Source organism: Mycobacterium sp. P2_H7 (assembly GCF_056403275.1).
On the sequence record NZ_JBFUFU010000009.1, the window covers coordinates 574,773 to 631,811 of the forward strand.

Below are 57,039 nucleotides of genomic sequence, written 5' to 3' on the forward strand. Positions count from 1 at the left end.
ACGACGCCGGCGGTGACGGCCGACGAGCGCCCGACGAACCGCCGGGCGAGCGCGACGACGCCGGCGGCGGCGAGCCCGACCGCCAGACAGCTGGAGAACCGGGACCAGAATTCGGTGGTCGGGAACACCGCGAACCACCCGTGCATCAACAGGTAGTACGCCCCGTGTACCGCGTCGATATTGCCCAGCAGACCCCACAGTTGCGGCAGCGTGCGGGTACCCGCCGAGATGGTGGCCGCCTCGTCGAACCACAGGGACGGGCGGGCGGCACCGGCCGCACTGACCGCGACGGCGAACACCGCCACCAGGACACCATCGAGGCGGCAGTTGCACCCGGCCGACCCCCGTTTTCTGCTCTTGGGCAGAACCGTAATACCCGGCCCGCGGCGCCGCTACTGCACCTGGTCACCCTCCGGTCACCGGTACACGTTCTCGGACAGTGATTTTGCCGCAGAGGTGCCGCACCCACCGTTGTCGAATTACGATCCCCGCCACGGCTGAGGTGCCCAAACATCGGCGCAGTGAACGAAATTGGGCGCCGTTGTGATCTTCGGCAAAGAGGCGGCGCAGGTTTGACGCCGGTCACGTGCTGGCCATGTCCTGCGTCACCATAACGCCTGATCCGGGTGCCCGGCGGCTAGCATCGGTACCCGAACGACGCCGCCGGGACGGACGTCGACGCGCCGGGTGTCGCCAATCGCGCCCACGGCCGTCGAGCAAAGGGTTACTGTCTCGGGTGGCGTAGCTATGAATAAGGTTCTGACACTTGGAGGGCATGAATGAGCGCCTATCGGACCGTGGTCGTCGGCACGGACGGATCTGATTCGTCCCTGCGTGCCGTGGAACGCGCCGGAGAGATCGCTGCTGGATCGGGTGCGAAGCTCATCGTCGCAACCGCATATTTCCCGCAGAGCGAGGACCACCACGCCGCTGACGTCCTGAAGGACGAAGGCTACAAGACCACCGGCAACGCCCCGATCTACGCGATCCTCAAGGAGGCGAGCGATCGGGCGAAGGCTGCCGGAGTCAAAGAGGTCGAGGAGAAGGCCATCGTCGGCGCACCCGTCGACGCGCTGGTCGACCTGGCCAACGACTCGGGAGCGGACCTCCTGGTGGTCGGCAACGTCGGCCTGAGCACCATCGCGGGCCGGCTGCTGGGCTCGGTGCCCGCGAACGTGGCACGCCGATCCAAGGTCGACGTGCTCATCGTGCACACGTCCTGACATCGAGTTCGAAGAGCCCGGCGCACCACGGTGTGCCGGGCTCCTTCGTCTCTCCATGCAGCCTTTACATCGATGTTCTTTACAAAAAGTGAAACAACTGTCACGGTGTCTGGGTGGATTTCTCCCGGGTACCGCTGTCCGACGAGGACCTGGCGTTCCAGGATGAGCTGAGAGCGTTCCTGGCCGACGTCGTCACCGACGAGGTGATCCGCCGGGATCGTGAGACCGGTGAAAACTTCGACGAGACAGTACATCTGGCACTCGGCGCGGCCGGCTACCTGGCACGCGACTACCGCAGTGCGGCGGACGGCGGGTTCAGTGCGGTACGCCGCCGGATCTGGGAGCTGGAGATCGGCCGGGCACACACCCCGTGGTTCCACTGGGGCACCACCGCCATGGTCGCGCACACGGTGGAGCGCTTCGCGTCGGCCGAACTGGTCGCCGAGGTGCTGCCCGGGGTGCTCTCCGGCGAGTTGCGGCTGTGCCTGGGCTACACCGAGCCCGACGGCGGTTCCGATGTCGCCACCTGCAAGACGCGCGCCGTGCGCGACGGTGCGGGCTGGATTGTGAACGGCTCCAAGATGTTCACCTCCAACGCGCACAACGCCGGCTACGTCTTCCTGCTCACCTGTACCGACCCCGCCGGGCCGAAACACCGCAACCTGACCATGTTCCTGGTGCCGCTGGACTCACCGGGTGTGCAGATCCAAGGCATCCGCACCGTGGACGGCGACCGCACCAACATCACCTTCTACAGCGATGTGCGCATCGACGACCGCTACCGCATCGGTGAGGTCGACGGAGGCTGGGCGGTGCTGCGCGGGGCACTGGACGCCGAGCACGGCACCGGCGAACGTGAGGCGGGCGGCCTGCAGACCATCGCGGTGATGACCGACCACGTCCTGTTGATGGCGCAGGCGGTGGACCGGATCGCCGCCGACGCGCCACCGTCCTACCGGCTCGGCCGCGCGGTGGCGCGGATGGAAGCGGCCATGAGCGCGCCCGGCATGTACGGCCGGGTGGCCATCGCGCAGACGATGCGCGACGTGTCGCCGGATCTGATGGACCTCTTGGGGACCGCGGGCGCGCTGCCCGTGGGCACCCCGGGCGCCGCCGATGACGGGGGAGCCGAGTACATCTTCCGGCTGGCCGCGCCGACCGGGATCTACGCCGGAACGCTGGAAGTCTTCCGCAACATGATCGCCCAACACGCCCTCGGTCTCGGCAGGCCGAGCTACACATCCCCGAACGGAGCCCGATGAAATTCGCTTTCACCCACCCGATGCACAGCCACCCGTACAACCCGGAGCTGGTGGGGGGCGCGGGCGTGGCGGCGGTCGCCGCAGCGGCGGAGGCGGCGGGGTTCGGCGGATTCGGCTTCACCGACCATCCCGCACCCACCGAGAAGTGGTTGCGGGCCGGAGGGCACGACGCGCTCGATCCATTCGTGGCGATGGGGTTCGCCGCGGCGCACACCTCGACGCTGCGACTCATCCCCAATGTGGTTGTGCTGCCGTACCGTAACCCGTTCGTGGTCGCCAAAGCCGGCGCGACGCTGGACCTGCTGTCGGGCGGTCGATTCACCCTGGCCGTCGGCGTCGGCTACCTCAAGCGTGAATTCGCGGCGCTGGGTGTCGATTTCGACGAGCGTCCCGAGCTGGTGGAAGAGGCGCTACGGGTGATCCGGGGCATCTGGACCACCGACGATTACAGCTTCGAGGGCAAGCACTTCACCGCCGTCGGTATCACCGCGCATCCACGCCCGGCCGTCGCGCCACCGATCTGGATCGGCGGCAACACCGGTGCCGCCCGGCGCCGGGTGGCGCAGTACGGCGACGGGTGGTGCCCGTTCCCCGCTCCGGCGATCCTCGCCCGGACCGCCCGGACGGCGTCGCTGGAATCACTCGATGAACTCAAGGCGGGCATCGACGATCTGCGCCGCCGCCTCGATGAGGCCGGTCGCGACCCGGCGACTGTCGACATCACCTTCAGCAACAACCAGGGCGGGGTGCCCGGCGCGGACGGCTTCGACGCCGCCGCCTACCTGGACGGTGTCGCGAGGCTGGCCGACCTCGGCGTCACCTGGATCCAGGCACAGGTACCCGGGGACAGCCTGGCCCACGCCATCGAAGCCGTCCAGCAGTTCGGGGAACAGGTCATCGCCAAGGTCTGACGAATCGGCGACAGACCCGCCGCTGCGGTGTCACACTCGGCTTGAGGGAGGTCGAGCCATGACCGCAACGTTGAGCCACACCGGTATCCCGCCCCGCCGCAACGGTGCGCCGCCGCCCGACGTGCAACTCGGCGACATCGATCTCGGCGCACTGGCGTTCTGGGAATGGGACGACGACCTCCGCGACGGTGCTTTCGCCACCCTGCGCCGCGAGTCGCCCATCACCTTCTTCGAGGTGCCGGAGTTCGCCGGGTTCCCCTCGGGTGCCGGGCATTGGGCGCTGACCACCTATGACGACGTCCGCCATGCCAGCAGGCACCCGGAGATCTTCAGCTCGAGCCCCACCAGCACGTCGCTGTCCGACGTGCCCGCCGAGATCTCGGAATTCTTCGGCTCGATGATCAACCTCGACGATCCGCGTCACCTGCGGCTGCGGGGGATCGTCAACCGGGCCTTCACCCCCAAGGTGGTGGCCCGCATCGAGGACAGCGTGCGCGAACGGGCCCGCCGGCTGGTCGCGCAGATGCTCGAGCGCCACCCCGACGGCGAGGCGGATTTCGTCGCCGAGGTCGCCGGGCAGCTGCCCCTGCAGATCATCTGCGACCTGATGGGCATACCCGAAGAGGACGAGGCCGATATCTTCGGATGGACCACGGTGCTGCTGGGCGCCGGGGACGACGAAGTGTGCGGCGACTACGACGAAATCCTCAAGGTGTCAACCAATCTCGCCAACTATGGGATGGATCTGGCCGAACGGCGGCGGGCCAAGCCCGCCGAGGATCTGACCACCAACCTGGTGCAGGCCGAGGTGGACGGCGAGCGGCTGAGCTCCGCGGAGATCGCGTCCTTCTTCATCCTGCTCTCGGCGGCGGGCAACGAGACGACCCGCAACGCCATCAGCCACGGGATGGTGGCACTGACGCGCTATCCCGAGCAGCGCGACATCTGGTGGAACGACTTCGACGCCATCGCGCCGATGGCGGTCGAGGAGATCGTGCGGTGGGGCTCGCCGCTGATCTTCATGCGGCGCAACCTCACCGAGGACATCGAGATGCGCGGCATCCCGATGAAGGCCGGCGACAAGATCTCCATGTGGTACACCTCGGCCAATCGTGACGAGCAGCGGTTCGCCGATCCCTATCGGTTCGACGTGACCCGCGACCCCAACCCGCAGATCGGCTACGGCGCGGGCGGCGCGCATTTCTGTCTGGGCGCCAACCTGGCCCGCCGCGAGGTCCGGGTGCTGTTCGACGAGTTGTACCGCCAGGTCCCCGACATCGTGGCGATCGACGAGCCGGCGATCCTGCGGTCGGCGTTCATCCACGGGATCAAGCGGCTGTCCGTCGCATGGAAGTGAGTCTGGACCCCCGATCTACCAGCCCATCGAGCCGGGGATGCCTTTGAAGGGACCGGTCACCCAACTGGTGATCCACCCGCCGTAGAAGCCGCCAGGCTGGGGCCGGACCTCCTCGTCGTTGACGGTGCAGTGGTCGACGGCCGCCGCCATCACCGCGACCGCTCCGGTCAACGGTTCGAAGCCGCGCGTCGGTGTCAGGTACGTCCACGCCGCGCGCTCCGCCACCACCGATCCCGTCACCACGTCGTAGTAGTTCGCCGCGCCCTTCCATTCACACCACGACGAGCCCGGCGCATCGCGGAGCGCACCGTCCGCAAACGCCGCGCGCGGCAGGTAATACGTCGGGGGATGGCTGGTCTCCAGCACCCGCCAGCCGCGGTCGGTCGTGGCAATGCGTTCGCCACCGAGCTCGACGGTGATCGATCCGCGGAATTCTTCGAGCCGGGGCGGGCGTGGGTAATCCCACACCGACTCCTGACCGGGTCCGGGCTTGTCGGGCACGGGCCAGGTGCTCATCGGGCTACCACCCGCGTTTCTGCCACTCGGCGAGATGCGGTCGCTCGGCTCCGAGCGTCGTGTCATCGCCGTGGCCGGGGTAGACGACCGTCGAATCGGGATAGCGGTCGAACACCTTCGTGCTGACGTCGCCGAGCAGCCGGTCGAAGTCGCCGTCCTGCCACGTCTTGCCCACGCCGCCGGGGAACAGGCAGTCCCCGGTGAACAGATGCGTGACGTCCCCGTCTGCGCCGCGCAGCGCCAGCGCGACCGATCCCTCGGTGTGGCCCTGCAGATGGATGACGTCGAAGGTGAGGTCGCCGATGGCGATGGTGTCGCCGTCGGACAGGATCCGGTAGGGCGTGACGGGCAGCGGCTCGGCGTCCAGAGCGTGGGCGGCGGTCGGTGCGCCTGTGGCGTCCGCCACCGCTTGCAACGCCTGCCAGTGGTCGAAATGCTGATGACTGGTCACAATGAGAGAGATGTCGGGGGCGTGCGTCCTGATCAGCTCGATGAGCCGGTCGGCGTCATTGGCCGCGTCGATGAGCAGGGTCTTCCCGGTCGCGGTACACGTGATCAGGTAGGCGTTGTTGTCCATCGGACCGACCGACGCCTTCACGATGGTGGCCGCGGGCAGGCTGCGCCGGGCTGCGGTTCCGCCGTCGACGTGGCCGGTGTAGTCGTCGGTGAGGGCTGTCATGACTGCCACGCTATCCGGCTTGTCGGTACCGGCACCTAGCATGGCGGAGGATTGTTCTGCCTTCGGTTCCCGCGGGCAGGAGCGAAGCGTCGCGGGAAACAGCAGGACTAGGAAAGGGACAGTGTGTCTGACCGTCTGATCGTCAAGGGTGCGCGCGAGCACAATCTCCGCGGCGTGGACCTTGACCTGCCCCGCGACGCGATGATCGTGTTCACCGGTCTATCCGGGTCCGGTAAGTCGTCGCTGGCGTTCGACACGATCTTCGCCGAGGGGCAACGCCGCTACGTCGAGTCGCTGTCGGCCTATGCGCGGCAGTTCCTCGGGCAGATGGACAAACCCGACGTCGACTTCATCGAGGGTTTGTCGCCGGCGGTGTCGATCGACCAGAAGTCCACCAACCGCAACCCGCGCTCGACCGTCGGCACCATCACCGAGGTCTACGACTACCTGCGCCTGCTCTACGCGCGGGCCGGCACGCCGCACTGCCCGGTGTGTGGTGAGCGCATCGCGCGGCAGACCCCGCAGCAGATCGTGGACCAGGTCTTGGCCATGGAGGAGGGCACCAAATTCCAGGTGTTGGCGCCGGTGGTGCGCACCCGCAAGGGCGAATTCGTGGACCTGTTCGACAAGCTGAACTCCCAGGGCTACAGCCGGGTGCGCGTCGACGGCGTGGTCTACCCGCTGACCGAGCCGCCCAAGCTCAAGAAACAGGAGAAGCACGATATCGAGGTGGTCGTCGACCGCCTCACCGTCAAGGCTTCGTCCAAGCAGCGGCTCACGGATTCGGTCGAGACCGCGCTGGGCCTGGCCGACGGCATCGTCGTCCTCGACTTCGTCGACCGGGAGGACGACCACCCGCATCGCGAACAACGGTTCTCCGAGAAGCTGGCCTGCCCCAATGGCCACCCCCTGGCCGTCGATGACCTGGAGCCGCGGTCCTTCTCCTTCAACTCGCCGTACGGCGCCTGCCCGGAATGCACCGGCCTGGGCATCAAGAAGGAGGTCGACCCGGAACTCGTCGTCCCCGACCCGGAACTGACGCTCGCCGAGGGCGCGGTCGCGCCCTGGTCCATGGGCCACACCGCCGAGTACTTCACCCGGATGATGGCCGGCCTGGGTGATGCGCTGGGCTTCGACGTCGACACCCCGTGGAAGAAGCTTCCGGCCAAGGCGCGCAAGGCGATTCTGGAAGGTTCCGACCACCAGGTCCATGTGCGGTACAAGAACCGGTACGGACGCACCCGGTCCTACTACGCCGACTTCGAGGGCGTGCTGGCCTTCCTGCAGCGGCGCATGGAGCAGACCGACTCCGAGCAGATGAAGGAGCGCTACGAGGGCTTCATGCGGGACATCCCGTGCCCGGAGTGCTCGGGAACCCGGCTCAAGCCGGAGATCCTCGCGGTGACGCTGGCTGCGGGCACCCACGGTGACAAGTCGATCGCCGAGGTCGCCGAACTGTCCATCGCCGACTGTGCCGAGTTTCTGAACGCCCTGACACTGGGCAGCCGGGAGCAGGCGATCGCCGGGCAGGTGCTCAAGGAGATCCAGTCCCGGCTGGGGTTCCTGCTCGACGTCGGCCTGGAGTATCTCTCGCTGTCCCGGGCGGCGGCGACGCTGTCCGGCGGCGAGGCGCAGCGCATCCGGCTGGCCACCCAGATCGGCTCCGGCCTGGTCGGGGTGCTCTATGTGCTCGACGAACCGTCCATCGGCCTGCATCAGCGCGACAACCGCAAGCTCATCGAGACGTTGGTGCGGTTGCGCAACCTGGGCAACACGCTGATCGTCGTCGAACACGACCTGGACACCATCGCGCATGCCGACTGGGTGGTGGACATCGGCCCGTATGCGGGTGAACACGGCGGGCGCATCGTGCACAGCGGCACCTACCAGGATCTGCTGAAGAACCCGGAATCCCTCACCGGCGCATACCTTTCCGGTAAGGAGAGCATCGAGATCCCCGCCATCCGCCGGCCAGTGGACCGCAAGCGCCAGCTCACCGTGGTGGGTGCCCGCGAGCACAATCTCAAAGAGGTCGACGTCGCGTTCCCCCTCGGTGTACTGACCGCGGTGACGGGGGTGTCCGGGTCGGGCAAGTCGACCCTGGTCAACGACATCCTGGCCACGGTGCTGGCCAACAAACTCAACGGCGCGCGGCAGGTGCCGGGCAGGCATCTGCGGATCAACGGGATCGACCAGCTGGACAAGCTGGTGCGCGTCGACCAGTCGCCCATCGGTCGCACCCCGCGATCCAACGCGGCCACCTACACCGGTGTGTTCGACAAGATCCGCACCCTGTTCGCCGCGACCACCGAGGCCAAGGTGCGCGGTTACCAGCCGGGCCGGTTCTCGTTCAACGTCAAAGGCGGCCGCTGCGAAGCGTGTTCGGGTGACGGCACGCTGAAGATCGAGATGAACTTCCTGCCGGATGTGTACGTGCCGTGCGAGGTCTGCCACGGTGCCCGGTACAACCGGGAGACCCTCGAGGTGCACTACAAGGGCAAGACGATCGCCGAGGTGCTGGACATGCCGATCGAGGAGGCCACCGAGTTCTTCGAACCGATCTCCTCGATCCACCGGTATCTCAAGACGCTGGTCGATGTGGGGCTCGGCTACGTCCGGTTGGGCCAGCCTGCGCCGACGCTGTCCGGTGGTGAGGCGCAGCGCGTGAAGCTGGCGGCCGAACTGCAGAAGCGGTCCACGGGTCGCACCGTCTACATCCTCGACGAGCCCACCACGGGTCTGCACTTCGAGGACATCCGCAAATTGCTCAAGGTCATCAACGGCCTTGTCGACAAGGGCAATTCGGTCATCGTCATCGAGCACAACCTGGACGTCATCAAGACCTCGGACTGGATCGTCGACATGGGTCCCGAAGGGGGCGCCGGCGGCGGGACTGTTGTCGCGCAGGGCACCCCGGAGGACGTGGCGGCGACGCCGGAGAGCTACACCGGGCAATTCCTTGCCGAGATGCTGGAGGCGCCCGCCCCGGCGCCGACCCGCAAGCGGCGCAGCAAGGTCAGCGCGTAGCCGGCCGCATCAGCCCTTGGTCAGCGGGGACGGAAACCGCGGCTTGATCTGCACGCCGTCCAGCCACGCCGTCAGTTCGTCGGCTTTGCGCTGCAGCGCTTTCCGGGTCTTGGCGCTCACGTCGGCGGTCAGCCGTACCTGGACCCGGCCGTCGGCGTCGTGAACCCAGCCGCCCACCACCCGGCCGTCGACCCATGCTGTGGGCCCGCCATTGCCATTGCGGTCGAACACGTGCTCGCGGTGACCGTCCAGATACCAGTCGCGGTCGAACCAGCCCATCGTGGTCACATCCAGGCCGGGTAGCAGCGCGCACCAGGGTTCGGCGGCGGGTTCTGATTCCAGGTCGTCGGGCAGGACCACCCCGGGTGAGCCGTGCAGATCCACCGTGACCGCACCGACCTCGGCCAATGCGCGCCGCGTCCAGGTCAAGGTGTGGCCGAACCACCACGCGATGTCCGCGACGGTGGCCGGGCCGAATGCCCGCAACCAGGTGCGGACCAGACCCGCGGCCGCGGCGTCGGGGTCGGGGTCGGCTACGGCACCCTCACCCAGCCAGGAGGCCCGCGACGCCCAGCGCGGCCGTGAGGACGTCCACACGCCGGTGTTCGGCCCGCGGACGATGTCGCCACGCACCCCCAGCACCGTCAGCACCCGAGGAGCCACCGGAGTGGCTCCGCCCCAACTCTTTCCGGGTGCGGGGTCATAGCTGCCCGCCAGTTCGGGCAGCGCGGTGCGCAGCTGCGCCGCGCCGGTCGAGCCGTGCTCGTCCAGGTGCGCCAGCACCGCGGCGCAGGCGGTGTCCAGCCACGCCGCACCGTCGGCGGCGATGCCGCCCTTCTCGATGTCGGCGATCAGCTTGCGCCGCTCGTTGGCGGCCACTCGATCGCTCGATGCCGCCTGCACCGCGGGCAGTCCGTCGGCGCCGAACACCCAGAGCGTGCGGCGCATCGCCAGATGTTTGGCCACGGAACGTCGTTCGTACAACGCGCCATCGAGATCGGCAACGGTGAACCCCGGCACCCGCGCCCACAAGGACAGATACGGGGTGGCCGGATCGGTGGCGTGCAGGCCGACCAACGCCGACGTCACGTCTTCGACGGTCCCGCCCTGCGGTGCCAGGAAGTGTCGTCGGGCCAGCCGGGAACGTCGCTCCTCGACGGTGAACGACCTCTCAGCCGTCACCGTGATCCATCGACTCCCTGATCTGGCGCAGGCGCTCGGCGGCCGCCTCCTGACGCTTCTCGTACTGCTCGGCCACTGTGCGGCCCTCGGGAGTCTCCTCGGCCAGCTCTTGTGCACCGATCGCGGTGCCGAACCGGTTCTCGATCTTCTCCCGGACAGACTCGAAGGTCGGCACGCCGTTGGCGTCGTACCCGGGATCCGGCGGAACGGAAGGCTGCTGGTCATCGGCCATATCGCCACCGTACCGCGGAGAAGTTTGGGATCGGTAGCAATGGCGTCCCGATGTACTTCTCCCACGCCGCGCCACCGGGGCGCAGGGCGAAACGAAGGGATTCACACGACATGACGAAGAACCGTGTTCTGGTTGCCGGCATCGGGATGATCGCGACAGCCGCGGTCTTGGTCGGCTGCTCCGATGACAAGGGCAGCACCACGACGTCAAGCACCGCAGCGGGCAGCGGCAGCAGCCAGGTCAGCACCGGCGGCAACACCGAGGTCAAGGTGGAGGGCCAGGACCTGTCCGGCCTGGACGTGAAGACCGTGACCTGTGTGAAGCAGGGCGGCAAGATCAACATCGCCAGCGGTGCGATCGGCGGGCAGCAGGGCCTGGGCGTCGTCATGACGGACGAGGCCACCCCGAAGGTGGAGTCGCTGGGTCTCGTGGTCGACGGCAACGCGCTCGCCGTGGCCGCCATGGGCGGCGCGAACACGGGCTCGGCCGATGTCAAGGTGGACGGCAGCACCTACACCATCACCGGTGAGGCCGCCGGCGCCGACCTGAAGAACCCCATGGCCGGGATGATCAGCAAGAAGTTCGAGATCAAGGTTTCTTGCAGCTGATCGTCCCACCCCGTCGGGGCGAGCGAAGCGACGGGAGAATCCCTCCTGGCGGGGGGGGGGGGGGGGGGGGGGGGCGGGGCCGGGGTGCGTACCGCCAATGACGGTGTTGCCGAATGCATCACCCGCATCCGGGCCTGCCTGGCTGCGCACCTCGACCAATCCGGGCGCGATGCCGGCACCGACCAGATGATCGCCCGCTATACACGCCGCGCCGACTTCCTGGCTGCCGGGCTGGCCGCCGCCAGGGGAGATCACGACGACGCCGCCGACTCGTTGCGGGCGCTCGGCGAACCGGTGGACGACGAACACCGCTATCTGGTCGCGTACGCGCAGATCCTCTGTGCCACCGCATTGTCCGACGACGATCTGCATCACCGCGCGGTCGAGTTGTGGGAGTGGGTCCTCGCCGATATCGACGACACCGGCATCTACCACGACCGGCTGCTGGTGCTCACCGGCATCGCCTTCGGCGGCTTCTGCGTGCAGACCGGCCGGCTGGCTGAGGCTGACCCCTGGCTGCGCCGCGCCGGTGCTCGTGCCGAGTCGCTCGGCTGGGAACTGGACACGGCCCGAACACAACTGGAGCGCGCGGTGGCCGCGTGGTCGGCCGGTGACCATGTCCGCACCGATGCGCTGATCGCGCAGGCCTATCCGGTGATCGCGCGGTACGCCCGCGCCCACGACGTGTCGCGCTGCTGGCTGTATATGGGGTTCACCCGGCTGGCCGCCGGTGCACTCGAACAGGCAGACGAATGCTGGGCCAACGCCGAGCGGCATTGGCGCGAACTCGGCAAACCGCTCCACCTGCACCGGATCCTGCTGCAGCGCAGCTGGATTCCGATCTTCTTCGGCAGATTCGCCCACGCCGTCGAGCTCATCGGGCAGGCCCGTGCACTGCTCGACGAATGGCCGCGCAGCAGCTGGCTGCAGTACGCCCGGCTCGATGACCAGCTGGGCACGGTGTGGCGCGCCGACGCGCTGGCCGATCTGGGCTTCGACGGTGCCGGTGACCCGGACGACGACTGGGACGAGGTCGAGGCCAAACACCAGGCATCGGTGGGTGCTACCTTCGCCGCGACCGGCACCCCGGAATTCCGGCGCGCGATGGGCAAACTGGAGCAGGCCGCCGAACTCAAGGTGCCCGCCGCGCTGGCGGTGGATTCGGTGCGCTACTCGATCACCGACGCCGACGCCCGGTCGCGGTGGGCCGCCCGGGTCTCGGCGCCGATGCTGGCGGGCGCGTTCGCGGTGGCCTGGGAGTGGGAGAACACCGCACTGACCGCGGAACTCATCGAATACCACAGCGCCCGAGGCAGTTTCAGTACCGAACCAGCAGGAGAGCCGGGCGCACCGATCTGGGCCGGCCCACCGGTGGTCGCCGTCGACACCGAGCCCGAGCTGGCCGACGTCGCGTCCGGTCCGCCCGGTCCGGGCGGACCGTCGTTGACCCGGTTGGGGCCGCTGCCGCCGCTGCAGATGGATCCCGGACGGGACACCATTCTCGGTCACTACCGCGCCCTGGCGCGGCAACGATACGGTCGCGATGTCACCACCGATGAAGCGGCGTGGCCGACGTGGCCGTGACCGAACCACTGACCCTGGTGCTGCGGTACGCCGACCTCGGCATCGCCACCTACGCGAGTCTGCGCGTCGTCGGGCAGCCCGAACGCACCGTCACCTGGGTGGTCGAGGAAACCATTCTGCTTGCGGCACTGGACGAGATCGACGCCGCGCTGCCGGATCCGCGGGAGGGTGAGACCGCAACGGAGGCACTCGAGCGAGCCCTCACCCTGGGCGCGTTCACCGACCCCGAGCGGGAGGTGTTGCTGGCCTACCGGCTCGGCGTGCTGCTGATCGCGCCGCGCGGCTGGGAGCTGCTGACCGAATGTGTGCGCTCGCCCCGGGCGGTGCTGTTCGTGGCGCCCAGTGCCCGGCTGGGCCGCATCCCTTTCGGGGCGCTGGCCAAACCCGCCCTGTTCCCCGTCGTCGCCGACATGCTGACCGCCCGTACCGAGGCCGTCACCGCAGAGGGCCCCGTCCCGGCCCGGATTCCGTGGCCGGACGCCGAACCCACCCAGCTCACCGAGGGGTACCGGCTGCTGGAACTGGTCGACGTGCTGATGGCGGTCCCGGCCAACATCGTCGCCTCCCGGCGCCCAGCCGTGCCCGTCACCGGTACCGCGGCGCTGCTCATCCTCGACCCGAGAGTGCCGGGGCAGCGCCCGGATTCGGCGCTGGGCTCGGTCTTGGGCCGGCCTGCCGCCGACAGTGTGCCTGCCCGGCACTACGCGACGGTGCTCGACCGCGTGCTCCCGCCCGTCGCGTCGGTGGTCGAATTGTTCCGCCGCACCGACGCCGACCGCGGTTGGCTGGCCGGGATGCTCGCGCGGCGGCCGGGGCGGCTGATGTTCGTCGGGCATGCGAGCGCGTCCGACAGCAGCGCGGAACGCGCCGCCGTGCACCTGGCCGACCACCGCCCGCTCAGTGCCGCGGACCTGATGGCGTCGGACCTGGTGTTCCCGCCGAAGGTGGCGCTACTGGCCTGCGCGTCGGGCGGGGATTACCGCTTCGACGAGGCCACCGGTCTGGTCGCCGCGATGGTGCTCGCCGGCGCCGAACTGGTGACGGCCACCCTGTGGTCACTGCCCACCACGGCCGGGTACCGCAAGTTCGCCGACGCCGACGCCGGTGATCCGATGGGGGAGACGATCGTATCGGTGGATACCGCCCACCGGGACGGCACGGTCCTGGACACCGGCCGGGCGGTGAACCGCTGGCAGCGTGAACAGCTGCGGCGCTGGCGCGACGGGGACAGGTCGGCAAGCCCGGTGTACTGGGCCGCGTTGGCGACGTTCGCGATATCTCAGGCAGGCGGCACACACACGGCGACGGCCGACTCGTCGCCGCACCGGTAGTAGGCGTCGATGATGCTGCCCGGGCACACGCGGTCCAGTGCGGTCGCCGGGATCAGGGTGGTCTCGTGAGCCGGGAACTGGCCACCCTCGGGTTTGCGCACCATCAGGTCGAGCACCACCTCGCGGTGGCCCTCGCGGGTGGCCCCGGTGGGTTGCGACGCCGTCACCACACCGTGGCCTTTGGTGCCGTGCCGGATCAGGGTGAGCTGCGAATCGGTCACCAGCCCCTTATCCAGCAGCATCTCGTCGAAAGCGGCACGCACCGTGGCGATCTCGGGAGCCGCGGCGGTGCGGCGCACGAACACGACAACGAGCAGGGCGATCAGGAGGACGTCGAACATGGATCACAGCGTCACCCGACCGCGTGTCTACCGAACCCAACTTCGTGCGACGCACCCTATTCTGGGGCGATGACTGCCGAGGCCATGCCGCGCGCGGCCGGCGTGCGCGCCGCGCAGCCGCGCCGCGCCGTGCTCGACCGGGCCTGGCGGGCCGTCGGGCCCGGCGTCGAGGTACTCAGCAGCGAGGACGGTGGGCCGCTGAGCCGCACCGTCAAACGCATCCTGGATCCGCTGGTGCTGCGGTTGCGGTCCAACCCGCAATACTCGGCACCGGTGGTGACCGCCGAGGTGGCCACCGAGATGTACGAGCTGATCGTGGCGCACCGGGATCGGTTGCGTGCCACCGCCGCCTGGTTCGCGGTCCTCAAGGTGCACCGGCGGCGGCTGCGGCTGACCACCGGCAATGCCCAGGAACTGTACTTCCCCGCCTGTTTCGAGCTGGCCATCACCAAAGGTGCACCCGTCCAGGATGATTCGGCCACGGCCGAACAGGTGCTGCGCGGCATCCACGGCGACCGGGACCGCACCGCCATCGAGGTGCTCAACCGGTACGTGACCGATCTCCGCGCGATGGCGGCCTTGTCGGCACAATTGCAGCGCAGCTGGCGCGATGTGCTGCCGTCGGAGGCCATCACGGCACCGTTCCTGGCCGGTCTGTCCACGGTGCTCGGCGACGCCGACGGCCACACTGCGCAGGCGGCCCGGCAGCGGGTGTGGACGGCACTGGTGGCCGACGCGACGCCCTACAACCTGGGTGCCCGGGCGCACGGTCCGGCGCCGGAGCTGCCCTGGTCGCTCGTCGACATCGGCTTGAGTTCTGCTGTGCCGCAACCACCCCCGATCGTCGACGGCGGTTCGGACAATGATCGGCCGCTCAACCGCAGCGTCGTGGACCGGGTGCGAGCCACCCTGCGGCGCGCCCTGGACCGTGACGAACTGCCCGATGTCCCGCTGCTGTGCGCGGAGGAAGTGGACCGGGCCTGTGCGCCATGGGGCCTGCTCGGCGAGGACATGCAGGCGACGCTGGTGGCCGGGGTCGAGGTCGCCGTCGAGCTGGCACCGCTGAACGACACCGCCGCGCCACGCTATCCGCTGGCGGCGCTGATCCAGGCCCGGCTGAGGAAGGAGGCCTACGTGCTGCACGCGCGGCGCTACCTGGCCGCCGGGGAAGCGCTGCACCCACGCCAGCAGCAGGTCACCGACGACTTGGCATCGTTCGCCCGGCCCTATCTGAACCGGCTGTGGGCGCGACTGCACGGCCGCGACGTGTGGCAGGAATCGTGCGCCGACGTCGACGAGGTGCGGGCGCTGCTCGAAGGAGTGGCACGTTCGGTCAGCCTGGATAACCGGCAGCGGATCAAGGCGATGCTGGAGCTGGTGGCCGCGCGATGAGACTCATTGCCCAGCAAGGCTTGTGGACCACCGACCACCGCGTCGACGCACCGCCGGCGGTCGCCGTGCTCGAGGTTTCCGGCGCGGTCCTGGCCTGGACCGTCGACGACCCGACCGGCCCCGTGCAGGTCACCTTCACCGATGTGGCGGCCGCCGACTGGCTGTGGCGGGTACTCGGGGAGGACGGGCATGTCGGCCTCGTCGGCGCTCTGGCAGACCGGACCCCGACCGCGCTGGAGCTGTCCGGCGTCGACTGGGCGGCGGGCGCCCTGGCCCCCCTGCGACGGCTGGCGCTCGGGCACTGGCTGCGCCGCTGGTGGCCGGCCGGCACCACGGACGGGATCGCCGACCTGGATGCCGCCCTGCTGGACGCCGAGATCGCGGTACTCACCGCGGCCGCCGAGGCGTTCTTCGCCGGGGACACCTTCGATTCCGATGTGGCCGGACTGCTGCAACCACACCGGGGCGCGCTCGCGGGTTGGCTGCGCGACGGCGATCCGCGGGTGGCCGCACTCATCGAGTCGTGCGCCGAGTTCGCGGAATGGCCCGATCTGGCGGATGCGGCTGCGCCGCGGAGGCAGGACGACTACGCGCTGGCGGCCGGTGCCGCCGGGATGGGTGGCTCCGGCGCCATCGCCTCGGGTACCGCGTCCCTCGCGTGGAGCGCGGTGCAGCCGGGGGTGTTCGACGCGGCCGAGGACACCGTGTCGTGGTCCGTCGGTAGCGCCGCGGACGGCGTGGTGACCGCAGAGATCGGCATCGCGGTCATCGGGCCGGCGACCGGCGTAGCGGTCCGGTTCGACGGCATCGACGGCGTACTCGACGCGCGGGGCCGGGCCAGCCTGGTCCTGCCGATGGCCGAATCGGCGGCCTGGAACCGGGACTGGTCCGCACCCGAGATCGCCGTCGCGGGCCGCCCCGACCCTGGCGAAACCCGCGAGGTGCGGGACCGGATCCGGGCGTTCGCGCGAGCACGTCTGAGCGCACCGGGCGCCGACGCATTCCTGGCCGAGATCCTGGCCGCCGAAGCCGACTACTGACCCGTCGCGCAGCACATCCCGGACTTTTGTCGGGCGCCGATTGAACGGCTGAGGCCGCTCGACCGTGTATCGGGGAAGCAATTGTCGGCACCGGCGGAATTTTTGTCCGTTTCTGTCAGAATGAGAGCCCCCGTGCAGGGACAACGCTGGGAAACGCGGGACATGGGCAGCGCAACGCCGCCTCAGACGGGAAGGCGAAAGCCCGAGATGGCTGGAGATGGCGTGGGTGGCGGTCCGTCCTCGGCACAGGCACGCATTATTGCCGAGCTGACCGAGGCCGGGTTCGCCGACGCCGTCGAGGTCGGCCGCGGGGGTGCCGGCGTCGTGTACCGCTGCTCGCAGACATCGTTGCGCCGCAGCGTCGCCGTCAAGGTCCTGGCATCCGACCTCAACGAGGACAACCAGGAACGTTTCCTGCGTGAGGGTTACGCGATGGGCGGCCTGTCCGGGCATCCGAACATCATGAACATCCTGCAGGTCGGGGTGACCGACAGCAGCAGGCCCTACATCGTCATGCCGTACTACTCGGGCGGCTCCTTCGCCGAGCGGCTCCGACGGTCCGGGCGGATCGGGTGGCCCGACGCGCTGCGCATCGGCGTGAAGCTGGCGGGCGCCCTGGAGACCGCGCACCGGGCAGCCACGTTGCACCGCGACATCAAGCCGGGCAACGTGCTGGTCAACGAATACGGCGAACCGCAGTTGAGCGACTTCGGGATCGCGCGGATCGCCGGGGGTTACGAGACCTCGACGGGATTCTTCACCGGCACCATCGCCTTCACCGCGCCCGAGGTGCTCGCCGGAGCGCCACCCACCGTGCAGTCCGATGTCTATTCCCTCGGCGCCACGCTCTACGCGCTCATCGCGGGCACCGCCGCCCACGAACGCAAGCAGGGCGAAGAGGTCGTGGCCCACTTCCTGCGCATCAGTTCGACGCCCGTCCCGGACCTGCGGCTGCAGGGAATCCCGGCCGACGTGTGCGCGGCGATCGAGACGGCGATGGCCTCGGAGGCCGGTGACCGGCACGCGTCGGCGGCCGAGTTCGGTCAGGCCCTGCAGGCGGTGCAGCACCGCAACGGGTTGATCGCCGATTCGATGGCGCTCAGCGACGGCCACGACGAACCGGCGCCGCCCTCCGATGTCACCGCGGCGACGCCGGTGAGCCTGTTCGGATACACCGACTCCGTGCCGCCGGGGACCCCCTCCTGGAGCGAGCCACCCGCCCCGGTCACGCCACCCCCGCCGCCTCCGCCGAGCGTTCCTGCGCCGGTCCCCGGGGCCGAGGATCCGACCCGCAACATCGGGCAGCGACCCCGCCGCAAGGGACTGCTGCTGGCCATCGCCGCCATCCTCGGGGTGCTGGTGATCGTCGCGGGCGGTATCGCGTTGTTCGGCGGCAAGGGTGGCGACGTGGGCACCGCGACCGGCACGACCACCGCCGGCAAGCCCACCCCGCAGGCGCAAGGCGGCTGGGAAACCCTGACGAACGCCCGGGTCGCGCGCGCCGCCGCCGCCACCACCGAGGCCGACGGCACCATCTGGATCTTCGGCGGTGTCGGGGCGGACAACCGTGTCACGGGCCGCCACGAGGGCTACGACCCCATCATCGACGGCTGGAAGGGCAGCGACGATCTGCCGGTGCCCGTGCAGCACGCGATGGCGGTCACCTGGCAGGGCACGCCGGTGGTGTTGGGGGGCTGGCGGTCCGAAGGTGCCGACAATGCCATCGCGACCAACCGGGTGTGGCGGGTGGTCAACGGCCGGTGGGTCGAACTGCCGCCGCTGCTGCAACCGCGGGCCGCCGGGGCTGCCGCCGTCGTCGGCGATCGCATCGTGGTGACCGGCGGAGTCGACGCCGGCGGCCGATTGATCACCGGCACAGAGGTTTTCGACGGGACGTCGTGGACCCGAGCCGCGCCGATGCCGACACCACGGCAGTTGTTGAGCGCGGCGTCGGATGACACCGTGGTGTACGCCGTCGGTGGCACAGACGGCACGGCCGACCTGGCGACGGTCGAGGCCTACGACCCCGCCACCAACGCCTGGACCACGTTGCCCCCGCTTGCGCAGCCGCGCAGCGATCTCGGCGTCACCGTCGCCAACTCGCGACTGGTGGCGGTCGGGGGCATCTCCGGCGGCCAGGTGCTGGACAGTGTTGCGACCCTGGACCTCACCACGCTGACGTGGGCCGGTTTGCCTGCCCTGGACACCGCGCGGCACGGGATGGCCGTCGCCGCCATCGGAAACAAGGTGTTCGCGATCGGCGGTTCGACGGGCGCGGGGGACACCGAGGTGACCTCGTCCGCGGAGGCTTTGACACTCGCGGCCCGCCAGACGCAACCGAAGCTGTGGCGGAGCCTGCCCGACGCGCCGTCGTCGCGATTGATGATGGCCTCCACCGTGCTCGACGGGAAGATCTGGATACTCGGAGGCATCCGGCACGGCGGCACGTTGGACACCGTGGAGACCTACGACCCGCAGACCGGGCAGTGGCAGACGCAGCCGCCGTTGCCGATACCCCTGCACCACGCGACCGCGGCCACCTATCGCGGGCAGGTGGTGGTGATCGGCGGCGCCAGCGAGGAGATCGGGCACGCGTCCGACCGGGTGTTCGCGTTCTCCGGGGGACGTTGGTCCGAACTGCCGGCGCTGAAGCACGCGCGCGCCGGTGCGGCCGCCGCCGTGGTCGGGGACCGGCTCGTGGTGGTCGGGGGGCAGAGCGAGAAGCAGCTCGTCGCGGCCACCGAGATCTACGACGGGCAGTCCTGGAGCCAGGGCGCCGACCTGCCGACACCGCGCGAACACCTCGCCGCGGTGTCCGACGGCACTTATGTGTACACGGTCGGCGGGCGCTTCCTGTCCGCCGACAAGAACTCGGCCGCGTTCGAGCGCTTCGACCCGGCCACCGGGGACTGGGTGCACCTGGTCGACATGCCGACACCCCGCGGAAGTTACGGCGCCGCCTACCTCGACGGCCGGATCGTCGTCGTCGGTGGTGAGGAACCCACCCAGGTGCTGGGCACCGTCGAGATGTACGACACCGCCGACGGGAAATGGACCACGGTCAAACCCATGCCGACACCGCGGCACGCGCAGGCCGTCGTCGCGGTGGACGAAACCGTGTATTGCATCGGTGGCGCGAACCGGCCCGCGCACGAAGGTGCTGTCGCGACTATCGAGGCCCTCGACTTCGCCTGATCCAGGCTGCCTAGCCCTGGACCCGCAGCATGGCCAGGGTCACTGCCCCGCGGCGCAACGCCTCGTTGGCGAGCCGGACGCGCCGGTCACCGTCGGCGGGGACCGCGAACTTGTCGTAGAGGTTCTGCAGGTGCTGCTTGACTGCCGCCTCGGTCACCACGAGCTCCGCCGCCAGCCGGCGTACCGAGGCCGGTTCCGGGAACGGATCACCGGACACCAGCGGGCGGCACAACGTGATCAGGACGTCGAGTTCGCGCGGGGTGAGGCGGGGTGGCAGCAGCGCCGGCTCGGCGGACAGCGTCGCGTCTGCCGGCGCGGTGTCACCGGCACCCCTGCTGTCCCAGAACACCAACCGGGAGTTGCCGACTCGGACCTCGTCGCCGGAGCGCAGCACCCGCTCCTGGCCTATCTTCTCGCCGTTGACGAACGTCCCGTTGCGGCTGCCCACGTCGCGCAGCGACCACGCCGATCCCAGGTTCTCCAGCACCGCGTGCAGGCGCGAGACCGTCGAGTCGTGCGCAAACGCCACCAGATTCGACGACGATTTACCGATGGTCACCCGCTCGTCGCCCAACGGAATCAGCTCCCGTCCGGACGGGGACCAGACCTCCAGGTGCGACGACATGCCGGAATCCTATGCAGTGCGCATCCGTTGGCCGGGGAAACCGTCCCGTTCCGGGCGTGCGTGCGCCTCATAGGGAGATGGACCGCCACGGGTCCACCTCGCCGATAGGACACCTTCATGACGAACGACCACCGCCCCTTGGCCCTGCGCCGGCACAGCATTCGCACGCTCACGACAGCAGAACTGGGCCTGGCCTACGGCGGCAGGGGCAACGGCACCGGCGGCGACGCCCCGACCTGCGCCGGCGGCTGCAACACCAACACGACCCGCACGACGGCCAGGACGAAATGAACACCCCCGATCTGGCGTTGCGGCGCCGCAGCATCCGCGCCCTGACCACCACCGAACTGCGCCTGGCCCACGGCGGAAAGGGGAGCGGCACCGGGACGGGCACCGGAACCTCCGGCCCCTGCGGAACCAGTACGCAGAAAACGAAATAGCCCCATCGAGGACCACCCCGTGACCCCGGTTACGGGGTGTTCTGCGTTTGCGCCGGGAAAAGCGTCACCCCAGGCGGCGGCCGGTGCTCGTACACGCAGCCAAGGGAGAAGCGCGGAGGTGCGGTCATGGATGACGGTGGCGAGGGTTCGGTGTTCCGGGACCGTTGGCGGGAGCGCCAGTCCGCGGCAGGCAGGCCCGGTGAGCTGATCAAGCAACCCGGATGGATCGACAGCGGATTGTGGACGCTCGGTCTGTTGATCGCCGCCGGTGTGCTCGCGGCGTCGACCGGCACCGTCGCACGGACCGCGGCACTGCCCGCCGTCGCGCACGGCGTGACCGTGTCCGCCACCCGCACCGCCGATGTCGTGCCCGTCGTGGGCGACCCGGCGCAATTCCACGATGCGTCCGGCGCCACCCGCGCCGCGGACATCCTCGAGGTGACGGCCACCGAGGTGCGCGCGGCGCTGCGGTCACCCGGTCCGGCGGAGTCGCCGGGTGTCCTCGACGTGCCGTCGGGGCGGCAACGGTTGATCGACGTGCTGTTCTCGAGGTGGTGGTGATGCGGCCCGGGCACGCGATCCCGTTCGTCGCGCAAGCCGAGATGGCCGACTGCGGTGCCGCAGCACTGGCGATGGCGCTGGGGTACCACGGTCGGCACGTCTCGCTGGCCGAGATGCACGAGGCCACCGGCACCGGCCGCGACGGGATAGACGCGCTGCGCCTGGCCGAGGCGGCGTCGTCGTACGGATTGCGGGCCCGTGGTGTGACCACCGAGCTCGACGATCTGCGGGTGCTACCCAGGGGAACTGTGTTGCACTGGGGTACAGCACATTTCGTCGTCCTTGACTCGACGTCGCGGCGCGGCGTGACGATCGTCGACCCGGCCGCCGGCCGGTACCGGCTCAGCTGGGCGGCCGTCGACGACCTCTACAGCGGCGTCGCGGTCATCCTGGAACCGACCGATGCGTTCACCAGGGGTGGGCGGGTGGCCCCGGGTGCACTGCACCACGCGCGGAGGCTGCTGAACCGGTCCACCGGTATCGGCCGGGTGCTGGGCACCTCGGTGGTGGTGCGGCTGATGGCACTGGCGGTCCCGGTGCTGACCGGGGTGGTGGTCGACCAGGTGGTACCCGGCGACGACGGGCGCCTGCTCAACGTGCTCGCCGCGGTGATGGCCGCGCTGATCGGCTATTCGGTGCTCGCCACCTACCTGCGCGCGCACCTGCTGCTGCGGCTGCGCAGCCGGCTGGACGTCGACATGACGCTCGACTTCCTCGAACACCTCGTCGACCTGCCGTATTCGTTCTTCCTGAAACGGTCTTCGGGGGACCTGATGATGCGGCTGCGCAGCAACGCGACCGTCCGCGAGATCCTCACCACCGGCACCATCGCCGCGCTGCTCGACGGCACCCTGGCCACGCTCTACCTCGTGGTCATCGTCGCGCTGTCACCGACGCTCGGCCTGCTCGTCACGGTGCTCGGTGCCGCGCAGTGCGCCGTCCTGCTGACGGCCCGGCGCCGCAACCAGCACCTGATGGGTGAGGCCCTGGCCACCGAGGCCCGGTCGCAGTCCTACGCCTACGAGATGTTCTCCGCGGTCGAGACATTGAAGGCCGCGGGCGCCGAGCGCCGGGCGGTGTCGCACTGGACCAACCTCTTCGTCGACGAACTCAACGTCTCGCTGCGGCGCGGACGCCTGGAGGCCGCCGTGCAGACCGCGATCCACGGACTGGCCCTGCTGTCGCCGATCGCGGTGCTGCTGGTCGGCGCCCACCTGGTGGGCACCGGCGCGCTCTCGCTGGGCGCCATGCTCGCGCTCGCCGCGCTGGCCGCGGGTTTCCTTGAGCCACTGAGCATTCTGGTGGGTACCGCGCTGCAGGTGCAGCTGCTCGGCAGCTACCTGGCCCGCCTGGGCGACGTCTTCGACACCCCGACCGAAACCCAGGGCCGCGACCTGCGGTACGCACCTCGGCTCGAGGGTGCGGTGCGCGCCGAAGGTCTGAGTTTTCGCTATCACCCCCAGGGCCCGCTCATCGTCGACGACGTCGACCTGGCCGTCCGGCCCGGGCAGGTGCTGGCCATCGTGGGCCGCTCCGGGTCGGGCAAATCGACGCTGGGGCGGCTGTTGCTGGGGCTGTTCGAGCCCTCGGGCGGCCGGGTCATGCTCGATGGTCTGGACCTGGCCACCCTGCACCCGCGCAGCGTGCGCTCCCAGGTCGGGGTGGTCACCCAGGACCCCTACATCTTCGGGCTGACGATTCGGGAGAATCTGCTGCTCGGCGACCCGGGCCTGCCGCTGGACCGGCTCCAGGACGCCGCCGAACTGGCCGGCATCGCCGAGGACATTCACGCCATGCCGATGGGTTGGGACACCCCGCTCGTCGACGCGGGGGCATCGTTGTCGGGGGGACAGCGCCAGCGGCTCGCCCTGGCTCGGGCGCTGGCGCCGCGCCCCGGTCTGCTGCTGCTCGACGAAGCCACCAGCAGCCTGGACACCGTCACCGAGGCGACCGTGCACGCCAACATCGCCCGGATGGGCTGCACGGTCATCGTGATCGCGCACCGCCTCGCCACCGTCATCGACGCCGACCAGATCGTCGTGATCGACGCCGGTCGCGTCGTCGAGACCGGCACCCACGACCACCTGATGACCACCGACGGGCACTATGCCCGCCTCGTGTCGGGCCAACTGGTCCGCGAAACCTAGGAGCTGACATGGACACCACTGCCGGACTACGACCGAGCGGATTCTTCGTGATGCGCGCCCCGCTGCTGCCGCTGGAGGAACTGGACCGGTTGCGCACCGAACCGGGGCACTGGCGCACCCTGATCGCCCGCGCCGACGTACGCGAGGCACTGCACCTGGCCTCGCCCGGACTGCTGCGTCGGGTGGCCGCCGGCGATCTGGATGACCGGGTGATCGCCTCTGTCACCGCGTATCTGACCAGAATGTGCACCCGCTCCACCCCGTTCGGTCTGTTCGCCGGGTGCGCGCTCGGCACGGTCGGTGACACCACCTCGCTGCGGGTGGACGGACCCGAGGGCATTGCGCGGCACAGCCGTCCCGACACCGAGGTGCTCGCCACGCTGGTCGACCGGCTGGTGTCCGACCCGCAGACCCAACAGGCGATGACGGTGGAACCCAACTCCAGCCGCTACCACGCCGCGGGCGCGATGCGCCTGATCGAGAGTCGGCTGCGCGACGGTCGCCGCGCCCACCACCTGGTGGTCATCGACGAGGACGCGGCGCTGCGGTGCGCACTCAAGGCCGCCGACGGGGGCGCGCGGGTGTCCCACGTCGTCGAAGCCGTCACCGCGGCAACAGGAGTCGATGACGGCGACGCCCGCGACTACGTGGCGGCCCTGATCGAGGCCAAGGTGCTCACCCCCGTCGCCGAGCCCGCGGTGACGGGGCCCGAACCGCTGACGCATGTTCTCGCCGCGCTGAACGGACCCGAGTTCGCGACCACCGCGCAGGCGCTGCGGCAGGTCTCAGACGATCTCGCCGCGCTCGATGCCGCCGGGATCGGCAATCCGCCGGAGGTTTACGCTGGCGCCGCCTCGACTCTGCTGGAGCTCGCCGGCAGTGGGGACGAGGCCAGGGCGGTGCAGGTCGACCTGCACCGCGCCGGTGCGCATCTCACCCTGGGCCCCGACGTGTTGCGCTCGCTCACCGACGGCGTGCGGCTGTTGCACCGGGTGTCCGTGGACGGCGAGCACCCGGCGATGGCGCGGTTCAAAGCCGACTTCGCGGCGCGATATGAGGATCGTGCCGTGCAGCTGATGGAGGCACTCGACGAGGAGATGGGCATCGGGTTCGACCGGTCGACCCATCCGGCCGCCGACGAGTCGGCATTGCTCAACGGGATGGATCTCGGCGGCAACCCCGTCGACGGCGTGTTCACCACCCGCGATGCAGGCCTGCTGGACCTGCTCGTGCGCAGCCGCGAAAATGGTTCGGCCAGTGTCGAACTCGACGCGGACGCCGTCAAACGCCTGGAGTCGCCGAACCGGCGGCCCTTGCCGGATGCCTTCGCGGTCAATGCCCACGTCCTCGGTGACGGAGTGGAGATCGACGGCGTGTACGGCCCGTCGGGCGCCGAACTGCTCGGCCGGTTCTGCCACGGGGACGCGGGCCTGCGCGACGCGGTGCGTGCGCATCTGCGTGCCGAGGAAGCACTGTCGCCCGGGGTGGTGTTCGCCGAGCTCATCCACCTGCCGGAGGGACGGGTGGGCAACGTGCTGGCCCGGCCGGTGCTGCGCGACCACGAACTGATCCTGCTGGGCCGCTCGGGAGCACCCGCGGACCGCCAGATCGGCGTCGACGAGTTGACGGTGCGCCTCGACGGTGATCGCGTGGTGCTCTACTGCCCGCGACTGCGGGCCGAGGTGCGCCCCCGGTTGACCACGGCCCACAACCCGGCATGGCGCGGATTCGGGGTGTACCAGTTCCTGGCCGCGCTCGGCGGGGACGGGGTGGCCGCGCATCTGTCGTGGGATTGGGGCGCTTTGTCCGACTCGCCCGCGCTGCCGCGGGTCACCTCGGGACGCCTGGTGCTCTCCCGCGCCCGGTGGCGGCTGTCCGCGGCCGAGATCGCAGGCGTGACAGGGCCCGGCGCGGCGGCGCGCTGGGCGCAGCTGACCGTCGTGCGTGGTCTGCCGCGGGAGGTGCTCATCGTCGACGGCGACAACCGGCTGTATGTCGACACCACCTGTGACGCGCTCGTCGCCGCGGCAGCCAAGGTGCTGCGCGGTCGTGCCGCGGCGGTGCTCGAGGAAGTGCTGGGCATCGGCGTGGACTCGGCCGCGACCGGGCCGCAGGGCCGCTTCGCGCACGAACTGATCGTGCCCTTCCTGCAGGACCGAAAGTCTGAAACGCCTGCGGTGCAACCACGGTGGACCGCACCGACCGTGCAGCGCACGTTCCCGCCCGGCAGTCAGTGGCTCTATGTCAAGGCCTACACCGGAACCGCGTCCGCGGACCGGGTCCTGACCGGCACAGTGGGTCCCGTGCTCGATCAGTTGCGTGACACCGGCGTCATCGAAGACTGGTTCTTCCTGCGCTACGCCGACCCCGAACACCATCTGCGACTGCGCCTCAACGGCGATCCGGATGCGCTGCGCCGGCACGCCTTGCCGGCCCTGACCGATGCCCTGGCCGATTGCCTGGATGCCGGCACCGTCTGGAAGATCGCACTGGACACCTATCACCGCGAGATCGAACGCTACGGCGGCGACGACGGCATCGAACTCGCCGAGCGGATTCACGCCGCCGACAGCGACGCGGTGCTGCGGGTGCTCAGCTTGTTGGAAAATGTTGCGGGGGAGGATATTTCGAACATCAGCTGGAAGCTGTGCCTGTATGCGACCGACCGGTTGCTCGGCGATGCGGGCTTGGATCTGCGGGCACGCCGCGACTGGGCCCGCCAGGGCGTGGCCGGATACCGGCCTGAGTATCCGAACGCACCCGAGCTCGATCCCGCCATCGGTGTGCGCTGGCGGGCCGAGCGTGCCGATCTCACCCGCCTGCTCGACGACGCCACGGACCATCCGTATGAGGCTGCGCGCGAGGTGTTCCGGCAGCGGTCCACGCGGTTGGTGCCGTTGCTCGCCGAGTTGCGCGAACGAGCCGAGGCAGGTGCGCTCACCACTTCGTTTTCCGGCATCGTGCACAGCGTCAGTCATCTCAACGCGGTGCGGCTGCTGCGCTCGGCGGCGCGTACCCATGAGTTGGTGCTGCTGAGTTTCCTCGACCGCCACTACGCCAGTCGAATCGCCATGCAGCGCAACGGAAAAAGTGTCTCCATTGCAACGCCTGGCCCCTCTTACATATGAGCGAGGCCCACGGGGGCCACGACATCGAACAAGGAGAGAACATGAGCATCAACACCGACAAGCTCGCCCTGCGCCGCCAGAGCATCCGCGCCCTGACCGCCGATGAGCTGCGCAGCGCCCACGGTGGCAAGGGTGACGGGACCGGCAACGGCACCGGGACGGGCACCGGCAACGGGACCGGCACGGGTACGCACCGGACCAAGTAGTCCCTGCACCGTCCCCTCAACCACCGCCCCATGACCACGGTCATGGGGCGGTGGCTTTTTGCGTGTTCGGGCCTGCCGCACCCGATGGGCCTTGCCTCAGGGATAGGAAAACCTTCCCCACGGGGAGGGGAGTCTGGCCCCGCGGCGATTCAGAAAACCTCCAGGAAGACAGACGATTCTCGCTATGACATCCATCACCGCACCAGCACCCAGCGACGCCGACCTGGCCACCGCGGCAGCCGCCGGCGACCGCGCCGCGCTGGCCGCCATCTACCACCGCTACGCCCGCCGCCTCCAGGACTTCTGCGCGGGCATGATCCGTGACCACCATGCCGCCGCGGACTGTGTCCAGGATGTCTTCTGCACGGTCGCCGTCGAGTTGCCGAAGCTGCGCGAACCCGACAAGCTGCGGCCGTGGCTGTACGCGATCGCCCGCCGGGCCGCGCTGCGCACCCTGCGCGAACGTCATCGCGAGGCCGCGTTCGGCGAGGTCCCCGACAGCGCCGCGACGGGTCCGGGGCCGTTCACCACCACCGCCCGAAACGAACTGGCGGAGTTGATCACCCAGGTGTCGGACGGCCTGTGTGAGCGGGACCGCCGCGTGCTCGACCTCGCCTACCGGCAGGGTCTGAGCGGCGCCGACCTCGCCGTCGCCCTCGGGGTCAGCACCGAGTCGGCGAAGAAACTCACCCAACGGCTGCGCGACACCGTCGAGCGCTCGCTGGGCGCCCTGCTGGTGGCCCGGCAGCACGACTGCCCGCAGCTGGCCGCGACACTCGCCGGCTCTGACGGACAGTTCACCGTGCTGATGCGCAAACGCATTGCGCGCCATATCGAGTCCTGTGACGAGTGCGGCGCCTACCGCCGCAGTGTCGTCACCTCTGCGGCCATCCTCAGTGGGGCCATCCTCGACCGGAGGTGACCGGTCAGCGGGCCGCAGCCTGCAGCGTCGGCGGACCCGACTGGGGGAGCGGGACGCGCGGCACACCGGGGGTCCCGATCTGCCCCGCCAGCCACGGCAGGGCCGACTCGAAAGCGCGCGCCGCGAACGGCCAGTCGTGCTTGCCGGGCTGGATGATCACCGCGCAGTCGATCCCGTTGGTGGAACCCAGACCGCACAACGACTGGGCGGCCAGCGCCTGCTCGCTGGAATGCGGGGTGTGGCCGCCCTGCGGCGGGCCCGCGTCGTTGACCGCGAACCAGCCGGCGACACCGGCGTAGCGGCCGTGCCGGTTCATCACCGTGGTGGGGTCGAAGGACGCGTACTGGGCGATGTTCCCGCCGAACAGCCGGTCGATGGTCTGCGCCTTCGTGCCGGAGTTGGGGCTGATGTCCCCGGCGATGTCCTCGAACACCGAGAACATGTCCGGGTGCATGACCGTCAGATCCACCGCACACGTGCCGCCCATCGACCAGCCGACCGATCCCCATCGGGCCGGGTCCGCGCTCACCCCGAACTGCGAGATGACCGCGGGCACGACATCTTTGGTGAGGTGGTCGGCCGCCTTGCCGCGCCGGCCGTTCACACATTCGGTGTCGTTGTTGAAGGCGCCGCCGGAATCGACGAACACCAGCACCGGCGCGTTGCCGGCGTGGGCTGCCGCGAACCGGTCCACCACGTGGATGGCGTCGCCGGCGCGCAACCAGTCCGCCGGGGTGTTGAATTCGCCGCCGATCATCATCAGCGTCGGCAGCTTGGGCGGGGGGTTGGAGGCGTACCAGGCCGGCGGCAGGTAGACGAGTTCACCACGGTGCTTGAACCCGGAGGCGGTGTCGCCGGAGTCGATGGGCACCACGGTGCCGCTGGCCGGGACGACCCGCCGGCGTTGCATGGCGGTCACCGTCGCCATATCGGTCTGGTCCGGCAGCGGACCCTCGGTCAGCTGGTTCCAGGCCGTCTGCACCGTCGGGAAGTAGCCGACCCACAAGTTCAGTGCCAGGGCCGCGCACAAGGCGCACAGGGGTAGCGCCAGCACCGTTGTCCCGCGGCGCGCCCAACCGGTGCGCCGCCACCCCGTCACCAGCACCGCGGCGACGAAGCCGACGAGCCCGATCCAGATCCACAGCGCGTGCGGGGCGGGGTCGCCTGCCAGTCCCTGGCTCCCGATGTACCAGTGCACGACGGTTGCCACGGCAAAGCCGGCCACCAGCGACACCGGAAGTCCCACCCGGTGCCAGCGCCTGCTGCGCCAGCCCACGGCGGCGATCACGACCGCTGCCGCGATCAACTGCGCGATCACCGGAAGCCATCCGTGCATCAGCGAAATACGGTGCAGGAAAGATTCATTCGCATCGGCCAGGAAGTGTGCGGCGGCCAGCGGAGGTCCGGTCGTCGAAGGTGTCACGCCACCATCGTGGACGGACTTCCTTGGGGCTGGCTGTGAGTCGCTGTCGGTGTTTTCGTCAGCGCGGTTTTGCCAGAGGGAACGGCAGCGTCTCGCGGATGCTGCGCCCCGTGATCAGCATGACCACGCGGTCGACACCCATCCCCAGTCCGCCCGTCGGCGGCATCGCGTACTCCATGGCCTGCAGGAAATCCTCGTCCAGTTCCATGGCCTCGGGGTCACCGCCCGCGGCCAGCATGGACTGCTCCTGCAGACGGCGGCGCTGCTCGACGGGGTCGGTCAGCTCGCTGTACGCCGTGCCCAGTTCCACACCCCACGCCACCAGGTCCCAGCGTTCGGCGACCCCGTCGATGCTGCGGTGTGGTCGGGTCAGCGGCGAGACGGAGGTGGGGAAATCCTTGTAGAACGTCGGACGCTCGGTCTGGCCCTCGACGAGCCGTTCGTAGAGTTCCAGGACGACCGCGCCCGCATCCCAGTGCTTCAGGTAGGGCACGCCCGACCCGTCGCACAACTCGCGGAGCCGGGCCAGGCCGGTCTCCGGTCCGATTTCCTGGCCGAGCGCCTCCGACACCGCGCCGTGCACGGTCTTCACCGGCCACTCGCCGGAGATGTCGACGGCTTCCAGCTCGCCGTCCGGCCCGGGCCGCATCACCACCTGCGCCCCGTTGGCAGCCTGGGCGGCGTTCTGGATGAGCTCGCGGCAACCGGTGATCCAGACGTTGTAGTCGGCGTGCGCCTGGTAGGCCTCCAGCAGGGTGAACTCCGGGTTGTGGCTGAAGTCCACGCCCTCGTTGCGGAAGGCGCGGCCCAGTTCGAAGACCCGCTCCACACCGCCGACGCAGAGCTTCTTGAGGTACAGCTCGGGCGCGATCCGCAGATACAGGTCCAGGTCGTAGGCGTTGATGTGGGTCTGGAACGGGCGCGCGTTGGCGCCGCCGTGGATCTGCTGCAGGATCGGCGTCTCGACCTCCAGGAAGCCGTGGCCGACCAGTGTTTCGCGGATGGCGTGCAGGATCGCGCTGCGCGCGGTGATCAGGTCCCGTGCATCGGTGTTGATCGCCAGGTCGACATAGCGACTGCGCACCCGGGCCTCGGGGTCGGTGAGGCCTTTCCATTTGTCGGGCAGCGGTCGCAGGCATTTGCCGATCAGTCGCCAGTCGGTGACGAGTAAGGACAGCGTGCCGTTGCGGCTGCGCCCCATCGTGCCGGTGACCTCGACGAGGTCGCCGAGGTCGATCGCCGCACCGAAGTCGGGGCCGTCCTGCGTCACCGCCGTGCCGTCGAGCAGCAGTTGCACCTCGCCGGACCAATCGCGCAGCACCGCGAACAGCACGCCGCCGTAGTCGCGGATCCGCAGGATGCGCCCGGCGACACTGACGGCGGTGGCGGGGTCGGTGACCTCGAGTGCGGCCGCGACGGTGTGGCTGGGCGGTTGCCCGACCGGATAGGCGTCCACGCCGTGGTCCTGCAGGTTCTTCAGCTTGGCCATCCGGACGCGCACCTGGTCGGGCAGCCGGTGCTCGTCGTCGGCGTCGGGCAGGTCGGCGCGCAACCCGCTGACATCGGGGGCGCTGCCGTCCTGATGCAGCAGCCCGCTGTCGACCAGTTGTTGTGGGGCGGCGATGTGTTCGCCGGTATGCGGTTTGCGCCGGGAGAACGGCAGGATCAGGAAACCTTCGGCGATCACCGAGGCGACGCCGACCCTCGGGATCAGCCGGGCATCCTCGTAGCAGGCGAACCGCGGCACCCAGTCGGGCTGATACTTCATGTTGGAGCGGTACAGGGTCTCCAGCTGCCACCAGCGGGAGAAGAACACCAGCAGGGCGCGCCACAGTCGGGCGATCGGGCCCGCGCCCAGTTGGGCGCCCTGTTCGAAGGCGGACCGGAACATCGCGAAGTTCAGTGAGATGCGGCTGATTCCGAGATCCTCGGCCTGCAGGCAGAGCTCGCTGACCATCAATTCGATTGTGCCGTTGGGGGATTGGGGGGAGCGGCGCATCACGTCCAGGGAGACGCCGGTGCTGCCCCATGGCACCAGGGAAAGTAGCGCGACCACCTCATCTGCTGCGCCGTCAGATCCCTCCTTCAATGCCTCCACCAGCAGGCAGTCGCTGTCCGCCGGATCGCCGAGGCGGCCCAGCGCCATCGAGAAGCCGCGTTCGGTCTCGGTGTCGCGCCACTGGTCGGCCCGTTTGGTCACCTGCGCCATCTCGTCGGTGGGCAGGTCACGGTGCCGGCGGATCCGGACCGTCAGGCCGGCTCGGCGGGCCCGGGTGACTGCTTGGCGTACCGGCTTCATGTCGGGGCCGGACAACTTGTAGCCGTCGGGGTAGAGGATGGCCTCGTCGCCGAGTTCCAGGGCGTTGAGGCCCGCTTCGCGGAAGGCCTGTGCGCCGGTGGCGCTGGCGCCCATCACGCCGGGTGCCCAACCGTAGGTCTCGCACAGGTGCAGCCACGCCTCGATCGCCGCCGGCCAGGCCCGCGGATCACCGACGGGGTCACCGCTGGCCAGGCAGACGCCGACCTCGACACGATAGGTGATGGCCGCCCGGCCGTTGGGGGCGAACACCACCGACTTGTCGCGGCGGGTGGCGAAGTAGCCCAGCGAGTCGTTCTTGCCGAAGAGTTCGAGCAACCCGCGGATCGCGGATTCGTCTTCGCCGGTCAGGGCGTTGGTCGCGCGCTGCGACGCGAACAGCACGATCGCGGCGACCACCAGCGCCACCGCCCCGAACAGGCCGAGCAGGGCGTTGACCAGGCCGTGGGGATGGCCGGTGAAAGCATCGGCGTCCGCACCCGCGAAGGCGCTGACCCGGTTGAGCGCGTACCAGGGGCGGTCGGTCTGGGCGAGCGAGCCGGGGAAGAACTCCAGCAGCCCCCACCCGATCAGGGTTCCGACGGTCATGCCCGCGACCAGGGTGGCGGCCGCCTTCACCAGCGCCCCGCGCCGTACCTTCGCCCAGAACTGCGGCCGAGCCAGCACGAGTGCGCCGATGGACGCCAGGTGGAACACCAGGCCGATGACCTCGCCGATCTCCTCGACGACCGTCTCTTCACCGCTGGCGAGATCGCCGACGTTCCAGCCGACCGCGGCCACCATGTAGAGCACCAGGATCCACCACGCGATGCGCTTGCGGGCGGCCAGTGCGGCGGCCAGCAACCCCAGCACGACGGCCCACGCGAAGCTGGTGTCCGGGAAGTTGAAGATGTAGTCGTTGACGAATTCCCGTGGCACCCGGATCAGCCCGCGCACCAATGGCGAGACGCTGGCGAGCAGGGACAGCGTGGCGATGATGCCGACGATCCAGCCTGCGACGGCGGGCACCCAGGTGAATCTGGACCGGTGGCCGGTTCTCGACGGCTGCCGGGCGATTGTCGAGGTCATAGGCCGCGAGGATATGCCTTTGACCAATGAATTTCGTGTGAGTGGCTACCAGACCGGGCCGGTGTATTTTTCGCCGGGCCCTTTGCCTGGCTCTTCCGGATCGACGCTGGCTTCGCGGAAGGCAAGTTGAAGGCTTTTCAATCCGTCGCGCAACGGCCCGGCGTGCAGGCCGAGGTATTCGGCGGAGGCGGTGACCAGACCGGCCAGGGCGGTGATCAGGCGACGCGCTTCGTCGAGATCGCGGTGCGGGCTGTCGTCGGGATCCTCGGAGGCCAACCCCAGCTTTTCGGCGGCCGCGCTCATCAGCATCACGGCCGAGCGGGTGATCACCTCGACCGCGGGAATCTCGGCGAGTTCTCTAACCTGCACGTCTTCAGCAGTTGGAGTTTTCTGATCATCGGTCATGCCTGATAGAGTGGCACGATCGACCGTCCCGGCGAACGCCAGGGACAGCAAGTGGAGTCCCGCTCCCACCGCAGACCTTACCGGTCCCGCGGTCCGGTCGCAGGCATCCGCGGATGCCCTGTACTGCGTTTATACGCAGGCGGCGCAAGCCGTGATCGGTCGGCATCGGGCCCTGCTATATGCAGGGCCTTTCTGTTCGTCAGAGCAGAAGTGCTGATGGTGTGGTGCTCCCTGCTGGCCCGTCGTCTCCCCTCGGTCGTGGACCAGAAGACAACGTAGGAGGCCCCATCAGCACTGAGACCCGCATCAACGAGCGCATTCGCGTACCTGAAGTCCGCCTGATCGGACCGGGTGGTGAACAGGTAGGCATCGTGCGCATCGAAGATGCGCTCCGCGTCGCCGTAGACGCCGATCTCGACCTTGTCGAAGTAGCTCCTGACGCCAAACCGCCGGTTTGCAAGATCATGGACTACGGCAAGTTCAAGTACGAGACGGCACTCAAGGAGCGCGAGTCTCGCAAGAACCAGCAGCAGACCGTCGTCAAGGAACAGAAGCTGCGGCCGAAGATCGACGATCACGACTACCAGACGAAGAAGGGCCATGTGGTCCGCTTCCTGGAAGCCGGATCCAAGGTCAAGGTCACGATCATGTTCCGCGGCCGCGAGCAGTCCCGCCCCGAACTGGGTTACCGACTGCTGCAGCGCCTGGGCGCCGACGTCGCCGACTACGGCTTCGTCGAGACCTCGGCCAAGCAGGACGGCCGCAACATGACGATGGTGCTGGCGCCGCACCGCGGCGCGAAGACTCGCGCCAAGGCGGCACATGACGCAGATGCGCCACCCGCTCAGCGAGGCAACGCAGCAGCAGCAGCAGCTCCTGCCGCCGCCGAGCCGCCCGCCGAGAACCAAGAACCACCGACCACCTGATCCACGAGAAAACCAGAGGACACCAATGCCCAAGGCCAAGACCCACAGCGGCGCTTCCAAGCGCTTCCGTAAGACCGGGACCGGCAAGATCGTGCGCCAGAAGGCCGGCAAGCGCCACCTGCTGGAGCACAAGGCCAGCAAGCGCACCCGTCGTCTCGACGGCCGTGCAGTGGTCGCCCCCGCCGATGCAAGCCGTATCAACAAGCTGCTGAACGGCTAACAGCCGCTTCACTTTTCGACTTCCCCCCGCAAGAATAGGAACACTCACATGGCACGCGTGAAGCGCGCACTCAACGCCCAGAAGAAGCGGCGCACAGTCCTCAAGGCGTCGAAGGGTTACCGCGGCCAGCGCTCGCGGCTCTACCGCAAGGCCAAGGAACAGCAGCTGCACTCCTTGACCTACGCCTACCGCGACCGCCGCGCCCGCAAGGGTGAGTTCCGCAAGCTGTGGATCTCGCGTATCAACGCCGCGGGCCGCGCCAACGGCATCACCTACAACCGCCTGATCCAGGGCCTCAAGGCCGCCGGCGTCGAGGTGGACCGCAAGAACCTCGCCGAGATCGCCGTCAGCGATCCGGCCGCGTTCACCGCGCTGGTCGAGGTTGCCAAGGCCGCACTGCCCGAGGATGTCAACGCACCGTCGGGCGAAGCCGCCTGAGACCCCTCACCGAAAAGTCCAATCGGGTAGCTGCGGCGATCAAGCTGCAGCGTCCCGCCGGACGTCGCCACGCCGCACGCTTCCTCGCCGAAGGTCCCAACCTCGTCGAGGCCGCGCTGCGGCGTGGACTCGTTGAGGAGGTGTTCGCGACCGCGGATGCCTGGGCGCGCTTCGAGTCATTGCTCGGTGACGCGCCCGTCCACGAGGTCACCGACCGGGCCGCGAAGGCCTTGTCGGACACCGTGACACCCGTCGGGCTCATTGCGGTGTGCCGGTTGCCCGAGGCGTCACTCGCGGACGTGCTGTCCGGGTCGCCGCGGCTGGTGGCGGTCGCCGTCGAGACGTCCGACCCCGGAAACGCGGGCACGCTGATCCGGCTCGCCGACGCCATGGGCGCCGACGCGCTGATCCTGGCCGGCGACAGCGTCGACCCCTACAACGCGAAATGCCTCCGCGCGTCTGCCGGAAGTATCTTCGGGCTGCCCGTGGTGCAGGGGCCCGACACCGGCGACGTCATCGCGGCGCTCCGCGGAGCCGGGCTGCATGTGCTGGCCACCACGTTGGACGGGGAGACATCCTTGCCCGCGGCCGATCTGGCACAGCCCACGGCGTGGCTGTTCGGTTCCGAGGCGCACGGGTTGGCCCCAGAGGTCGCCGCCGCGGCGGACGTCCGGGTGACCATCCCGATGCACGGCAGCGCGGAGAGCCTCAACGTCGCCGCCGCCGCGGCCATCTGTCTGTACGCGAGCGCATCGAGCCGAGTGGCCACTTAGCGCACGGGTTTCGTCGGTCTGCGTGCGTCAACTGGCCGCTCGACGCTTCACACCGTGACGTCGAACCCCAGGTCGACATCGCTGGCGGCTTGTCCACCCCGGATGCCCCAGTTCTCCAGCGCGCTTTCGCGCAGCAGGATCGTGACGTGGTCGGGTGGGATGCCCACCGTCGCGAGGTTCCGCGTGATGTGGCGGTACAGGTTGCGTTTGGCCTCTACCGACCGCCCGGCGAAGCAGTCGATGCCGACCAAGGTGTAATTCTCCGGCGTCGCGAGCCCGGGTGCGACGGCGAAGCGGTGCGGCTCGTGGACCACCAACCGAACGTGCTTGTCGCCGTCGGGTATTCGGAACGCGCTCACCAAGGCTGCGTGCACGGCGTCGATGATTGCCACCTCTTGTGATGGCTCGTACCGGCGCCGAACTTCGATGATGGTGCTGGGCATGGGGGAGTCTCCCACGAGGGGAGAGCATCGGGCACCTGAATTTCAGGCGCCCCGCCTAGTTCAACAACCCCCGGGCCACGTGGGTGATCTGCACCTCGTTGCTGCCCGCGTAGATCATCAGTGACTTGGCGTCGCGAGCCAACTGCTCCACCCGGTATTCGGTCATGTACCCGTTGCCGCCGAACAACTGCACGGCCTCCATCGCGACATCGGTGGCGGCCTGCGAGCAGTACCACTTGATGGCCGACGCCTCCGGAAGCGAGATCGGGGCGCCCTTCTGCGCCGATTCGATCACCCGAAACAGCATGTTGCGCACGTTCATCCGCGCCACCTCCATGTTGGCAAGCTTGAGCTGGATCAACTGGAATTGGCCGATCTCCTTGCCCCACAGCACCCGAGTCTTCGCGTAGTCCACCGACAACCGCAGACATTCCTCGATGACGCCCAACGACATCGCGGCCACACCGATTCGTTCGGCGGAGAAGCTGGACCGCGCGCTGTCGCGGCCGTCTCCGTTGCTGTTGTCCTCGGTCTCACCCAACAGCCGGTCGCGGCCCAGCCGCACATTGTTGAAGTACAGCTCGCCGGTGCGCGATGAGTGAATACCCATCTTGCGGAACGGTTTCGACTGCACGAAGCCATCCATGCCGCGATCCAGCACGAACGTCAACACCTTGCGGTCGCGCTTGTCGACTGGTTCATCTCCCCGGTCGCTTCGCTCCTGCCCGCAGGTGCCTTCATCCAGCTTCGCGTACACCACCACCACATCGGCGTCGGGCCCGTTGGTGATGAAAGTCTTCTGCCCGTTGAGGATGTAGTCGTCCCCATCGCGCGTGACATAGCTCTTCATGCCACCGAACGCATCCGAGCCGGAGTCGGGTTCGGTGATGGCCCACGCGCCGATCTTCTCGTAGGTCACCAGACCCGGCAGCCAGCGCTCCTGCTGGGCCAGGGTGCCGCGGCCCTGGATGGTCGGCACCGTCAGTCCCAGGCTGACCCCCATGCCGGTCACCAAACCCATGGACACCCGGCACAATTCGCTGATCAGGACGAAACCCATACCCGCCTGGTCGGGCCCGCCGCCGAACATCCCGCCCGAGGCTTTCGACGGTTTCGAATCCTGCCCGCCGGACTCATTTCCCGAGTCGCTTCGCTCCTGCCCGCCGGACTCATTTCCCGAGTCGCTTCGCTCCTGCCCGCCGGACCGCAGCCGGGACAGCCTGCGTTCCAGCGATTCCTTCGCCATGACGTCGATACCGAAGGTGGCGAACAGTTTCCGGACGATGGGGTAGGGCTCCAGCTCGCCGTCCTCGAGGTCGTCGATGTGGGGCCGGATCTCCTTGTCGATGAATTCGCGCACCGCATCGCGCACGGCGATATCGACGTCAGACCATTCCAGCATCGTGTCAAGCAACCTTTCGTCGGGAACGTGCGGGCCGTCGGGGCGAGCGAAGCGGGAGTCGATTCAGGCCGGCCAGCGAGAAAGTGGTGTGGACCAGCGATCCGGCCTGGTCCAACAGCGTCTTGTGGGGTGGTTGGTAGTGCATCGGCAGGCCGCGGCGATCACGGGGTGGGGCCATGAACGCGGGAGCCTCCACCAGTGGGGCGTCGTCGGGGGTCTTGCCCGAAGCGCGGCGGTAGGCCGCCACCGCGCGGGGATGTAGCCGGATCTCGTCGGGCACGGCGACGAACGCCAACTCGACCATCTTGCCGAGCAGTCGAAGAGCCACTTCGTCACCCGGCGTCCAGCGCATCCCGGCCTTCTCGCGCAGCACCGGGTCGAACAGACCGGCGGCCACCCAGCGTTGGGCACCGACCATCGGCTTGAACAACTGGTCCCAGACCGGGGTGGGCATCAGCACGAACCAGGGCTTGGGGATGCGGATGGTGAAGATGTCCAGGGTGGCCCGGTTGATCTCCAACTCCTCGCGGCACTTGTGATCCCAGTACTCGCAGAACTCCTCCCAGGTGTCCGGGACGGGGCGCATGCTCATCCCGTACATCCGGTACCACTGCACGTGCTCGTCGAACAGTTGATGCTTCTCGGCCTCCGTCAGGCCGCCGCAGAAGTACTCCGCGGTCTTCACGATGAGCATGAAGAACGTCGCGTGCGCCCAGTAGAAGGTCTCCGGATTGAGCGCGTGGTAGCGCCGTCCCTTGCCGTCCACACCTTTGATGCCGTCGTGGAAGTGCTTGATCTGCTCGCCGGTCTCCGCGGCGCGATCGCCGTCATAGACGACGCCCATGATTGGATACACCGACCGCGCCACCCGCTGCAGAGGTTCCCGCAGCAGGATCGAATGGTCTTCCACGCCGGCGCCGAGCTCGGGATACATGTTCTGGATCGAGCCGATCCACACCCCCAGCAACCCGGTGCGCAAATCACCGAAATACTTCCAGGTGAGCGAATCGGGGCCCAGCGGAATGGTGTGCTGTGCCTGCGGGCCTGCATGGGAATGTGCTGTGGTCATGGCGTCCTCGCTGACGAAACCCACGGTTGTCCCGCCACCCTAATCTTGACAACGGGTGTTGTCTATTGCGCCACGGTCGTGGCGCGCAGCCGTGATGCGTCGGCGATCTTCCCTCCATGAAGCCGTGACCTGGTGCTTTTCGTGTGTGAGCAAGGTCCTGCCGCGCCATGATTGCCGCTACCGGCGGTGCCACCTATCGTGGCGCTGTGGATGCTGAACCGGTGGGCGAACCGTCCGGCGGCATAGAAGCGGTCGAGTTGCCGCCACCGCCTGGTGCGCTGGGTGGCCCGCTGGATTGGCTCAAAGGCACCAACCACAATCCCGGCGTGATCGCGATGCTGCGGCGGATGCGCCGCGCGCTGCCCGGTGACCCCGACTTCGGCGATCCGCTGTCGGCGGCCGGCGACGGTGGCCCGCGCGCTGCGGCGCGGGCCGCGGACCGTCTGCTCGAGCGTGACGCCGCCTCGCGCGAGGTCAGCCTGGGTGCGCTGCAGGTGTGGCAGGCGCTCACGGAACGCGTCTCGGGGCGGCCCGCCTACCGCGAGGTCACCCTGGTCTTCACCGACCTCGTCGGGTTCTCCGACTGGTCGCTGCGCTCCGGTGACGACGCCACCCTGCGTCTGCTGCGGCGCGTCACCTCGGTGGTGGAACCACCGCTGCTCGCCGCGGGCGGCCACATCGTCAAGCGGATGGGCGACGGCGCGATGGTGGTGTTCCGGGACCCGGTGCCTGCCGTGCGCGCAGTGTTGACCGCGTTGGATGCGGTGAGCGCCGTCGACGTCGACGGCTACACCCCGACCATGCGGGCCGGGATCCACACCGGCCGCCCGCAGCGCATCGGTTCCGATTGGCTGGGAGTGGACGTCAACATCGCCTCCCGGGTGATGGAGCGGGCAACCAAGGGCGGCCTGGTGGTCTCGCAGTCCACGCTGGACGGCATCTCCGACGCCGACTTCGCGGCGATGCGGCTGTCCGCCAAACGGGTCCGCAAGCAGCTCTTCGGCGCCAAGCCCAGCGGGGTACCCGAGGACTTGCAGATGTATCGGGTGCGCACGCGCGCCTCGGAGCCGATTGACGACTCCGAGGATGATTCCACCGCAGGTGGGTAACCCATGTCGGTGAAATGGGTGTCCGGACTTCGGGTCACCATCGGCTACGCCACCGCGCTGGTCGTCGTCGCCGGGGTGCTCGCCGCGCTGGGGCCCGCGGTCCACGATCGGGTTATCCGGCACGCCAGTACCAATCTGCACAACCTCGCCCACGGCCGGATCGAGACGCTGCTCGGCAGTGCGTTCGTCGTCGACGTCGGCGGCATGGCGCTGTGGCTGCCCGGCCTGGTGTGCCTGCTCGCGGTGGCCGAGTTGTTGTGGCGCAGCCGCAGACTGGTGGTCACGTTCCTGGTCGCCCATATCGGCGCCACCCTGGTGATAGCGGCCGCTCTGGTGCTGGCGGTGCGTCAGGACTGGGTGCCGCACTCGATCAGCAGGGTCACCGACGTCGGGATGAGTTACGGCGCGATGGGCGTCCTCGGCATGTTGACCGCAGCGATCCCGGCGCACCGGCGTGCGGCGTGGGTGTGCTGGTGGGTCACCCTCGGTGCGGTGGTGGCCGTGGGCACCGGAGACTTCACCGACGCCGGGCATCTGGTGGCCCTGCTGCTCGGCATGCTGGTGTCGCTGCGCTTCGGCGTACCCGGCCCGTGGACCAGGCCCCGGCTGGCGCTGCTGGCCGTCGGATCGACGTTCGGCTACCTCGTCGTGGCCTCCGCTGCGCCGCCGGCGACCGCCGTTGTGGCCAGCGTCATGGCCGCGGCGGCAGCGCTGGCGGCGGGACAACACGGGTCCGTCGCTATGATCGCCGGGTGGCTGACCAGACAGAACAGCGGGGCGAGCCCAATGACCTCTCCGAAGAAACCCTGACCGACGCCGTCAGCGCGGCCCGGTTGGCGTTCGATGCCGCCGCCGACCTGGACGCATTGGCCCGGGCCAAGACCGAACACCTCGGTGACCGTTCCCCGATCGCGCTGGCGCGTCAGGCCTTGGGCGCGCTGCCCAAGACCGAGCGCGCCGATGCCGGCAAGCGGGTCAATGTCGCCCGCGGCGCGGCCCAGCAGTTGTTCGATGACCGGCTGGCCGTGCTGCGCGCCGAACGCGACGCCGCCGTCCTGGTCGCCGAACGCATCGACGTCACCCTGCCCTCGACCCGGCAGCCGGTGGGGGCGCGGCACCCGATCACCTTGCTGACCGAACGCATCGCCGACACGTTCGTGGCGATGGGCTGGGAACTGGCCGAGGGGCCCGAGGTCGAGACCGAGCAGTTCAACTTCGATGCCCTGAACTTCCCGCCCGACCATCCGGCCCGCAGCGAGCAGGACACCTTCCAGATTTCTCCGGACGGGTCGCGTCAGGTGCTGCGGACGCACACCTCGCCGGTGCAGATCCGCGCGCTGCTGGAGCGCGACCTGCCCGTGTACATCATCTCGCTGGGCCGCACCTTCCGCACCGATGAGCTGGATGCCACCCACACCCCGGTGTTCCACCAGGTGGAAGGGCTGGCCGTGGACAAGGGACTGACGATGGCCCACCTGCGCGGCACGCTGGACGCACTGGCGCGTGCCGAGTTCGGGCCCGCCGGGCGCACCCGGTTCCGTCCGCACTTCTTCCCGTTCACCGAACCCTCGGCCGAGGTCGACGTCTGGTTCGAGAACAAGAAGGGCGGGCCCGGCTGGGTGGAATGGGGCGGCTGCGGCATGGTCAATCCGAACGTGCTGCGCGCCTGCGGAATTGACCCGGCCGAGTACTCCGGCTTCGCATTCGGTATGGGATTGGAGCGAACCCTGCAGTTCCGCAACGGAATTCCCGATATGCGCGACATGGTCGAGGGCGACGTGCGCTTCTCCCTGCCGTTCGGAGTGGGCGCCTGATGCGTATTCCCTACAGCTGGCTCCGCGATGTGATCCGGGCCGGCGCTCCGGACTGGGACCTGAGCGTCGACGAGCTGGAAGCCACGTTCATCCGCATCGGCCATGAGGTCGAGGAGATCCTCCCGCTCGGGCCGGTCACCGGTCCGCTGGCCGTGGGACGGGTCGCCGAGATCGAGGAACTCACCGAGTTCAAGAAACCGATCCGGGCCTGCAAGGTCGACGTGGGTTCCCACAATGTCGACGGCGAACCTCGCGATATTGTCTGCGGCGCAAGCAATTTCGCGGTCGGCGATCTGGTGGTGGTCGCGTTGCCCGGGGCGGTGCTGCCCGGCGACTTCGCGATCGCCACCCGCAAGACCTACGGCCGCACCTCCGACGGCATGATCTGCTCGGCCGCCGAGCTGAACCTGGGCGCCGACCAGTCCGGCATCATCGTGCTGCCGCCCGGCACCGCCGAACCGGGCACCTCGGGCATCGAGGTGCTGGGCCTCGATGACGTGGTGTTCAACCTGGCCATCACCCCGGATCGCGGCTACTGCCTGTCCATCCGCGGTATGGCGCGCGATCTCGCCTGCGCGCTGGACCTCGACTTTGTCGACCCCGCCGATGTTCCCGCGCTGCCCGCCGAGGGTGAGGCGTGGCCGGTGACGGTGCAGCCCGGCACCGGGGTGCAGCGGTTCGGGTTGCGGCCCGTCACCGGTATCGACCCGGCCGCGGTGTCGCCCTGGTGGTTGCAGCGCCGACTGCTGCTCTCGGGCATCCGCGCCATCTCGCCCGCGGTCGATGTCACCAATTACGTGATGCTGGAGATCGGGCATCCGATGCACGCCCACGACCAGTCGCTCATCACCGGCGGTTTCACCGTGCGCTTCGCCGAGCCGGGTGAACAGGTGGTCACGCTCGACGATGTGAAGCGCACCCTGAACGACGGCGACGTGCTGATCGTCGACGACGTCGCCACGGCCGCGATCGGCGGCGTGATGGGCGCCGGCACCACCGAGGTGCGCGACTCCACCACCGACGTGCTGCTGGAGGCCGCGGTGTGGGATCCGGCCGCGGTGTCGCGGACTCAGCGCCGGTTGCGCTTGTCCAGCGAGGCCGGCCGCCGCTACGAGCGCACCGTCGACCCGGCCATCTCGGTGGCCGCCCTCGACCGTTGTGCCGCACTGCTCGCCGAGATCGCCGGTGGCACAGTCCAACCGACCTTGACCGACTGGCGTGACGATCCGACGCGCAGTGACTGGGCGCGGCCGCCGGTGAGCATGCCGATCGACCTGCCCGACCGCACCGCGGGCGTGACCTACGCCGACGGTGTGACGCAGCGTCGTCTCACCCAGATCGGTGCCGAGGTGTCGGTGGCCGACGGTGTGGTGACCGCTGTCCCGCCGAGTTGGCGTCCCGATCTGCGGGAGCCCGCCGACCTCGTGGAGGAGGTGCTCCGGCTGGAGGGGCTGGACCTCATCCCGTCGGTGCTGCCGCACGCCCCCGCGGGCCGCGGCCTGACCGCTATCCAGAAACGCCGCCGGGCGGTGGGGAAGTCGTTGGCGCTCGGCGGTTTCGTCGAGGTGCTGCCGAACCCATTCCTGCCTGCCGGGGTGTTCGACACCTGGGGCCTGGGGCCCGACGACCCGCGCCGGGTCGCCACCACGGTGCTCAACCCGCTGGAAGCCGACCGGCCGCATCTGGCCACCACCGTGCTTCCCGGCCTGTTGGAGGCGTTGGCGCGCAACGTCTCCCGCGGGGCGGTCGACACGTCTTTGTTCGCCATCGCCCAGGTAGTGCTGCCGACGGCGGAAACCCGGGCGGTGGAACGCATCCCGACCGACCGCAGGCCCACCGACGACGAGATCGCCGGACTGGATGCCTCGTTGCCGCGGCAGCCCGAGCACGTCGGTGTGGTGCTGACCGGTCTGCGTGAACCCGCGGGCCCGTGGGGCGCCGGCCGCAAGGTCGAGGCCGCCGACGCCTTCGAGGCGGTGCGCGTGATCGCGCGCGCGGTCGGGGTCGAGCTCACCCTGCGCGCGGCGCAGGAACTGCCGTGGCATCCGGGTCGGTGCGCCGAGGTGTTCGCCGGTGAGGTGTCCGTCGGGTTCGCCGGACAACTACACCCGGCGGTGGTCGAACGCGCCGGGCTGCCGGCAGGCACATGCGCCGTCGAACTCGATCTGGATGCGATCCCGGTCGTCGAGCGGCTGCCCGCGCCGTCGGTGTCGCCGTTCCCGGCGGTGTTCCAGGACATCAGCCTCGTCGTAGCCGAGGACGTTGCGGCGCAGGCCGTCGTCGACGTGGTCCGCGCCGGGGCCGGCGAGCTGCTCGAGGATGTCCGGTTGTTCGACGTCTACACGGGTCCGCAGATCGGGGAAGGGCGCAAGTCCCTGGCTCTGGCCCTGCGGTTCCGGGCCGCGGACCGCACCCTCACCGAGGATGAGGCCAGCGCCGCCCGCGACGCCGCCGTGCTGCACGCATCGGACGTCCTGGGCGCCGAGCAACGGCGATAGGTCACGCTGCGCTGCCCGGCTGGACCACCAACCGGGCGGGGCTGCGGCCCAGGACCTGCCGCCACGCGATGGAGCCGGGATCCTCGGCGAGGCGCAGCGGTGGATCGGACGCGAGAACTGCCCTCAGGGACTCTTCGACAGCCAGCTTCGCCATGGCCGCCCCCAGGCAGTAGTGGATGCCGGCTCCGAAGTTGAGCAGCTTCGGAGCCTGCGGATCCAGAAACCGATCAGGGTCGAACCGGTCGGGGTCGCGCCACGCGGACGCATCGCGGCACGCCGAGGCCACGCAGAGGAACGCCATCGATCCGGCGGGGAGGGTCTCGTCGTACAGCTCGATCGTCGCCTGCGCGGTACGGGGGATGAGCGCAAGGCTGGGCTCCAGCCGCATCGTCTCCGCGGCCGCACTGGCCAGCCGGTGGTCGTCTTCGTGCACTCCGGTGAGTTCGTCACGGTGCTGCAGCGCGACCAGAATGCTGCACGGTATCTGGCTACCGGCCGTGTCGTGGCCGGCCACAAGCAGATTCGCGATCATGGTGACGGTCTCGGCATGGGTCAGACGCTCGCCGTCGGCTTCCGCGGCGAGTAGTGCGGTGATGAGATCGTCGCCCGGTTGGCGGGCGCGCCGGTCGGTCAACTCGTGGACGTAGTCCTGCATTTCGGTGATGGCCCGGGTGGCAGCGGTGACCTGGTCGGGCGTCATGACGAAGAACACCGGGCTCAAGGCGTCGGCCCAATCGGTGAACACCGCAACGTCGGCGTCAGGGACACCGAGTAGCCGGCACATCAGCCGAGTCGCGAGCGTCGCCCCCGCCGCCGCAAGGTCGCCGCCGTGACGCACCGTCTCGACGGCCGCGGCGGCCATCTCTCGGGCCGTGGCGCGCAGGGCGTCGACGGATCGGGGTGTGAACGCTCGAGACACCACCGACCGGATCCGGCGGTGGTAGTCACCGTCGGTGGTGAACATCACCCGGCCGTACCAGTCGCGCAGCGGACCGTCGGTGATCCCCATCATGTCGAACAACGCCAACCCGATCCCGACCATGCGTGGGTCGTGCATCAGGGCTTCCGCGTCACGCTGCCGCAGGACGATGGTGGCACCGGTCTGCAGATCCTTGGCCAGCGGCGCATGCCGCGCGGCCTCGCGGAGCATTCCGTGCAGATCACCGGTGAAGGTGCCGCTCAGATCGATCGTGGCGATCCCATCCATGCACTCAGTGTTGGCTGATCGCTCGGGAGTGTCAACGGGAAATACCATAGTTGACCTGCAATGATTCCCTCTGCAAACAAGCTGCACTAACTAGCGCCTAAATGTATTTGCAATGAACTGCATAACAATGCAAAGATCGGTGCATGACTTCGGTAGCTGTCGCCGGTGCCAGTGGATACGCCGGCGGCGAGATCCTGCGTCTGCTGCTCGGCCACCCCGCCTACGCCGACGGGCGCCTGACCATCGGCGCCCTCACCGCGGCGGCCAGCGCGGGAACAACCCTCGGCGAGCATCACCCGCACCTTCTTCCGCTGGCCGGGCGGGTGCTCGAGGCCACCGACGCCGACCTGCTCGCGCAGCATGACGTGGTGTTCCTCGGACTGCCGCACGGGCATTCGGCCGAGCTGGCCGAGCAGCTCGGTGACACCGTCATCATCGACTGCGGTGCGGACTTCCGGCTCACCGATCCCGCCGACTGGGAGCGCTTCTACGGGTCCACGCACGCCGGCAGCTGGCCTTACGGGCTGCCCGAGCTCCCGGGCAATCGGGAAGCGCTGAAAGGCGCCACCCGGATCGCGGTGCCCGGCTGCTACCCGACGGCTGCGCTGCTGGCGCTGCTGCCCGCCTTCGCCGCAGACCTGGTCGAACCCCACGTCACCGTCGTCGCCGTCAGCGGCACCTCGGGGGCGGGCAAGTCCGCGAAGGTCGACCTGCTCGGCGCCGAGGTCATCGGCTCGGCGCGGGCCTACAACATCGGGGGCAAGCACCGGCATACCCCGGAGATCGCCCAGGGCCTGCGCACCGTCACCGACAAGAAGGTCGCGGTGTCGTTCACGCCGGTGCTCATCCCGACCGCTCGCGGCATCCTGGCCACCTGCACCGCCCGTACCTCGGCGTCCGAGCAAGAGGTCCGGGCCGCGTACGAAAAGGCTTATGCCGACGAGCCTTTCATCCACCTGCTGCCCGAGGGGCAACTGCCGAAGACCGGCTCGGTGATCGGCAGCAACGCCGCGCAGTTGGCTGTAGCCGTCGACGAGGACGCCCAGACCCTGGTGGCGGTCTGCGCGATCGACAACCTGACCAAGGGCACCGGTGGTGCCGCCGTGCAATCCATGAACCTGGCCCTCGGCTGGCCCGAAACAGAAGGACTGTCCATCGTGGGAGTGGCACCGTGACATCACAAGCGACGACCGGCAACCTTGTTCGCAACCAGGGCGTCACCGCCCCCGCGGGTTTCCGGGCCACCGGAATCTCGGCCGGTATCAAGGCATCCGGCAACCTCGACCTGGCACTGGTGTTCAACGAGGGACCCGACCACGGCGCCGCCGGCGTGTTCACCCGTAACCAGATCAAGGCCGCGCCCGTGCAGTGGTCGCAGCAGGTGCTCACCACCGGCCGGCTGCGCGCGGTCATCCTGAACTCCGGCGGCGCCAATGCCTGCACCGGCCCGCTCGGCTTCCAGGACACCCATGCCACCGCCGAAGCCGTCGCCGCCGCACTGAGCGACTGGGGCACCGAGACCGGCGCCGTCGAGGTGGCGGTCTGCTCGACCGGCCTGATCGGCGACCGCTTGCCGATGGACAAGGTGCTGGCCGGCGTCACCGAGATCGTGCACGAGATGGCCGGCGGCCTGACCGGTGGGGAAGAGGCCGCGCGGGCCATCATGACCACCGACACCGTGCCCAAGCAGGTGGCGCTGCACCACCCCGGCAACTGGACCGTCGGCGGCATGGCCAAGGGCGCGGGCATGCTCGCCCCGTCTCTGGCGACCATGCTGGTGGTCATCACCACCGATGCCGTCGCCGACGCGACAGCGCTGAACACCGCGCTCAAACGCGCGGCCGCACGAACTTTCGACCGGCTCGACGTGGACGGCAGCTGCTCGACGAACGACACCGTGCTGCTGCTGGCCTCCGGTGCCAGCGCGATAGCGCCCAGCCAGGAGGATCTCGACGACGCGGTGTTCGCGGTGTGCGACGACCTGTGCGCACAACTGCAGGCCGACGCCGAGGGTGTCACCAAACGCGTCACCATCACGGTGCAGGGCGCGGCCGACGAGGACGACGCGCTGGTCGCCGCCCGGGTGGTCGCACGCGACAGCCTGGTCAAGACCGCGCTGTTCGGCTCGGACCCGAACTGGGGCCGGGTACTCGCCGCCGTCGGCATCGCTCCGGTGACCCTCGATCCGCAGCGGATCAGCGTGTCGTTCAACGGTTCTCCGGTCTGCATCGACGGAGCCGGCGCGCCCGGCGCGCGCGACGTCGACCTGTCCGGCGCCGATATCGAGGTCGTCATCGATCTGGCCGCCGGTACGGACACCGCCTCGATCAGGACGACGGATCTGTCGCACGGCTACGTCGAAGAGAACTCGGCGTACAGCTCATGACCGCGACGGTGACCAAGGCCGCGGTTCTCGCCGAGGCACTCCCGTGGCTCAAGCAACTCAACGGCAAGATCGTCGTCGTCAAGTACGGCGGCAACGCCATGACCGACGACACCCTCAAGGCGGCGTTCGCCGCGGACATGGTGTTCCTGCGCAACTGCGGGGTGCACCCGGTCGTCGTGCACGGCGGCGGCCCGCAGATCAGCGCCATGCTCAAGAAGCTCGGCATCGACGGCGAGTTCAAGGGCGGATTCCGGGTCACCACACCGGAAGTGCTCGACGTCGCGCGGATGGTGCTGTTCGGTCAGGTGGGCCGCGAACTGGTCGGGCTGATCAATGCCCACGGCCCGTACGCCGTCGGGATCACCGGTGAGGATGCGCACCTGTTCACCGCGGTGCGGCGCAGCGTGTTGGTCGACGGGGTGCCGACCGACATCGGTCTGGTCGGAGACGTCGACCGGGTGGACACCCGCGCGGTGCTCGATCTCATTGCCGCCGGGCGTATCCCGGTGATCTCCACCATCGCCCCCGACAAGGACGGCGTGGTGCACAACATCAATGCCGACACCGCGGCAGCCGCGGTGGCCGAAGCGCTCGGTGCAGAGAAGCTGCTGATGCTCACCGATGTCGAAGGCCTGTACACCAGTTGGCCCGATCGCACCTCGCTGGTCAGCGAGATCGATACCGGCGCACTGACGCAACTGCTGCCGACACTCGAAGCGGGCATGGTGCCCAAGATCGAGGCCTGCCTGCGCGCGGTCACCAACGGGGTGCCCAGCGCCCACGTGATCGACGGACGCGTCGAACATTGTGTTCTCGTCGAACTTTTCACCGATGAAGGAACCGGAACCAAGGTGGTGAATCCATGAACGGCGGGCAGGAGCGCAGCGACGTGGGGAATCAACACAGTCTCCAAACCCGCTGGGAAGCGGTGATGATGAACAACTACGGCGCCCCACCGCTGGCACTCGCCAGTGGTGACGGTGCGGTGGTCACCGATGCGGATGGCAAGTCCTACCTGGACCTGCTCGGCGGGATCGCGGTCAACCTGCTCGGCCACCGCCACCCTGCGGTCATCGACGCCGTCACCACCCAGCTCAACACGCTGGGCCACACCTCGAATCTGTATGCCACCGAACCCGGTATCGCGTTGGCCGAGAAGCTCGTCGACCACCTGGGTAGCCCGGCGCGGGTGTTTTTCTGCAACTCCGGCACCGAGGCCAATGAGGTCGCCTTCAAGATCACCCGGCTGACCGGACGCACGAATATCGTTGCCGCAGAGGGCGCTTTCCACGGCCGTACAATGGGCTCACTGGCGCTGACGGGCCAGCCCGCCAAGCAGGCGCCGTTCGAGCCGTTGCCCGGCAACGTCACCCACGTGCCCTATGGCGACATCGACGCCCTCGACAAAGCCGTCGACGACGACACCGCCGCGGTGTTCCTGGAGCCGATCATGGGGGAGGGCGGCGTCGTCGTCCCGCCGGCCGGCTACCTGGTCAAGGCCCGGGAGATCACCGCGAAACATGGTGCGCTGCTGGTGCTCGACGAGGTGCAGACCGGTGTCGGGCGCACCGGGGCCTTCTACGCCCATCAGCACGACGGCATCATCCCCGACATCGTCACCCTGGCCAAGGGACTCGGCGGCGGATTGCCGATCGGGGCCTGCCTGGCCCTCGGCGCGACCGGCGATCTGCTCACCCCGGGCCTGCACGGGAGCACCTTCGGCGGCAACCCGGTGTGTACCGCGGCCGCGCTCGGCGTGCTCAAGGCGCTGGCCGACGAGGACCTGATCGCGAAAGCCGGGGTGCTGGGCAAGACCATCAGCCACGGCGTCGAGGAGCTGGGCCATCCGCTCGTCGACCACGTCCGCGGCAAGGGGCTGCTGCAGGGCATCGTGCTCACCGCGCCCAACGCCAAGGCAGTGGAGTCCCATGCCCGCGACGCCGGTTTCCTGGTCAATGCCGCTGCGGCCGACGTGGTCCGGCTGGCCCCGCCGCTGATCATCACCGACGCGCAGATCGACCAATTCCTCACCGCCCTGCCCGCGATACTGGACGCCTCATGACACTGCGACATTTCCTGCGCGACGACGACCTGAGCCCCGCCGAGCAGGCCGAGGTGCTGACTCTGGCCGCCGAGTTGAAGAAGGCGCCGTTCAGCATGCGGCCGCTGGAGGGCCCGCACGGGGTGGCCGTCATCTTCGAGAAGAACTCCACCCGTACCCGGTTCTCCTTCGAGATGGGCATCGCGCAACTCGGTGGGCACGCCGTCGTCGTCGACGGGCGCAGCACCCAGCTGGGCCGCGAGGAGACCCTCGAGGACACCGGGGTGGTGCTGTCGCGCTACGTCGACGCCATCGTGTGGCGCACCTTCGCCCAGGAACGCCTGACCGCCATGGCAACCGGTGCGACCGTGCCCATCGTCAACGCGCTCTCCGACGAGTTCCACCCCTGCCAGGTGCTGGCCGACCTGCAGACCATCGCCGAGCGCAAGGGCGCGCTGACCGGTCTGACGATGACCTACCTCGGGGACGGCGCCAACAATATGGCGCACTCGCTGATGCTCGGTGGCGTCACGGCCGGTATCAGCGTGACCATCGCCGCGCCCAAGGGCTTCGAACCGCATCCGCAGTTCGTCGACGCCGCCAGACGCCGTGCGGCGGAGACCGGCGCCACCGTCAGCCTCAGCAGCGATCCGAAAGCGGCGGCCGAGGGCGTCGACGTGCTGGTCACCGACACCTGGACGTCCATGGGACAGGAGAACGACGGCCTCGACCGGGTCCGCCCGTTCCGGCCGTTCCAGGTCAACGCCGACCTGCTGTCCATCGCGGCGCCGGAAGCGGTTGTGCTGCACTGCCTTCCGGCGCACCGGGGGCACGAGATCACCGACGAGGTGATCGACGGCCCGCAGAGCGCGGTGTTCGACGAGGCCGAGAACCGGCTGCATGCCCAGAAGGCGCTGCTGGTGTGGTTGTTGGAGAAAGCCCGAAAGTGAGCTCCCCGACCCGGGTCGGACGTCAGGCCCGCATCGTCACCCTGCTCTCCGCGCACGCGGTGAGCAGCCAGAGCGAACTGGCCGCGATGCTCGCCGAGGAGGGCATCGAGGTCACCCAGGCCACCCTGTCGCGGGACCTCGAGGAACTCGGTGCAGTGAAGCTGCGGGGCGCCGACGGTGGTGTCGGCGTCTACATCGTCCCCGAGGACGGCAGCCCGGTGCGTGGGGTTTCCGGCGGCACCGAGCGGGTGACCAAGCTGCTCGGCGAACTCCTGGTGTCCACGGATGCCAGCGCCAACATCGCCGTGCTGCGCACCCCGCCGGGGGCGGCGCATTACCTGGCCAGTGCCATCGACCGGGCCTCGTTGCCCCAGGTTGTCGGCACCATCGCCGGTGATGACACCATCTTCGTGATAGCGCGCGAGCCGATGACCGGCGCCGGGCTCGCGACCATGTTCGAGAACTTGAAGTAACAGTAGAGAGAAAAGGGAGAACACAACATGTCCGATCGCGTCATCTTGGCGTATTCCGGCGGTCTGGACACTTCGGTGGCCATCAGCTGGATCGGCAAGGAGACCGGCCGCGAGGTCGTCGCCGTGGCCATCGACCTGGGACAGGGCGGTGAGGACATGGAGGTCGTGCGGCAGCGTGCGCTCGACTGTGGCGCCGTCGAGGCCGTCGTCGTCGATGCGCGCGACGAGTTCGCCGACGAATACTGCCTGCCGACCATCCAGTCCAACGCGCTCTACATGGACCGGTACCCGCTGGTGTCGGCGATCAGCCGGCCGCTGATCGTCAAGCACCTGGTCAAGGCCGCCCGCGAGCACAAGGGCGGCACCGTCGCCCACGGCTGCACCGGCAAGGGCAACGACCAGGTCCGGTTCGAGGTCGGGTTCGCCTCGCTGGCGCCCGAGCTCAAGGTGCTCGCACCCGTGCGGGACTACGCGTGGACCCGGGAGAAGGCCATCGCCTTCGCCGAGGAGAACGCCATCCCGATCAACGTCACCAAGCGTTCGCCCTTCTCGATCGACCAGAACGTGTGGGGCCGCGCGGTGGAAACCGGCTTCCTGGAACACCTCTGGAACGCGCCCACCAAGGACGTCTACGACTACACCGAGGATCCGACGACCAACTGGAGCACTCCCGACGAGGTCATCATCGGGTTCGAGAAGGGTGTGCCGAACTCGATCGATGGCCGCCCCGTCACCGTGCTGCAGGCCATCGAGGAGCTCAACCGCCGTGCCGGCGCGCAGGGTGTGGGCCGTCTCGACGTGGTCGAGGACCGTCTGGTGGGGATCAAGAGCCGCGAGATCTACGAGGCGCCCGGCGCCATGGTGCTGATCACCGCGCACACCGAGCTGGAGCACGTCACCCTGGAGCGCGAGCTGGGCCGCTACAAGCGCGGCACCGACCAGAAGTGGGGCGAGCTGGTCTACGACGGCCTCTGGTACTCCCCGCTCAAGCGCGCGCTGGAGTCGTTCGTCGCGCACACCCAGGAGCACGTCACCGGCGAGATCCGGCTGGTGCTGCACGGTGGGCACATCGCCGTCAACGGCCGGCGCAGCCCCACTTCGCTGTACGACTTCAACCTCGCCACCTACGACGAGGGTGACAGCTTCGACCAGTCCTCGGCCAAGGGCTTCGTGCACGTGCACGGCCTGTCCAGCAAGATCTCGGCCCGCCGTGACCTCAATCTCTGACGCCGAGCGTGCGGGTCTGTACGGCGGCGCGCCGCAGATTGTGTACAAACGCGCACGCTCGCGGGGAGGTCTGAATTGAGCACCAACGAGGGATCGCTGTGGGGTGGCCGGTTCGCCGACGGGCCGTCGGAAGCCCTTGCTGCGCTGAGCAAGTCGACCCACTTCGACTGGGTGCTGGCGCCCTATGACGTGACCGCGTCCAAGGCGCACGCCCGGGTGCTGCACGGGGCCGGGCTGCTCACCGACGAGCAGCGCGACGGCCTGCTGGCCGGGTTGGACAGCCTCGGCGTCGACGTCGCCGACGGCAGCTTCGGACCGCTACCCACCGATGAGGACGTGCACGGGGCGCTGGAACGCGGCCTGATCGACCGGGTGGGGCCGGAGCTGGGCGGGCGGCTGCGGGCCGGCCGATCACGCAACGACCAGGTGGCCACCCTCTTCCGGATGTGGCTGCGGGACGCCGTCAAGACCATCGGCGACGGCGTGCTCGACGTGGCGGCCGCACTGGCCACCCAGGCGGCCATCCACCCGACCGCGATCATGCCGGGCAAGACCCATCTGCAGTCGGCGCAGCCGGTGCTGTTGGCCCACCACCTACTGGCGCACGCGCACCCCCTGCTACGCGACGCGGACCGCCTCGTCGACCTGGACAAGCGGACCGCGGTGTCCCCGTACGGCTCCGGGGCGCTGGCCGGTTCGTCGCTGGGTCTGGATCCCGACGCCATTGCCGCGGACCTCGGATTCGACTCGGCCGCAGACAATTCCATCGATGCCACCGCCTCCAGGGACTTCGCCGCGGAGGCTGCCTTCGTCTTCGCGATGATCGCGGTGGACCTGTCCCGGCTGGCCGAGGACATCATCCTGTGGAGCACCACCGAGTTCGGCTACGTCACCCTGCACGACTCGTGGTCGACGGGCAGCTCGATCATGCCGCAGAAGAAGAACCCGGACATCGCCGAGCTCGCACGCGGCAAGTCGGGCCGGCTCATCGGCAACCTCGCGGGCCTGCTGGCCACGCTGAAGGCGCAGCCGCTGGCCTACAACCGGGATCTGCAGGAGGACAAGGAACCCGTCTTCGACTCGGTGGGGCAGCTCGCGCTGCTGCTGCCGGCGATGGCCGGGCTGGTCGGCACCCTGCTGTTCGACACCGACCGGATGGCGCAGCTGGCCCCGCTGGGCTACACCTTGGCCACCGACATCGCCGAATGGATGGTGCGCCAAGGCATCCCGTTCCGGGTCGCGCATGAAGCGGCAGGCGCGGCGGTCAAGGCGGCCGAGACCCGCGGCATCGGGCTGGAAGAACTCGCCGACGACGAGCTTGCAGGCATCCACCCCGGGCTGACGGCGGAGGTGCGTAACGTGCTGACCATCGCGGGTTCGGTCGACTCGCGGGACGCCCGCGGCGGCACCGCCCCCGTGCAGGTGGCGCGTCAGCTGGGCGTGGTGCGCGACACGCTGGACCGGCTCCGGATCGCGCTGCGCTAGTACTATCGGCAGTCATGGAGCCCGGGGGGAGCGTCAGCGCCATCTCGCGTGTCCGGCAGCATCTTTCGGGCTGGGGCGTCAAGCAGTGGCAACAGGCCGGTTTGGTGGCCGTGCTGGCGGGCACCGCGGCCTTCGGCGGCCTGGACACCGTGAACCAACACGTCACCGACATCAAGCCCGGCGAACAGTTCGACACCGGCGAATTCGAGATGACGGTGCACCGCGCCACCCTGGTGGATGAGATCCGCGCCGGCAAGCGGGTGCTCTTACCTGCCAAACCGGGCAGCCGCTACCTCGGGCTGGTGGTGACGGCCCACAACACCGGAACGCTGCCCGGTGTCGTCGGGAAGCCGGTGCGCCTGGTCGATCAACCCCAGGCGCGGGAATTCGCGCCCATGCGGGTCGCCGACGGGACGCTGTCCGGGCGGCTCGGACCAGGCCTCACCGACGAGATCGTCCTGCTGTGGCAGGTGCCCGAGAACGCGGTGGCGGTCGGCGCCGAGTTGCCCGTCCAGATCTGGAAAGAAGTGCCCAGGCTGAACGTGACCGCGGGCCAGGGCTGGGTGCTCGGCAAGGACTACGCCCAGCTGACCGTCCCGGTCGGGGGCCGGCCGTGACCAGGACGCTGCACGCCCTCGCCACCGCTGTGGTGATCGCGGCCGCCGCATGGATGTGGCACAACCTGCCCACCCCCGATGAGGTGTACGCCCCCTTCGACGTCGATGCCGGAATGGGCCAGCGGGCCGTCGGTCACGACATCAGTGCGAAGGTCACCGGTGTGCGGATCGGCCCCCGCATACACCGCAAGCAATACCCGCCCGCCACCGTCGATGCGCTGGGCACCTGGGTCGTCGTCGACGCCGAGGCGATGGCCACCCGCTCCGACCAGGTGCCGACCGTCGAACTGCTGGTCGGGCCGAACACCTACGCCCCCACCCAGCGCCTGGGCTTCACACCCCTGACGGGCAACCTGGCTCCCGGTATCGCCGTGCGCAGTTCGTGGATCTTCGACGTGCCCGCCGAACTGGTCGCGCGGGGCAAGGACAACATCACCGTGCGGGTCTGGGTCGGCGACTGGCGCCTCGATTCCCGGCTGGTGTTCGACATCGGGCTCGACGATGCCCGGGTGCAGCACACCGATCTCGTCGAATTCGGGCCGGCTGAGCAGGTCGGCACGTGACGGTCACGCTCTGGCGGCGCAACGTGATCGGGGGTCTGGTGGCCGCGGCCGCGCTGACCACCATCACCACCGTGCTGCTGAAACCGGACTGGGAACGCTATCTGCACACCGTGCAGCCCGCCCATACGGCCGCGGCGCAGCAACCGACCGAGGTGGACGGTCAGACGTGGTCGATCCGCAATGTCAGCCGGTCGACCCGCGCCGCGGGGTCCGGTCTACCGCTGCCCGACGGCACCGTCCTGGTCAACGTCGTCGTCGAACGGTCGGGAACGGCGACCCAAGGTTTCGGCTGCACCGCCTACCTGGTCGACGGGGAGCGGTCCTGGCGGTCCACCGCCGGGCCGCCCTGCGGCGCCGCGGTGTCCATGCCGTGGAGTTTCCTGGTGCCGGTGAGTGCGGAACCGACAGCGGTGGACATCAAGAAATCGGACGGCTCACTGCTACTTCGGCTGGAGTTGTAGCGGGCGGGGGAGTGCAGCGCTGCACGCACCAGGCCAACGTGGTCGCTATCAGGCAGATCCGCAGCGGCTCGATGAGCGCGTGCGAGATCAGCGCCATCGGATCCCAGGTGGCGAACCAAAAGCCGATGTCGTGCGGTCCGAGCAGCCAGCCCATACCGCGGAACAGGTATCCCGATCCCAGTTGTGCGCGGAAGAAGCTGCCCGACATGTCCAGCCAGGCCAGGCCCAGATAGCCCAGCACGTACAGCGACAACGCGAGGATCCCGGCGGCCGCGATGACGTGCGCGGAATCGGTGATGGGCTTGAATTTGCCGATCTGTCCGGTGAACTGGTCGCGGACCTCGTTGCGCACCTTGCCGGGCAGGCGTTTCCACCCGGTGCTGAGTTGCGTGCGGGTGGTTTCGGAGCGGTCGATCCACCGGGTCACCCGGTCGCCTGCGACCCGGCGGGCCGAATCGCGCCAGTCCTTCTTGGCCGTGACGCCGTAGACAATGCACGCCACCGCCAGCCAGATCAAGGGGACCGCCGCACCACCGAACGCGGTCTTGAGCGCCCACATCACGGCATCCCACGCAACGTCGAGCAGATGGAAGTGGGAGAACACGCTTTCGCGGGTGTCGTTGAACCACACGATGATCCGTCGCTCCGAGACCCAGGCCGACGGATTGATCAGGAGCGTCAACCCGTTGCTGGCCGACAGCGTCAGCACCAGGAACACCCACAGTGCGTCCAGATACACCCGGACGGGCAGCAGCCAGGTCGGCAGCTTGTCCTTCAGCCGGCCGAACACGAGACGGGCCACCAGGGCCGCCCCGATGATGACGACGGTGACCGGGCCGACCGGCAGCATGTCCGGGTTCAACTCGACGGGCGCGTCGGACGTCAGCGCCTTGTCGAGCTGGTAGTCCCCGGCGCGGTACACGAAGCTCAGCCAGTCCTCCCGGAACATCTGCCAGGCAAGGTAAATCGCGAAGAACGGCACGATGACGGTCGCGAACAGGTCGATCTGTCGCGCCGATCGCGCGGGCAGCCCCGCCAGCGCCGGGATGCCCGGGCGGATCACCAGGAACATCGCGGCGTAGGAACCCAACCGGGCCATGCCGGCCAACGGCATGATCAGCGATGCCCACAGGTAGTTGTCGTAACCTGCCCATGCTGCCCACTCGATGGCTGCGACGCGGGCCAGATAGCCGAGCAGATAACAGGCCACCAGCTGCGGAAAGCAACGCACCCACAGCGTCACCGGCATCAGCAGATAGCGCACGCCCTCATCGTAGCGATGTCAGCCCAGCGACTCGGACAGCGCCAACCACTTCTCCTCCAGGTCGGCGATCTCGGTTTCCAGATCCCGCAACTCACCGGTAAGCCGTTGCAGCCCTTCATAATCACCCTGATCATGCTCGGCCAGCCGTTGGTGGGCGGTGCCGATCTGACCGTCCAGCTTCTGCAGCCGACGTTCGATCGAGGAGATCTCCTTCTGCGTGGCGCGCAGATCGGCGCCCGACGGAGCGGCCGCGCCGACGCCGACCGGGCGCGACGCCGCGGCACCGGTCTGTGCCGCATGCGAGGCCCGCAACCGTAGATACTCGTCCACCCCGCCGGGCAGGTGGCGCAGCCGCCCGCCGAGGATGCCGTACTGCTGGTCGGTGACCCGCTCCAGGAAGTACCGGTCGTGGCTCACCACGATCATCGTGCCCGGCCACGAGTCCAGCAGGTCCTCCATCGCCGCGAGCATGTCGGTGTCCAGATCGTTGGTCGGCTCGTCGAGGATCAGGACGTTGGGCTGCTCCAGCAGGATCAGCAGCAACTGCAGCC

53 protein-coding genes (2 of these 53 running past the window's edge) are annotated in these 57,039 nt (G+C 69.0%); 37 read left to right on the forward strand and 16 right to left on the reverse strand.

The window, feature by feature from the left end:
- On the reverse strand, positions 1–305 hold the beginning of the coding sequence (locus AC1DY7_RS14925) for a glycosyltransferase family 39 protein (protein WP_477494440.1). 1,153 nt of this gene lie to the left of the window's left edge; 305 of the gene's 1,458 nt are visible here — the first part of the coding sequence; its start codon is at positions 303–305; its stop codon lies off the left edge, out of view.
- 474 nt (positions 306–779) lie between these two features.
- On the opposite strand from AC1DY7_RS14925, the gene AC1DY7_RS14930 reads away from it, so the two are divergent.
- The 4 genes from AC1DY7_RS14930 (at position 780) to AC1DY7_RS14945 (ending at position 4,753) form a co-directional block, all read left to right on the forward strand.
- The gene (locus AC1DY7_RS14930; protein ID WP_477494441.1) at positions 780–1,223 is read left to right on the forward strand and encodes a universal stress protein; all 444 of its coding nucleotides are present in this window, start codon (positions 780–782) and stop codon (positions 1,221–1,223) included.
- A gap of 113 nt (positions 1,224–1,336) precedes the next feature.
- Positions 1,337–2,485 carry an acyl-CoA dehydrogenase family protein gene (locus tag AC1DY7_RS14935; protein ID WP_477494442.1) on the forward strand — a complete coding sequence of 383 codons (1,149 nt, stop codon included), beginning with the start codon at positions 1,337–1,339 and terminating at the stop codon, positions 2,483–2,485.
- Positions 2,482–3,396: an LLM class F420-dependent oxidoreductase gene (locus AC1DY7_RS14940; RefSeq protein ID WP_477494443.1), complete on the forward strand. Its 915-nt coding sequence runs from the start codon at positions 2,482–2,484 to the stop codon at positions 3,394–3,396. Before AC1DY7_RS14935 ends, AC1DY7_RS14940 begins: the two co-directional genes overlap by 4 nt.
- 58 nt (positions 3,397–3,454) lie before the next feature.
- Positions 3,455–4,753, forward strand: a complete 1,299-nt coding sequence (locus AC1DY7_RS14945) for a cytochrome P450 (RefSeq protein ID WP_477494444.1) — start codon at positions 3,455–3,457, stop codon at positions 4,751–4,753.
- A 15-nt stretch (positions 4,754–4,768) separates the two neighbouring features.
- Here AC1DY7_RS14945 and AC1DY7_RS14950 read toward each other — a convergent pair whose 3' ends face one another.
- Both AC1DY7_RS14950 and AC1DY7_RS14955 read right to left on the reverse strand, forming a co-directional pair.
- Positions 4,769–5,269, reverse strand: coding sequence for a DUF427 domain-containing protein (locus AC1DY7_RS14950; RefSeq protein ID WP_477494445.1), 501 nt, complete (start codon positions 5,267–5,269; stop codon positions 4,769–4,771).
- 4 nt (positions 5,270–5,273) lie between these two features.
- Positions 5,274–5,948 (reverse strand): MBL fold metallo-hydrolase, encoded by a 675-nt coding sequence (locus AC1DY7_RS14955; protein WP_477494446.1) that lies wholly within the window; start codon positions 5,946–5,948, stop codon positions 5,274–5,276.
- A 123-nt stretch (positions 5,949–6,071) separates the two neighbouring features.
- Here AC1DY7_RS14955 and uvrA point away from each other — a divergent pair, with 123 nt between their 5' ends.
- The gene (uvrA, locus tag AC1DY7_RS14960) at positions 6,072–8,975 is read left to right on the forward strand and encodes an excinuclease ABC subunit UvrA (protein WP_477494447.1); all 2,904 of its coding nucleotides are present in this window, start codon (positions 6,072–6,074) and stop codon (positions 8,973–8,975) included.
- Positions 8,976–8,984: 9 nt separating this feature from the next.
- On the opposite strand, the gene AC1DY7_RS14965 is transcribed toward uvrA, so the two are convergent.
- On the reverse strand, positions 8,985–10,157 hold the full coding sequence (locus AC1DY7_RS14965) for a winged helix DNA-binding domain-containing protein (RefSeq protein ID WP_477494448.1): 1,173 nt from the start codon (positions 10,155–10,157) through the stop codon (positions 8,985–8,987).
- Positions 10,147–10,389 (reverse strand): hypothetical protein, encoded by a 243-nt coding sequence (locus AC1DY7_RS14970; protein ID WP_477494449.1) that lies wholly within the window; start codon positions 10,387–10,389, stop codon positions 10,147–10,149. The genes AC1DY7_RS14965 and AC1DY7_RS14970 overlap by 11 nt, the downstream gene beginning before the upstream one ends.
- A gap of 110 nt (positions 10,390–10,499) precedes the next feature.
- On the opposite strand from AC1DY7_RS14970, the gene AC1DY7_RS14975 reads away from it, so the two are divergent.
- From AC1DY7_RS14975 to AC1DY7_RS14985, 3 genes are all read left to right on the forward strand, one after another.
- Positions 10,500–10,997 (forward strand): lipoprotein LpqH, encoded by a 498-nt coding sequence (locus AC1DY7_RS14975; protein ID WP_477494450.1) that lies wholly within the window; start codon positions 10,500–10,502, stop codon positions 10,995–10,997.
- An 84-nt stretch (positions 10,998–11,081) separates the two neighbouring features.
- A complete protein-coding gene (locus tag AC1DY7_RS14980; protein WP_477494451.1) occupies positions 11,082–12,581 on the forward strand; it encodes a hypothetical protein in 1,500 nt (499 codons plus the stop codon).
- The gene (locus AC1DY7_RS14985) at positions 12,563–13,912 is read left to right on the forward strand and encodes a CHAT domain-containing protein (RefSeq protein ID WP_477494452.1); all 1,350 of its coding nucleotides are present in this window, start codon (positions 12,563–12,565) and stop codon (positions 13,910–13,912) included. Before AC1DY7_RS14980 ends, AC1DY7_RS14985 begins: the two co-directional genes overlap by 19 nt.
- Here the strand turns inward: AC1DY7_RS14985 and AC1DY7_RS14990 are convergent.
- Entirely contained in the window at positions 13,861–14,253 is a 393-nt protein-coding gene (locus tag AC1DY7_RS14990) for a hypothetical protein (RefSeq protein ID WP_477494453.1), read from the reverse strand. The genes AC1DY7_RS14985 and AC1DY7_RS14990 overlap by 52 nt on opposite strands.
- Before the next feature lie 69 nt (positions 14,254–14,322).
- On the opposite strand from AC1DY7_RS14990, the gene AC1DY7_RS14995 reads away from it, so the two are divergent.
- The 3 genes from AC1DY7_RS14995 to AC1DY7_RS15005 all read left to right on the forward strand — a co-directional run bounded on the left by AC1DY7_RS14995 (position 14,323) and on the right by AC1DY7_RS15005 (position 19,880).
- The gene (locus tag AC1DY7_RS14995; protein WP_477494454.1) at positions 14,323–15,645 is read left to right on the forward strand and encodes a hypothetical protein; all 1,323 of its coding nucleotides are present in this window, start codon (positions 14,323–14,325) and stop codon (positions 15,643–15,645) included.
- Positions 15,642–16,685 carry a hypothetical protein gene (locus AC1DY7_RS15000; RefSeq protein ID WP_477494455.1) on the forward strand — a complete coding sequence of 348 codons (1,044 nt, stop codon included), beginning with the start codon at positions 15,642–15,644 and terminating at the stop codon, positions 16,683–16,685. The genes AC1DY7_RS14995 and AC1DY7_RS15000 overlap by 4 nt, the downstream gene beginning before the upstream one ends.
- A 207-nt stretch (positions 16,686–16,892) precedes the next feature.
- On the forward strand, positions 16,893–19,880 hold the full coding sequence (locus AC1DY7_RS15005) for a Kelch repeat-containing protein (protein WP_477494456.1): 2,988 nt from the start codon (positions 16,893–16,895) through the stop codon (positions 19,878–19,880).
- Positions 19,881–19,890: 10 nt separating this feature from the next.
- On the opposite strand, the gene AC1DY7_RS15010 is transcribed toward AC1DY7_RS15005, so the two are convergent.
- Positions 19,891–20,505: an FHA domain-containing protein gene (locus AC1DY7_RS15010; protein ID WP_477494457.1), complete on the reverse strand. Its 615-nt coding sequence runs from the start codon at positions 20,503–20,505 to the stop codon at positions 19,891–19,893.
- 117 nt (positions 20,506–20,622) lie between these two features.
- On the opposite strand from AC1DY7_RS15010, the gene AC1DY7_RS15015 reads away from it, so the two are divergent.
- From AC1DY7_RS15015 to AC1DY7_RS15045, 7 genes are all read left to right on the forward strand, one after another.
- The gene (locus AC1DY7_RS15015) at positions 20,623–20,796 is read left to right on the forward strand and encodes a hypothetical protein (protein WP_477494458.1); all 174 of its coding nucleotides are present in this window, start codon (positions 20,623–20,625) and stop codon (positions 20,794–20,796) included.
- Entirely contained in the window at positions 20,793–20,945 is a 153-nt protein-coding gene (locus tag AC1DY7_RS15020) for a hypothetical protein (protein ID WP_477494459.1), read from the forward strand. The genes AC1DY7_RS15015 and AC1DY7_RS15020 overlap by 4 nt, the downstream gene beginning before the upstream one ends.
- Positions 20,946–21,071: 126 nt before the next feature.
- Complete coding sequence (locus tag AC1DY7_RS15025) at positions 21,072–21,506, forward strand: hypothetical protein (protein WP_477494460.1); 435 nt, start codon at positions 21,072–21,074, stop codon at positions 21,504–21,506.
- Complete coding sequence (locus AC1DY7_RS15030) at positions 21,506–23,653, forward strand: peptidase domain-containing ABC transporter (protein ID WP_477494461.1); 2,148 nt, start codon at positions 21,506–21,508, stop codon at positions 23,651–23,653. Before AC1DY7_RS15025 ends, AC1DY7_RS15030 begins: the two co-directional genes overlap by 1 nt.
- A gap of 8 nt (positions 23,654–23,661) precedes the next feature.
- Positions 23,662–26,781, forward strand: a complete 3,120-nt coding sequence (locus AC1DY7_RS15035; protein WP_477494462.1) for a lantibiotic dehydratase — start codon at positions 23,662–23,664, stop codon at positions 26,779–26,781.
- A gap of 41 nt (positions 26,782–26,822) precedes the next feature.
- Positions 26,823–26,987, forward strand: coding sequence for a hypothetical protein (locus AC1DY7_RS15040; protein WP_477494463.1), 165 nt, complete (start codon positions 26,823–26,825; stop codon positions 26,985–26,987).
- 184 nt (positions 26,988–27,171) lie between these two features.
- Positions 27,172–27,909, forward strand: coding sequence for an RNA polymerase sigma factor (locus AC1DY7_RS15045; RefSeq protein ID WP_477494464.1), 738 nt, complete (start codon positions 27,172–27,174; stop codon positions 27,907–27,909).
- 4 nt (positions 27,910–27,913) lie between these two features.
- Here the strand turns inward: AC1DY7_RS15045 and AC1DY7_RS15050 are convergent, their stop codons facing one another.
- Genes AC1DY7_RS15050 through AC1DY7_RS15060 form a run of 3 tightly spaced genes read right to left on the reverse strand, consistent with a single transcriptional unit; the run spans position 27,914 to position 33,122 of the window.
- A complete protein-coding gene (locus AC1DY7_RS15050) occupies positions 27,914–29,332 on the reverse strand; it encodes an alpha/beta hydrolase (RefSeq protein WP_477494465.1) in 1,419 nt (472 codons plus the stop codon).
- Positions 29,333–29,390: 58 nt separating this feature from the next.
- Positions 29,391–32,717, reverse strand: coding sequence for a bifunctional lysylphosphatidylglycerol synthetase/lysine--tRNA ligase LysX (lysX, locus tag AC1DY7_RS15055; RefSeq protein WP_477494466.1), 3,327 nt, complete (start codon positions 32,715–32,717; stop codon positions 29,391–29,393).
- Positions 32,718–32,762: 45 nt separating this feature from the next.
- A complete protein-coding gene (locus AC1DY7_RS15060; protein ID WP_477494467.1) occupies positions 32,763–33,122 on the reverse strand; it encodes a DUF1844 domain-containing protein in 360 nt (119 codons plus the stop codon).
- Between the two features lie 287 nt (positions 33,123–33,409).
- Between AC1DY7_RS15060 and infC the strand changes: the two genes are divergently transcribed.
- From infC to AC1DY7_RS15080, 4 genes are read left to right on the forward strand one after another with little or no spacing between them, the layout of a single operon-like run.
- Positions 33,410–34,048, forward strand: a complete 639-nt coding sequence (gene infC / locus AC1DY7_RS15065) for a translation initiation factor IF-3 (RefSeq protein ID WP_477494537.1) — start codon at positions 33,410–33,412, stop codon at positions 34,046–34,048.
- Between the two features lie 25 nt (positions 34,049–34,073).
- On the forward strand, positions 34,074–34,268 hold the full coding sequence (gene rpmI / locus AC1DY7_RS15070; RefSeq protein ID WP_090364265.1) for a 50S ribosomal protein L35: 195 nt from the start codon (positions 34,074–34,076) through the stop codon (positions 34,266–34,268).
- Positions 34,269–34,316: 48 nt separating this feature from the next.
- On the forward strand, positions 34,317–34,706 hold the full coding sequence (rplT, locus tag AC1DY7_RS15075; RefSeq protein WP_477494468.1) for a 50S ribosomal protein L20: 390 nt from the start codon (positions 34,317–34,319) through the stop codon (positions 34,704–34,706).
- Positions 34,703–35,479, forward strand: coding sequence for a TrmH family RNA methyltransferase (locus AC1DY7_RS15080; RefSeq protein WP_477494538.1), 777 nt, complete (start codon positions 34,703–34,705; stop codon positions 35,477–35,479). The genes rplT and AC1DY7_RS15080 overlap by 4 nt, the downstream gene beginning before the upstream one ends.
- A gap of 47 nt (positions 35,480–35,526) precedes the next feature.
- On the opposite strand, the gene AC1DY7_RS15085 is transcribed toward AC1DY7_RS15080, so the two are convergent.
- Genes AC1DY7_RS15085 through AC1DY7_RS15095 form a run of 3 tightly spaced genes read right to left on the reverse strand, consistent with a single transcriptional unit; the run spans position 35,527 to position 38,393 of the window.
- Positions 35,527–35,922 (reverse strand): tautomerase family protein, encoded by a 396-nt coding sequence (locus tag AC1DY7_RS15085; protein WP_477494469.1) that lies wholly within the window; start codon positions 35,920–35,922, stop codon positions 35,527–35,529.
- Between the two features lie 55 nt (positions 35,923–35,977).
- The gene (locus AC1DY7_RS15090; protein WP_477494470.1) at positions 35,978–37,324 is read right to left on the reverse strand and encodes an acyl-CoA dehydrogenase family protein; all 1,347 of its coding nucleotides are present in this window, start codon (positions 37,322–37,324) and stop codon (positions 35,978–35,980) included.
- A 4-nt stretch (positions 37,325–37,328) separates the two neighbouring features.
- Entirely contained in the window at positions 37,329–38,393 is a 1,065-nt protein-coding gene (locus AC1DY7_RS15095) for an oxygenase MpaB family protein (RefSeq protein ID WP_477494471.1), read from the reverse strand.
- Positions 38,394–38,599: 206 nt separating this feature from the next.
- On the opposite strand from AC1DY7_RS15095, the gene AC1DY7_RS15100 reads away from it, so the two are divergent.
- Genes AC1DY7_RS15100 through pheT form a run of 4 tightly spaced genes read left to right on the forward strand, consistent with a single transcriptional unit; the run spans position 38,600 to position 43,814 of the window.
- Positions 38,600–39,502, forward strand: a complete 903-nt coding sequence (locus tag AC1DY7_RS15100) for an adenylate/guanylate cyclase domain-containing protein (protein ID WP_477494472.1) — start codon at positions 38,600–38,602, stop codon at positions 39,500–39,502.
- A 3-nt stretch (positions 39,503–39,505) separates the two neighbouring features.
- The gene (locus AC1DY7_RS15105; protein ID WP_477494473.1) at positions 39,506–40,312 is read left to right on the forward strand and encodes a rhomboid-like protein; all 807 of its coding nucleotides are present in this window, start codon (positions 39,506–39,508) and stop codon (positions 40,310–40,312) included.
- The gene (gene pheS / locus AC1DY7_RS15110) at positions 40,255–41,316 is read left to right on the forward strand and encodes a phenylalanine--tRNA ligase subunit alpha (protein ID WP_477494474.1); all 1,062 of its coding nucleotides are present in this window, start codon (positions 40,255–40,257) and stop codon (positions 41,314–41,316) included. The genes AC1DY7_RS15105 and pheS overlap by 58 nt, the downstream gene beginning before the upstream one ends.
- The gene (pheT, locus tag AC1DY7_RS15115) at positions 41,316–43,814 is read left to right on the forward strand and encodes a phenylalanine--tRNA ligase subunit beta (RefSeq protein WP_477494475.1); all 2,499 of its coding nucleotides are present in this window, start codon (positions 41,316–41,318) and stop codon (positions 43,812–43,814) included. Before pheS ends, pheT begins: the two co-directional genes overlap by 1 nt.
- Before the next feature lies 1 nt (position 43,815).
- On the opposite strand, the gene AC1DY7_RS15120 is transcribed toward pheT, so the two are convergent.
- On the reverse strand, positions 43,816–45,021 hold the full coding sequence (locus AC1DY7_RS15120) for a cytochrome P450 (RefSeq protein ID WP_477494476.1): 1,206 nt from the start codon (positions 45,019–45,021) through the stop codon (positions 43,816–43,818).
- 143 nt (positions 45,022–45,164) lie between these two features.
- Here AC1DY7_RS15120 and argC point away from each other — a divergent pair, with 143 nt between their 5' ends.
- The 11 genes from argC to AC1DY7_RS15175 all read left to right on the forward strand — a co-directional run bounded on the left by argC (position 45,165) and on the right by AC1DY7_RS15175 (position 55,224).
- Positions 45,165–46,196 (forward strand): N-acetyl-gamma-glutamyl-phosphate reductase, encoded by a 1,032-nt coding sequence (argC, locus tag AC1DY7_RS15125; RefSeq protein ID WP_477494477.1) that lies wholly within the window; start codon positions 45,165–45,167, stop codon positions 46,194–46,196.
- Entirely contained in the window at positions 46,193–47,407 is a 1,215-nt protein-coding gene (argJ, locus tag AC1DY7_RS15130) for a bifunctional glutamate N-acetyltransferase/amino-acid acetyltransferase ArgJ (protein ID WP_477494478.1), read from the forward strand. Before argC ends, argJ begins: the two co-directional genes overlap by 4 nt.
- Complete coding sequence (gene argB, locus AC1DY7_RS15135; protein ID WP_477494479.1) at positions 47,404–48,273, forward strand: acetylglutamate kinase; 870 nt, start codon at positions 47,404–47,406, stop codon at positions 48,271–48,273. Before argJ ends, argB begins: the two co-directional genes overlap by 4 nt.
- Positions 48,270–49,469 carry an acetylornithine transaminase gene (locus tag AC1DY7_RS15140; protein WP_477494480.1) on the forward strand — a complete coding sequence of 400 codons (1,200 nt, stop codon included), beginning with the start codon at positions 48,270–48,272 and terminating at the stop codon, positions 49,467–49,469. The genes argB and AC1DY7_RS15140 overlap by 4 nt, the downstream gene beginning before the upstream one ends.
- Positions 49,466–50,398 (forward strand): ornithine carbamoyltransferase, encoded by a 933-nt coding sequence (argF, locus tag AC1DY7_RS15145; protein ID WP_477494481.1) that lies wholly within the window; start codon positions 49,466–49,468, stop codon positions 50,396–50,398. The genes AC1DY7_RS15140 and argF overlap by 4 nt, the downstream gene beginning before the upstream one ends.
- Positions 50,371–50,871 carry an arginine repressor gene (locus tag AC1DY7_RS15150; protein ID WP_477494482.1) on the forward strand — a complete coding sequence of 167 codons (501 nt, stop codon included), beginning with the start codon at positions 50,371–50,373 and terminating at the stop codon, positions 50,869–50,871. Before argF ends, AC1DY7_RS15150 begins: the two co-directional genes overlap by 28 nt.
- A gap of 27 nt (positions 50,872–50,898) precedes the next feature.
- Positions 50,899–52,098, forward strand: a complete 1,200-nt coding sequence (locus AC1DY7_RS15155; protein ID WP_477494483.1) for an argininosuccinate synthase — start codon at positions 50,899–50,901, stop codon at positions 52,096–52,098.
- A 75-nt stretch (positions 52,099–52,173) separates the two neighbouring features.
- Positions 52,174–53,583 (forward strand): argininosuccinate lyase, encoded by a 1,410-nt coding sequence (argH, locus tag AC1DY7_RS15160; RefSeq protein WP_477494484.1) that lies wholly within the window; start codon positions 52,174–52,176, stop codon positions 53,581–53,583.
- Between the two features lie 14 nt (positions 53,584–53,597).
- Positions 53,598–54,200 carry a DUF4352 domain-containing protein gene (locus AC1DY7_RS15165; protein WP_477494485.1) on the forward strand — a complete coding sequence of 201 codons (603 nt, stop codon included), beginning with the start codon at positions 53,598–53,600 and terminating at the stop codon, positions 54,198–54,200.
- Positions 54,197–54,763, forward strand: coding sequence for a hypothetical protein (locus tag AC1DY7_RS15170; RefSeq protein ID WP_477494486.1), 567 nt, complete (start codon positions 54,197–54,199; stop codon positions 54,761–54,763). The genes AC1DY7_RS15165 and AC1DY7_RS15170 overlap by 4 nt, the downstream gene beginning before the upstream one ends.
- Entirely contained in the window at positions 54,760–55,224 is a 465-nt protein-coding gene (locus AC1DY7_RS15175) for a hypothetical protein (protein WP_477494487.1), read from the forward strand. Before AC1DY7_RS15170 ends, AC1DY7_RS15175 begins: the two co-directional genes overlap by 4 nt.
- On the opposite strand, the gene AC1DY7_RS15180 is transcribed toward AC1DY7_RS15175, so the two are convergent.
- Entirely contained in the window at positions 55,181–56,488 is a 1,308-nt protein-coding gene (locus AC1DY7_RS15180) for a hypothetical protein (RefSeq protein ID WP_477494488.1), read from the reverse strand. The two genes, AC1DY7_RS15175 and AC1DY7_RS15180, sit on opposite strands and share 44 nt — an antisense overlap.
- An 18-nt stretch (positions 56,489–56,506) precedes the next feature.
- Positions 56,507–57,039, reverse strand: partial view of an ABC-F family ATP-binding cassette domain-containing protein gene (locus AC1DY7_RS15185; RefSeq protein ID WP_477494489.1) — the 3' end only. 1,261 nt of this gene lie beyond the right edge of the window; 533 of the gene's 1,794 nt are visible here — the last part of the coding sequence; its start codon lies off the right edge, out of view; its stop codon occupies positions 56,507–56,509.

Bases quoted from the DNA above. Each gene is read 5' to 3' on its own strand.
- AC1DY7_RS14930 (WP_477494441.1), top strand. From the start codon at position 780: ATGAGCGCCTATCGGACCGTGGTCGTCGGCACGGACGGATCTGATTCG.
- AC1DY7_RS14940 (WP_477494443.1), top strand. From the start codon at position 2,482: ATGAAATTCGCTTTCACCCACCCGATGCACAGCCACCCGTACAACCCG.
- AC1DY7_RS14945 (WP_477494444.1), top strand. From the start codon at position 3,455: ATGACCGCAACGTTGAGCCACACCGGTATCCCGCCCCGCCGCAACGGT.
- AC1DY7_RS14950 (WP_477494445.1), bottom strand. From the start codon at position 5,269: ATGAGCACCTGGCCCGTGCCCGACAAGCCCGGACCCGGTCAGGAGTCG.
- AC1DY7_RS14955 (WP_477494446.1), bottom strand. From the start codon at position 5,948: ATGACAGCCCTCACCGACGACTACACCGGCCACGTCGACGGCGGAACC.
- AC1DY7_RS14970 (WP_477494449.1), bottom strand. From the start codon at position 10,389: ATGGCCGATGACCAGCAGCCTTCCGTTCCGCCGGATCCCGGGTACGAC.
- AC1DY7_RS14975 (WP_477494450.1), top strand. From the start codon at position 10,500: ATGACGAAGAACCGTGTTCTGGTTGCCGGCATCGGGATGATCGCGACA.
- AC1DY7_RS14990 (WP_477494453.1), bottom strand. From the start codon at position 14,253: ATGTTCGACGTCCTCCTGATCGCCCTGCTCGTTGTCGTGTTCGTGCGC.
- AC1DY7_RS14995 (WP_477494454.1), top strand. From the start codon at position 14,323: ATGACTGCCGAGGCCATGCCGCGCGCGGCCGGCGTGCGCGCCGCGCAG.
- AC1DY7_RS15000 (WP_477494455.1), top strand. From the start codon at position 15,642: ATGAGACTCATTGCCCAGCAAGGCTTGTGGACCACCGACCACCGCGTC.
- AC1DY7_RS15005 (WP_477494456.1), top strand. From the start codon at position 16,893: ATGGCTGGAGATGGCGTGGGTGGCGGTCCGTCCTCGGCACAGGCACGC.
- AC1DY7_RS15010 (WP_477494457.1), bottom strand. From the start codon at position 20,505: ATGTCGTCGCACCTGGAGGTCTGGTCCCCGTCCGGACGGGAGCTGATT.
- AC1DY7_RS15015 (WP_477494458.1), top strand. From the start codon at position 20,623: ATGACGAACGACCACCGCCCCTTGGCCCTGCGCCGGCACAGCATTCGC.
- AC1DY7_RS15020 (WP_477494459.1), top strand. From the start codon at position 20,793: ATGAACACCCCCGATCTGGCGTTGCGGCGCCGCAGCATCCGCGCCCTG.
- AC1DY7_RS15025 (WP_477494460.1), top strand. From the start codon at position 21,072: ATGGATGACGGTGGCGAGGGTTCGGTGTTCCGGGACCGTTGGCGGGAG.
- AC1DY7_RS15030 (WP_477494461.1), top strand. From the start codon at position 21,506: ATGCGGCCCGGGCACGCGATCCCGTTCGTCGCGCAAGCCGAGATGGCC.
- AC1DY7_RS15035 (WP_477494462.1), top strand. From the start codon at position 23,662: ATGGACACCACTGCCGGACTACGACCGAGCGGATTCTTCGTGATGCGC.
- AC1DY7_RS15040 (WP_477494463.1), top strand. From the start codon at position 26,823: ATGAGCATCAACACCGACAAGCTCGCCCTGCGCCGCCAGAGCATCCGC.
- AC1DY7_RS15045 (WP_477494464.1), top strand. From the start codon at position 27,172: ATGACATCCATCACCGCACCAGCACCCAGCGACGCCGACCTGGCCACC.
- lysX (WP_477494466.1), bottom strand. From the start codon at position 32,717: ATGACCTCGACAATCGCCCGGCAGCCGTCGAGAACCGGCCACCGGTCC.
- AC1DY7_RS15060 (WP_477494467.1), bottom strand. From the start codon at position 33,122: ATGACCGATGATCAGAAAACTCCAACTGCTGAAGACGTGCAGGTTAGA.
- rpmI (WP_090364265.1), top strand. From the start codon at position 34,074: ATGCCCAAGGCCAAGACCCACAGCGGCGCTTCCAAGCGCTTCCGTAAG.
- rplT (WP_477494468.1), top strand. From the start codon at position 34,317: ATGGCACGCGTGAAGCGCGCACTCAACGCCCAGAAGAAGCGGCGCACA.
- AC1DY7_RS15085 (WP_477494469.1), bottom strand. From the start codon at position 35,922: ATGCCCAGCACCATCATCGAAGTTCGGCGCCGGTACGAGCCATCACAA.
- AC1DY7_RS15090 (WP_477494470.1), bottom strand. From the start codon at position 37,324: ATGCTGGAATGGTCTGACGTCGATATCGCCGTGCGCGATGCGGTGCGC.
- AC1DY7_RS15095 (WP_477494471.1), bottom strand. From the start codon at position 38,393: ATGACCACAGCACATTCCCATGCAGGCCCGCAGGCACAGCACACCATT.
- AC1DY7_RS15105 (WP_477494473.1), top strand. From the start codon at position 39,506: ATGTCGGTGAAATGGGTGTCCGGACTTCGGGTCACCATCGGCTACGCC.
- pheT (WP_477494475.1), top strand. From the start codon at position 41,316: ATGCGTATTCCCTACAGCTGGCTCCGCGATGTGATCCGGGCCGGCGCT.
- AC1DY7_RS15120 (WP_477494476.1), bottom strand. From the start codon at position 45,021: ATGGATGGGATCGCCACGATCGATCTGAGCGGCACCTTCACCGGTGAT.
- argC (WP_477494477.1), top strand. From the start codon at position 45,165: ATGACTTCGGTAGCTGTCGCCGGTGCCAGTGGATACGCCGGCGGCGAG.
- argB (WP_477494479.1), top strand. From the start codon at position 47,404: ATGACCGCGACGGTGACCAAGGCCGCGGTTCTCGCCGAGGCACTCCCG.
- AC1DY7_RS15140 (WP_477494480.1), top strand. From the start codon at position 48,270: ATGAACGGCGGGCAGGAGCGCAGCGACGTGGGGAATCAACACAGTCTC.
- argF (WP_477494481.1), top strand. From the start codon at position 49,466: ATGACACTGCGACATTTCCTGCGCGACGACGACCTGAGCCCCGCCGAG.
- AC1DY7_RS15155 (WP_477494483.1), top strand. From the start codon at position 50,899: ATGTCCGATCGCGTCATCTTGGCGTATTCCGGCGGTCTGGACACTTCG.
- AC1DY7_RS15165 (WP_477494485.1), top strand. From the start codon at position 53,598: ATGGAGCCCGGGGGGAGCGTCAGCGCCATCTCGCGTGTCCGGCAGCAT.